The sequence below is a fragment of the Pseudomonas sp. MF09156 genome (assembly GCF_059862305.1).
Genome location: NZ_JCBCUR010000015.1, coordinates 57,672 through 115,342, shown reverse-complemented (window position 1 = coordinate 115,342; position 57,671 = coordinate 57,672). Strand labels below are relative to the sequence as shown.

Sequence of the window (57,671 nt, the reverse complement as noted above, 5' to 3'; positions counted from 1 at the left end):
GGCCAAGGGCGTGGACGCGGTGTACTTCCCGTTCCACAAGGCCAACCAGTTCCTCGGCATGAGCGGCCTGCCGACTTTCCTCTGTGTGGACGTGATGAAACGCCCCTCCATCGAGGCTGATGTGCTGCGCTACGAACAGCATCTGGCCCAGGTGTTTAACCTGGCGCCGTAATACGGCTAGTATCCACGCAGCCGTATTCACGAGGATGCACGTTGAAAGCCCGATCCGATGAGCTACAGATCTTCGTCTGCGTGATTGAATGCGGTTCGATTTCCGCCGCCGCCGAACAAGTCGGGCAGACGCCCTCGGCGGTCAGCCGCACCCTGTCGCGGCTCGAAGCCAAGCTCGACACCACCCTGATCAACCGCACCACGCGGCGCATGGACCTGACCGAAGAGGGCAAGTACTTCTTCGAGCAGGCCAAGCTGATCCTGGAACAGATGCAAGCGTTGGAAGAGCGCCTGTCGTCGCGCCAGAAAACCCCGTCCGGGCGCTTGCGGATCAATGCCGCGTCACCGTTCATGCTGCACGCCATCGTGCCGTACGTCGCCGAGTTCCGCCGCCTGTACCCGGATATCCAGCTGGAGCTCAACAGCAACGACCTGATCATCGACCTGCTGGAGCAGAGCACCGATATCGCCATCCGCATCGGCGCCCTGGCGGATTCGACCCTGCACGCCCGCTCCCTGGGCTGCAGCCCGCTGCATATCCTTGCCAGCCCGGCCTATCTGGCACAACACGGCACGCCAGCGACCGTGGCCGACCTGGCCAACCATACGTTGCTGGGCTTTACCCAGACCGAAACCCTCAACCACTGGCCGCTGCGCCATGTGCAGGGCGACCGCTGGCAGATCGAGCCGGGCATTGCCGCGTCCAGCGGTGAAACCCTGCGCCAACTGGCGTTGGAGGGGCAGGGGATCGCCTGCCTGTCGCACTTCATGACCATCGAAGACATCAACGCCGGCCGATTGCAGACGGTCCTGGCTCCGTTCAACAGCGGTTACCGCCAGCCGATCCACGCGGTGTACTACCGCAACTCGCAACTGGCCCTGCGTATCCAATGCTTCCTCGACTTTATCCAGGAAAAACTGGCGCGCTACGCCTGTTGACCTACCCGTTGTAGGAGCCGGCTTGCCGGCGATAGCGGCCTGAAGGTTGCGGGGTGATGCAACTGGCCTCATCGCCGGCAAGCCGGTTCCTACTGGTTCGGTTTCGTGGTTTTGCGTACCATCGCCGCCTCATCCCCCGCAACTCCCCCGGTAAACCCATGAAGCTCTCTCGTCTGCGCGCCGACGCCCTGGCCGGACTCACCACGTCTTTTGCCTTGTTGCCCGAATGCATCGCCTTTGCCCTGGTAGCCCACCTCAACCCGCTGATGGGCCTGTATGGCGCCTTTATCATCTGCACCTTGACCGCGTTGTTCGGCGGCCGGCCGGGGATGGTCTCGGGGGCGGCAGGGTCGATGGCGGTGGTGATCGTCGCGCTGGTGGTGCAACACGGGGTGGAGTACCTGCTGGCGACGGTGGTGCTCGGCGGCCTGATCATGATTGCCTTCGGCCTGCTGCGCCTGGGCAAGTTGGTGCGCATGGTGCCGCACCCGGTGATGCTCGGTTTCGTCAACGGCCTGGCGATCATCATCGCCCTGGCGCAACTGGAGCATTTCAAAAGCGCTGAGGCCTGGCTCAGCGGTACACCGTTGTACGTGATGACGGGGTTGGTGGCGGCGACCATGGCCATCGTCTACCTGCTGCCCCGCCTGACCCGCGCGGTGCCGCCGGCGCTGGTGGCGATTCTTGGTGTGGGGCTTGCGGTGTACCTGCTGGGCTTGCCCACTCGCACGCTGGGCGAAATGGCCCACATCGCCGGCGGCCTGCCGACGTTTGCCCTGCCGCAGATCCCCTGGACCCTGCAAACCCTGGGCATCATCGCGCCTTATGCGTGTTTGATGGCCATGGTCGGGCTACTGGAAACCTTGCTGACCCTCAACCTCACCGACGAAATCACCGAGACCCGTGGCTACCCCGACCGCGAAAGCGTGGCCCTGGGCGCGGCGAACATGGTCAGCGGGGTGTTTGGCGGCATGGGCGGCTGCGCGATGATCGGGCAGACGGTGATCAACCTCAGCTCGGGCGGGCGCGGGCGGTTTTCCGGGGTGTTTGCCGGGGTGATGATCCTGCTGTTTGTTTTGTTCCTGTCGCCGCTGATCGAGCGCATTCCCCTGGCGGCGCTGGTGGGGGTGATGTTCGTGGTGTCCCAGCAGACCTTTGCCTGGGCGTCGCTACGGGTGATCAACAAGGTGCCGCTCAATGATGTGCTGGTGATCATCGCGGTGACGGTGATCACGGTGTTCACCGACCTGGCCACGGCGGTGCTGTGCGGGATTGTGATTGCCGCGCTCAACTTTGCCTGGCAACAGGCGCGGGAGCTGTATGCCGATGAACATCTGGAGGCCGATGGCAGCAAGCTCTATCGCCTGCACGGCACCCTGTTCTTTGCCTCGACCACACCGTTCTTGAACCAGTTCGACCCGGCCAACGATCCGGCTCAGGTAACGCTGGACTGCCGGCACCTGAGCTTTGTCGACTACTCCGCCATCGCCGCGTTGATGACCTTGCGCGAGCGCTACGCCAAGGCCGGCAAGCACCTGCGGGTGCTGCACTTGTCGGAGCGCTGCAAGAAACTGCTCAAGCGTGCGCGGGTGCAGCACGACTGATCCTGGCGGGATAGGCGAGGGGGTTAGGGGCCGACGAGGTTTTCCAGCTCCTCGGCGCGGGTCTGGGTCATGTCCAGCACACAGCCGGAGCCGTTGACCTGATCGATGCTGCCGCCGGTCGCGGAGCCGACGAAGGCGCAATTGGCATCGCGGTATTTGATCCACAGGCGTTGCACATCCTGCAGTTGTTGCTTGCGCTGGCCCTGGGCATCCAGCGCGGCTTTATAGGCGTTGTTCAGGCGCTGGTCCTGAATCCTGGTTTGTTCGACGTTGCAACTGACCATCGCCGCCGTGGTGTTGGCGGCGTCCAGGCATTTTTGCAGGGCCGGGCTGCTGTCGGCGGCCACTGCGGCGCCGCACAAGGCCAGCCACAGCGTGCTGGCGGTGAAAGTTCTCAGGTTCATCTTGGGCTTCCTGGCGGTTATTGGGTTGCAGTTTAGGCCAGCAGTCGAGTTTCCCGTATCTGCTCTGTGCTGCATGTAAGAACTATCCCCCGATTTTCATCCTGGCTCTGCGGGCATGTCCCAAAGCGACAGCGCTTACCTGTGGGCGAAAATTACTTTCATAAAATTTGAAAACCTTCCTCGGTAATGATTTATGAGTTTCACAACCAATTCGACGTGACCCTTTCCGAGGAGTACCGCATGGCCGCATCACCGGGCGTCTGGCTGTTGGCATACGCTGCCATCGCCATCATTGCATTGATCGTGCTGATTGCACGTTACCGGCTCAACCCGTTTATCGTCATCACCCTGGTATCCATCGGCCTGGCGCTGCTGGCCGGGATGCCGGCGGATACGATCATGGGCTCCTATGAGGCGGGCGTCGGCAAGACCCTGGGGCATATCGCGCTGGTGGTGGCCCTGGGCACGATGCTCGGCAAGATGATGGCCGAATCCGGCGGCGCCGAGCAGGTGGCGCGCACCCTGATCAACCGTTTCGGCGAGCGCAATGCCCACTGGGCCATGGTGTGCATTGCCTTCCTGGTGGGGCTGCCGCTGTTTTTCGAGGTCGGTTTTGTACTGCTGGTGCCGATTGCCTTTACCGTGGCCCGGCGTGTGGGCGTGTCGATCCTGATGGTCGGCCTGCCGATGGTCGCCGGCCTGTCGGTGGTGCATGCCCTGGTGCCGCCGCACCCGGCGGCGATGATGGCGGTGCTGGCGTATAACGCCTCGGTCGGGCAAACCGTGCTGTATGCGATTTTGATCGGCATCCCCACCGCGATCATCGCCGGCCCGGTGTACGCCAAGTTCATCGTGCCGCGCATCCATTTGCCCGCCGAAAACCCGCTGGAGCGCCAGTTCATCGAGCGCGAGCCGCGCACCCGCCTGCCCAGTTTCGGCCTGACCATGGGCACCATCCTGTTGCCGGTGGTGCTGATGATGATCGGCGGTTGGGCCAACCTGATCTCCACGCCTGGCAGCGGCTTCAACCAGTTCCTGTTGTTTATCGGCAACTCGGTGATCGCCTTGCTGGTGGCGACCCTGGTCAGTTTTTGGACCCTGGGCCTGGCCCAGGGCTTCAACCGCGAGTCGATCCTCAAGTTCACCAATGAATGCCTGGCGCCGACCGCCAGCATCACCCTGCTGGTGGGCGCGGGCGGCGGCTTGAACCGGATCCTGGTAGATGCCGGCGTGACCCATGAAATCCTCGGCATGGCCAATGCCTTCAACCTGTCGCCGCTGGTGATGGGCTGGTTGTTCGCTGCATTGATGCGCATTGCCACCGGCTCGGCGACCGTGGCCATGACCACCGCGTCGGGCGTTGTCGCCCCCGTGGCCCTGGGCCTGGGTTACCCACACCCGGAATTGCTGGTGCTGGCGACCGGTGCCGGTTCGGTGATCTTTTCCCACGTCAACGACGGCGGCTTCTGGCTGATCAAGGAATACTTCAATATGACGGTGATCCAGACCTTCAAGACCTGGACCGTACTGGAGACTTTGATTTCAGTGGTCGCCTTCGGCCTGACCTACGGCCTGTCTCTTGTTTTATGAGCCTCATCCTGTAACCCGGAGACCCCATGGACATCCTCTACCAGATCCGCGCCCGCCAGGATTCCTTCAGCGCTGGCGAAGGGCGTATCGCCCGGCTGATGCTCGATGATGTGGGTTTTGCCGCATCCGCCAGCCTGGAAGAGCTGTCCCAGCGGGCCGAGGTCAGCACCGCCACCTTGTCGCGCTTTGCCCGCAGCGTCGGTTGCCGCGACTTGCGCGACCTGCGCCTGCAACTGGCCCAGGCCAGTGGCGTGGGCAGCCGTTTTCTGGACCCGGCGGGGTTGCCCGAGCAGTCGGCGTTTCATCGCCAGATCCTCGGTGATATCGAAGCGACGTTGCGCCAGCACCTGTCGGGCTTCAACCAGGCCGGGTTTGTCGATGCGGTGAACCTGCTGGGCAAGGCGCGGATGATCCACGCGTTTGGCATGGGCGGCCCGTCGAGCCTGTGCAGTGAAGAGTTGCAGGTGCGCCTGGTACGCCTGGGCTACCCGATTGCCGCTTGCCGCGACCCGGTGATGATGCGGGTCACGGCCGCCACGTTGAGCGCCGAACACGCCCTGATTGTCTGCTCCCTCACCGGCCTGACGCCCGAGCTGCTGGGCGTGGTGGAACTGGCCCGCAACTATGGCGCGCGGGTCGTCGCCATCACCCTGGCCGACTCGCCATTGGCGCAGTTGGCTGACGTACTGCTGCCGCTGCAACCGGCGGAAACCAGTTTTATCTACAAACCCACGGCGGCGCGCTACGGCATGTTGCTGGCCATCGATTTACTCGCCACCGAACTGGCCCTGGCCATGCCGGACGACAACCAGGAACGCCTGCGCCGGATCAAGCTGGCCCTGGACGACTATCGCGGCGGCCCTGACAGCCTGCCGCTTGGAGATTGAAATGAAGTACCACACGCTGATTCGCCAGGCGCTGATCATTGATGGCAGCAACACGCCGGGGTATCTCGCCGACGTGGGGCTGCGCGAGGGGCGGATCGAGAAAATCGGCGACTTGTCGGCCGCCCGGGGCGAGCATGAGATCGAGGCCAATGGCCGCGTACTGGCACCGGGTTTTATCGACGTGCACACCCACGACGACACCGTGGTGATCCGCCAGCCGCAGATGCTGCCCAAGCTCAGCCAGGGCGTGACCACGGTGATTGTCGGCAACTGCGGCATCAGCGCCGCGCCGGTCAGCCTGCGTGGTGCCCCACCGGACCCGATGAACCTGCTGGGCAAGGCCGAGGCGTTCGCCTATCCGCGTTTCCTCGATTACCGCGCGGCGGTGGAAAACGCTCACCCGGCTCTCAACGTCGCGGCATTGATTGGCCATACCGCTTTGCGCAGCAACCATATGGACGACCTGCACCGCACCGCCACCGCCACCGAAATCGCGGCGATGCGCGAGCAACTGCAGGAAAGCCTGGCGGCGGGCGCCCTCGGTTTATCCACAGGGCTGGCCTACGCCAGCGCGTTCAGCGCCGACACCGACGAAGTGCTGCAACTGAGTGAAGAGCTGACGGCGTTTGGCGCGGTGTACACCACCCATCTGCGCAGTGAGTTCGAGCCGGTGCTGGAGGCCATGGACGAGGCGTTTCTGATCGGCCGCCACGCCAAGGCACCGGTGATCATTTCCCACCTCAAATGTGCCGGCGCCGGCAACTGGGGGCGTAGTCCACAGCTGCTGGCGTCCCTGGAGCAGGCGGCGAAGAGCCACCCGGTGGGTTGCGATTGTTATCCCTATGCCGCCAGTTCCTCGACCCTGGACCTCAAGCAAGTCACCGATGCATTTCCCATCACCATCACCTGGTCGACGCCGCACCTGCAAGTGGGCGGGCGCGATCTGCAGGACATCGCCGCCGAGTGGGGCGTATCCCTGATGGACGCCGCCCGCCGCCTGCAACCGGCGGGGGCGGTCTATTACGGCATGGATGAGGCCGATGTGCAGCGTATCCTCGCCCATCCACTGTCGATGGTCGGCTCCGATGGATTGCCGGAAGACCCGTTCCCCCATCCGCGCTTGTGGGGCGCATTTCCACGGGTGCTCGGACATTTCAGCCGCGACCTGGGACTGTTCCCGCTGCACACAGCCGTACACAAAATGACCGGCCTGTCGGCCGCGCGCTTTGGCCTGGCCGAGCGTGGCGAAATCCGCGAGGGGCATTGGGCTGACCTGGTGCTGTTCGACCCGTTGCGGGTAAGGGATGTGGCGGACTTCAAGGACCCGCAACGTGCCGCCGAGGGGATTGATGGGGTGTGGGTCAATGGTGTGTTGAGCTACTGCGAGGGGCAGGCGAATGGTCACAGGGCCGGGCGCTTCCTGGCGCGTTGCGGGGATTTACGGCGGGGTTTTGCCCAGGCGTGATCGGCCGTGAGGTGTGTCGGATTGTGGTCAATGAGGGCTTACAAAAGGTAGGTTGTGACGGTGGAAGCGCTATCTAAGATGGGCAGGATTTCTTACGGAGAGCCTGTATGCCAAATCAATATGATAGCGTCAGTCGTTTCGGTAACCCGCCCAACGTTGCGGCCGCGTTGTACGCCAGTGGCCCTGCTGCCAGCATTCATGCGGCGACCGCCAATGCGCTGGCAGCCTTTCCTTTCCCCCGCGATACGATCAAAGGCTGGATCCAGGAAAAAGTCTGGAACCTGACCAACCAATGGATCGACCCTGACAAGGTCTACCTGCATAAATTTTCGTCGGCGCATAGCACGCACAATCCCAGTGCGGTGACGGGGTGGGAGCACAACGGGGCTCCCGAATCCTCCATGACCCTCACCGAGGCCGTCGCCAGCGATTTTTTCTCGGCGCAGCGCTATGGCGCTGCCGGGAAGGCCCAGGCGGTAGCCCATTTCCTGTCTTCGAACACAAGCCCGTTCTCCCTGTTTGAAAGTGAAAGCGTCACGGACTTTTTCAGCCGGCTGGGCCGGTTCGTTCTTGATCGAACCGGGCCTGGCTTCATTTACTCGAAAATTCATGATGATGTACCCAATGCCCGGGAGGCCTGGCGGGACCTGGATTCAGTCTACGGCCTCTATCTGGATGGCCCGCAAAAGGGCAGCTACAACGCGGACAATCAACTGCGCATGAAGCCCAGCGAGTTGTTGGATTTGGTGCGCGAGGGCGACTTGCAGAAGAAGGTGATTGCCAAGCTGGACGACTTCTGGACCCAGCACGGCAGCGAGTGGCGCACGCTGGCGAAAAAGCAGTTTGTGATGCAAGCCCGAGCCGCCCGGGGCCTGAACCAGAAAGATCCCAGCCAGGGCTTGAGCCCGCAGGCGTATGCCAGCGTCATGCAGGCGGCCGCGCCCGACGTGCCGCTCGAAGGCCCGGTGTCAAAAGAACAGTTACAGGCCGAGGCGGCGCCAGGGCCGGACACCCGGGTGTTGTGCTTCGACATCAATGGCTACCGCTCCAACAACATCCTGCGGTTTGTCGCGAAGGATGGCAGCGAAACCTTGTATATCCCCGGGGGCCAACCCTCCTTGCTGGCGTTCAAGGACCGTGCCGAAGTGGACCAGTGGGTACTTGCGCAGAGCAAGGACCCGGCGAAGGCCACGGCGCTGGAGGCGCATTTTTCCTTGCGCGATCGCCAGCAGGGGGTATTCGGCGCCCTGAGTGCCAGCGGTGTGGACAGTACCCTGAAAAAACTAGGTTCCCGTGACCTGGCGGCCAACGACAGCCATATCGACACCCTGAATTACCCTGTCGGTGGTGATGTGTTTTCCTTCATGGCCAGCCAGACACGTGAGCGCATCAACAACGATGCGGATACCGAAATGAAGTCCAATGCCGAGGTGTACAAGGGCGATGCCCTGGGCCTGTTGCAAGCGGGCAATGCGGTCTTTGCCATCCCGATGGCATTGCTCGGGCCGATTGGCCTGGCGCTTGGCACCGCATTGTTTGGAACACAGGTGGGGCTGGAAATCGACACGGCTGTGCAAGGCGATACCCAGGCCGAGCGCGCGAGTGGCTTGCATGCTGCGGTGATGGACGTGGCGACGATGGGGTTTTTTCATGCGCTGGGCAAGTTTGTTCCCCTCACTGCCGATCCCGCCGTCGAGGCAGCCTCACCAGCGGGCCAGGGCGAGGCTGCAAACGGCGCGGGAGCCAGACCTTTTTTCAATTATCGACGAGTGAACGGCAAAATTGGCGTGTTGATGAGCCCCGACGGCCCGCCACGTTTACCTGCGCCGCTGGGGGGCAAGCTGAATCCTGCGTGGGATCCCTCCATGGAAATCTACCTGCAGTCGGGATCCCGGCGGCCGCAGGTTCAGCCCAGGTATGAGACCCCACAGCCCAGCCCCAAAAGACCCAGGCTTGACGACTCGGAGGGGGAACTGTCGGAGGATGAGCAGTCGCCACCTTCCGTGGCTTCGGATGCCACTTCATCCGGGGATTACGATCCCTATGAGGATAATGTCATCAAGACCAACCCCTTCAAGGCCGGCGTCACCCTGCCTGCCGGTGGGTATTTCAACAGTCGGGGCATGATCGAGCGCACCGACCGGCCCAAGTTGTATCGCGTCGAAAAGGCCGAGCGCGTGGAGCGCCGGGGGGACCCGTTGGATGTTGGTTTTCGGGACTCAAACTTCTTTTCCGGGCCCGAAAAAATGATGGATGGCAAGGTGCTGGTGGCCTCTGGCTCCAAGGCCGCGGCCATGCATTTTGGCGAGACAGAGTTCAGCGGCGATTACCATTTGTACGAAATCGACAGCCGCGGCATTCCTTCTGTGTCCTTCAATGAAAACATCGACGCCAACCCTCAGTTCGTCGAGGCCCGCCAGTGCGTTGCACCCGGTACCCTTGAGCGTCTGCGCAACGAGGGGCGCCTGGATGAGTTTGCGGCCAATGCCTATAGGTTCGATGAGGTGCATGTGTCCAATGAGGATCTGTCGAACGCGCGGATCACCAAAATCCCCCATGGTTGAACGCAGCGTCGTCAGGCATTCACAGTGGACGGGCTATGGGGTAGGGTGATGGCGCCTCAACAGGGAGTATTCTGGATTTGGAGAGTCTTATGCGGTTAGGAAACGTCACCCCCATCCTGCGGATTTTCGACGAGGCCAAGGCGCTGGAGTTCTACGTCGATTTCCTGGGATTCAAGGTCGATTGGCAGCACCGGTTCGAAGCGAATTTTCCGTTGTACCTGCAAGTGTCGTTGGGCGAGTGCGTGCTGCATCTATCCGAGCACCATGGCGATGCCTCACCGGGCGCAGCGGTGCGGATCCAGGCACCAGGGGTGGATGGGTTCCAGCAGCAATTGCAGGCCAAGAATTATCGCTTTGCCAAGCCCGGAGTGGAGGAAACTCCCTGGGGCTCGCGGGAGATGAGCATCAAGGACCCGTTTGGCAATCGGCTGGTGTTTGTCGAGGAAGGGCAAGCCTGATCGACAGGTTTCAGGCAATAAAAAACCGCCTTGGTAGGGCGGTTTTTTATTGCAATCCCAGTTAGTGGCTGGGGTTGCTGTCTCAAAAGACGCAATCGACCTGCCCGCGAATATTAACGTTGACCATATCGGTTCGCAAGGTTCAACGATGATCGGCACCGATCGCTTCTGAAGCTTTGCTCGCGTCAAAGCTGACTGCAAAAAGCTGCAATAAATCTACCGTCAAATACTGGATATTTGACCACTATTGGTCACACCTTTGGCCTAAATGTTGGTTAGGATCTCCCCCGTTCTGCGTCTGTCGCTTTTAGGTGAGTCGGGTATGCGGGCGAATTCCGGACCGGCCGCCACGGGCTAGTAATCCGTGCCGGATTCATGCGGAAGGACCATTAGACCGGCCACCTCAAGAGACGTAATCGACCTGCGTCCAAAGGCTCACGTGTTCCGGTAAGTGCGCTGGAGGTAAGGCCCAACTCTTAGGAGGGCCGAGTATGTCCAAGTTTGCACGACGTACGTGGGACCTCGTAGTGAATTGCCTGCGTGTTTATCACGTCTGGAAATTCCTGCGAGACAGCTTCGATGACCGCTAAGGCCTGAGAAGTGGAGCCGCCCCGGTTTCGGCCGGGGCGGCTTTTTGCTTAGACCCGGAAATGGCTGACCATCTGCTGCAACTGGCTGCCCAGCCGTGCCAGTTCGACGCTCGACTTGGCAGTCTCGTCGCTGGCCGTTGCGGTCTGTTCCGATACGTCACGTACATTGACGATGCTGCGGCTGATCTCTTCGGCCACGGCGCTTTGTTGTTCGGCGGCGGCGGCGATCTGTTGGTTCATCGACTGGATGTTCGACACCGTGCGGGTGATGTTCTCCAGGGAGACGCCGGCCTTGCGGGTCAGTTCGACGCTGCTGTCGGTCAGGCTGCGGCTGTTGTTCATCACATTGGCCACTTGCTGGGTGCCGTTCTGCAAGCCGGCGACCAGGCCTTCGATTTCTTCGGTGGATTTTTGCGTGCGCTGGGCCAGGCCACGTACCTCGTCGGCGACCACGGCAAACCCACGCCCGGCTTCACCGGCGCGCGCCGCTTCAATCGCGGCGTTGAGCGCCAGCAGGTTGGTCTGCTCGGCCACGGCCTTGATCACGTCCATCACGCTGCCGATCTTGTTGCTCTCTTGTTGCAGGTGGGCCATGGCGTCAGTGGAGCGTGCCACTTCGTCGGCCAGGCGTTCGATCTGGGCGATGGCTTCGGCCACCACCTTGTCGCCTTCGCGGGCCTGGCCATCGGCGGCGGATGCGGCCTGGGAGGCTTGTTCGGCGTTGCGCGCCACTTCCTGCACGGTGGCGGTCATTTCATGCATGGCGGTGGCCACTTGATCGGTTTCGATTTTCTGGCTGTTGACCCCGGCGCTGGTCTGCTCGGTCACGGCCGACAGCTCTTCGGCTGCGCTGGCGATCTGCGTGACGCCGTCGCGGATCCCGGAAATCAGCTCGCGCAAGGTGGTACCCATGCGCTGGATGCCTTGTTGCAGCACGCCCAGTTCGTCGCGGCGGGTCACTTGGATGTTGTGGCTCAGGTCGCCGGAAGCGATGCGCTCGACCACGGCCAGGGTTTCCTGCAGCGGGCGGGTGATCTGCCGGGTGATGACCAGCGCGGCGATAATCCCCACCAGCAGCGCCAGCACGGTGCTGATCAGTTGCAGGCTGCGGGCCTGGACGCTTTCGGCGTCGCGGCGTTGCAGCTGGATGTCATACAGCGCTTCGCTGCGCGACACGATATCGGCACCCTGCACGGTCATTTCCTGGCGAGCGAGGACGATATTGGCGTTGGCCGCTTTATACGCCTGTAGCGCATTGCGATAGGCGCCCAGGGCATTTTCCAGGGCGATCAGCTCGGCTTGCTGGGACTCGCCAAACACGTTCTTCAAGCCTTTGAGGCCATTGATCGCCGATTCAATCTGCGCCGCTGCACGGGCTTCGGTGTCCGGGTTGACGTTGCCGGTGTAGCCGCGCACTTCATAGCGGGCCACCTGGAACTCTTCCTTGGCGTGGTTGACGGCTTCGTACTGGGCGAAGCGTTCACTGCTTTCAGGCAATTGCCGCACGCTCTGGTCCAGTGCCGCAATCACCAGGCCGGCGGCGTCGGCGCGTTCGCCCATGGTCTGGCGAGCCGCGTTGCCGTTACGGTAGGCCTCGCGCATTTTGTTCAGCGACTGCCGGTAGGCGGTGATGATGTCTTTCTGCTCGTTGAGCAGCTTGAGGTTTTCCGGGCTCTTGAAGCTGTTGACCAACTGTTGCTGCTGCGCGGCAAAACTGTCGAGGGTGGTCTGGACGTTCTGCGCCACGGTTTCATCGCCGTTGGCGAGCATGTATTGCAGGCGCACGATCCGCAGTTTGGTCAGCGAGGCGTTGAGCTGGGTGATGTCGCTCATCCAGTTGCTGCGGTCGATCAGGCTGCCCAGGCTGGTCCAGCCGGTGAGCGCGAGGATCGAGGTGAGCACCAGTACCAGGCCGAAGCCCAGGCCCAGTTTCAAGTTGACGCTGATGTTGCCAAACCATGTATTCATCGAATTCCTCCAGGAACAGATTGCGTGTACATCAGTTGCTGGAAGATCGCCCAGCCGATGGATAGTCAGGAGATATCGGCAGGCAGGGCGAGAGCTGAAACGGTTTTTTAGCCAATGTGGGATTGGCGGATGAGCGGTCATTACTCCCGATGTAGGCGCTCTTCACCCGTTGGGCAGAATGCTCAGGACCAGACACGATGCGGCATCCCGGCTGAGGTGGATGCGATTGTGGGCAATGCGCGGGTCGTGGGCCTGGCCCTCGGCTTCGCCGCTGTTGGGGTTGACGTCGAAGCGCGGGAAATTGCTACTGGAAATGTCCAGGCGCAGGCGATGGCCCTGCTTGAACAGGTTGCAGGTGGCAAATGGCTCGATGTTCACTTTCACCCGCTCGCCGGGTGTCAGCGGTTTGGGCTGCTCCCACGCGTCGCGATAACGGCAGCGGCGGATGCCGTCGGTGATGTTCATCGCAAAGCCTTGCGGGTAAGCGGCGCTCGGCGGGTAGACATCCACCAGCTTGGCGGTGAAGTCGGTGTCCGGCGCGTCGCTGTCGATCCATAGCTCGATCTGCACCGTGCCGGCGACGATCAGGTCTTCGGTCAGGGGCGCGGTCTCAAAGCTCAGCACATCGTTGCGCTCGCACAGGGGGCGATTGTCACCATGGGTGCCAAAAAAGTCCGCGCGCTCACGCTGGTCGAAGGCGCCACCGACGAAGATCGGCGCACCGGATGTCAGTGCGCCGCCCACGGTTGGCACCGGGTTGGCCGGGTCGGCGTAGTAACCCAGGACGGCCTCGTCAGCGCTGGGCGCAACCTCGGTCAATTGCCGTTGTTCATCCAGGTACAAGGTCAGCGCCTGGGTGCCGGGCAGCGGCCATTGCTCGGCCTGCAACCAGCGGCCGCCGTGTTGCAGGCGCCCCTTTTCATCCGGCAAGCCGCTGCCGCCGCCCATCAGGAACACCTGCACCTGGGCTTGCGGTGGCTGCGTCCCTGGCTTGAGGGATTGCTCGAACCATTGCAGGCGGCAACTCAACCAATCTTGCGCCACCTGGCCGTCAAACGCGGCCTGGGCGCCGAACTCCACATCGCCGCTATGGCTGATATTGCGGTCACCGTGCAACCACGGCCCCATGATCAACTGTTGCGGTGCACGGTTGGCGCGGGTGAATGCGGCGTAGTTGGCCAGGGTCGAGCTGACATAAGCGTCATACCAACTGGACATGAACAATACGGGAATATCCGGCAAGTCCGCGTAATGACCTTCGGCATAAATTCCCGACTTCTGCCAGTAGGGGCCGAAAGTGCCCTGGGCCCACTGCTCCAGCAGATAGGCTTCGTACTCGGGCACATGGCGCAACGGTGATTGACCCGCCTGCCAGGGCATGCGGCGGAACCACTCATGGATGTCTTCGTCTTCCAGCGCCTGGCGTACTTGCGGGTCGGCCAGGGCTAGCGGGCTTTCCTTGGCCTGGCGAAAGGCCCAGGTAGCCTGCTTGAGTTCAAACGCACCGCCCTGGCGAATCCCGCATTGGTAGGCGTTGGCGAAGCCGCCGCTGTCGAGCACCATGCTGCTCAGGCCCGGCGGGTGCAGGCAGGCCATCGCCAGCTGGGTGTGGGCCGCGTAGGACAGGCCCATGCTGCCGATCTTGCCGTTGCACCATGGCTGGCGAACGATCCAGGCCAGGGTGTCGAAGCCGTCTTCGCCCTCGGCGGTGTATTTGGTGAACACCCCTTCGGAGGCGTAGCGCCCGCGGCAATCCTGGAATATCGCGACAAACCCCTGGGCGGTAAAACGCGCCGCCATCTGCTCGCGGGAGATGTGCTGGCCGTCGAGCTGTTTTTCCGAGCGCGACGGTTTGCGCTTGTCATAGGGCGTACGTTCGATCACCACCGGATACGGCCCTTCGCCGCCCGCCGGCAGGTAGATATCGGTGGCCAGGTGGATGCCATCGCGCATGGCGATCATCTGGTTGTGCAGGGTTTGCATAGGTAAAACACTCATCGGCTCAATATCCGGTTTGCACGGCAATGGCCAACAGCACCATCGCCAGCACCGCGTAGATCAGGAACAGCGGCAGGATGTAGCGCGCCCATTGGCCCCAGCCGACGTTGGCGGTGGCCAGCAGCACCAGCAGGCCGCTGGAGGTCGGGGTGATCATGTTGGTCAGGCCGTTGCCCATCAAAAAGGCAAACACCGTGGTTTGCGGGCTGACCCCGGACAACTGGCCCAGCGGCCCGAAGATCGGCATCGTCACCGCCGCCTGGCCTGAGGTAGACGGGATCAGCACGTCCAGCCCCAGTTGCGCGAAGAACATGCCGTAGGCCGAGACCACCGGCCCGTGGTCGCCCACCAGGTTGGCCAGGCTGTTGACGATGGTGTCCAGCACCTGGCCGGTGCTGAGGATGATTTCCACGGCGGTCGCCAGGCCGATCAATACGCCGGCGATCAGCACCTTTTTCATGCCATCGACAAACGCGCTGGCGGCAGTGCTGGCAGCCAGGCCGGCGATCACCGTAAAGGCCACGGTCAGCAGCAGGTAGAACGCCGACAGTTCATGGTATTTCCAGCCCCAGCGGTTCGAGGCATACACCAGGAAGCCGATCCCGCCGCCCAGCACCAGCAGGTTCAGCAGGTGGCGAATCGGCAGGGGTTTGCTTTCAAAGGTGATCTGCGCGCTGGCATCAAAGCCGTGCTTGCGAATGCTCCACAGCACAAACGCGATACCCACCAGCAGGAAGGTGCAATAAGCGGCGACGCGCATGCTCAAGCCGCTGAAGATCGGCAGACCGACCATCGGCTGGGCCACGGACAACGCCACCGGGTTGGAGATGGACGCCAGGTAGCCGATCTTCACCGAGATGGTGACGATGGCCAGGCCAATCAGGTTCGACAGCCCCAGGCGGTTAGCCATGGCCACCATCAACGGCACGATCAGGATGAATTCCTTGGCCAGCCCCATGAAGGTGCTGCCGGCGGAAAACACCAGCATCAGGCTCGGCACCAGCACGTAGATATTGCCCCGCGTCAGGCCCAGCAGGCGCTCCAGCCCGGCGTCGATTACCCCGGCCTTGTTCAGCACGCCGAACATGCCGCCGATGAACAGCACCATGAAAATCAGCGCCGCACGCTTTTCGATGCCTTGGGGGATGGCCATGAAGCCTTCCACCAACGACACCGGGCGCGCGGTTGTGTCGCCGGCCTTGCGTGGTTCCAGGGAGAACAGTTGGCTGAAGGAGTCCTGCTTTTCCAGCACCTGGTACGAGCCCGGCACCACCAGGCCATTGTGACGCTGGAACTTGCCGGCATTCACCGCATAGGTGAAGGCGACGGCGAGCAGGACGATACTCAGCAGAATGATCGCTGGGTTGATTTGCTTGCGTTGCACGGGTTTGTCTGCGGCCGCCTCGGTGGGCGGCGGGGTACGGAGGATCTGCGGTTCGGTCATGCTGGCGGCCCCGGCGCGACCCCGTCTGGGCGGGGTGAGTGCGCTGTTATTGTTGTGGTGGGCGGACACTAGGGCAAAGCTCGCAGGCCCACAACGTTATGCGTGGGGCGGGTTGGGGTATGCGTTTTACACACAGATTGCGCGCAACGACGAGCGGTTCGGCTCGGAGGCTGTGGTGTTGGCGCGGCTGTCATCGCCGGCAAACCGGCTCCTACAGTGGGGTGGCGAGGCAGCTTTTGAGGTGGTCGGCGAAGGCCGTTACCAACTGTGAGCGTGGCTCGTCGGCACGAAATGCCAGGCCAAATTCATAGGGCAACGCCGGGCGAAACGGCCGGCTGACAATCGGCAGATGCATGAAGTGGCTGGCCAGCAAACCGTTGACGATCGACACCCCCAGGCCTTCGGCGACAAAGCTGCAGGCGGCGCCCACCGAGTGCACTTCGACCCGCACCTGGGGCGTCAGGTTGGCGGCGCGGAACATCTGGTTCAACTCGGTACGCACCGCCCGTTGCCGGCCCAGCATCACCAGCGGCACGTTGCGCAGATGCTGCACCTCGATGAACTCTTGGCGACTCAACGGGTGATCGGCTGGCATCACGCACACGCCTTCGGTGTGCAGCACCGGCTCGATATCGAAGTCGGGAATCTCGGTGGGCAGGCGCACAAAACCCAGGTCGGCGGAGCGGTCCAGCACGGCGCGTTCGATCATGTCGTAGGAGCCGGTCAGCAGTTCGACCACGGTGTCGTCATGGTCCTTGAGAAAGTCCGCGACAATCCGCGGCAACAATTGCTGGGTCATGCTGGTGGGGACGCCGACCTTGAGCAGGCTTTTGCGCGAGCGGCCCACGCGCATTTCGTCGGCCAGACGCTGGATACGCTGCATGCCGTCCACCAGGCCGGCGACCTCGGTGAGCAACTCCTCGGCCTCTGGCGTGGCCATCAGGCGGCCCTTTTTGCGCAGGAACAGGGCAAACCCCAGGGCGTCCTCCAACTGGCTCAACAGGCGGCTGACTGCAGACTGCGACAAGCCCATGCGCGTGGCCGCGCCGATGGTCGAGCCGGTGGACATGATCGCCTTGAAGGCTTCGAGTTGCTTGAGGTTCACCGTGGATTTCCTGTCGAAGGGCGGCTTTGCGCATAGCGTCATGCGCTTCTCGCATAACGTTGTGGGGCGTTCGGCAAGCCGTTAGTGTCCGCCCCAATGTGACCTGGCGTCCAGCCTGGCACACGGAGCAACTGCCCATAAAAATCGACAATACGGCATTGAGGAAACACTGATGCGTGAGCTTTTCACGAGAGGCGGCGTAGTTACCGCCGGCTTGCTGGCGAGTCTGTCGCCGGCGCTGATGGCCCAGGGGTTCTGGGAGGATTCCCAGGGCAAGCTGAGCCTGCGCAATTACTATTTCAACGACGGTTATCGCGACGGTGGCGAGGACCGCAAGGAGTGGGCGCAAGGCTTTCTGCTCAACCTGCAGTCCGGCTACACCGAAGGCACCGTGGGGTTTGGCCTGGATGCCCAGGGGCTGTCAGGGATCAAGCTCGACTCCAGCCGCACCCACGCGGGCACCGGTTTGTTGCCGGTCCATGATGATGGGCGCGCCGCCAATGAATTCTCCAGCCTCGGCGTGACCGCAAAAATGCGCATCGGCGCGGCCGTGGTGAAAACTGGCACCCTGTTGCCCAAGATCCCGGTGCTGGTGCACAACGACGGGCGCCTGCTGCCCCAGACGTTTCGTGGCACCCAGATCGAATACAGCGGCATCCGCAACCTGTACCTGCACAGCGGGCACCTGGATCAATTCAAGCTGCGTAACTCCACCGACAGCGTGGATATTTATCCACAGGGCTACAGCGGCAAGAAGGGCAGCGACTTCGATTTCGCCGGCGCCACCTATGCCTTCACGCCTACGCTCAGTGGCACCTGGTACTACGGGGAAATGCGCGAATTCTATCGCCAGCAATTCCTCGGCCTGGTGCATAAGCAGCCGTTGGGCCCGGGCAGCCTGACCAGTGACTTGCGCTACTTCATCAGCAATGAAGCCGGCGAGGCGCGCAACGGCAAGGTCGACAGCGACATGTTCAGCGGCCTGTTCACCTATCGCCTGGGGCCGCAGGCACTGGGCGTGGGCTACCAGAAAGTCAGCGGCGACACCGCGCTGCCCTATGCCAGCGTGTCGACGGTGTACTCGTTCAGCAACGCTGGGGTCGGCAAGTTCATCCAGGCCGGTGAGCAAACCTGGATGCTGCGCTATGACTACGACTTTGCCGCCGTGCTGCCGGGCCTGAGCTTCATGACCCGTTACTACAAGGGCCAGAACGGCGACTTCAAGGGCCGCGAAGCGCGCGAGTGGGAGTCCGACACCCACCTGCGCTACGTGATCCAGGACAGCACCCTCAAAGGCCTGGGCGTGGAATTACGCAAGGCCACCTACCGTTCCACCTATGCCAGTGACCGCGATAACTACCGGGTCTACCTGACGTACGATCTGGCGCTCTGGTAGGCCTTACTGTTCGACAAACGAGTAGGGGCGACTGCCCACGGTGATCTGCTTGAGAGCGGTGACCGGAGTCGTCAGTTGCTCGATACGGTCCAGCAACGCCACATTGCCCGGCCTGGCATCGAGATAGGTGCGCAGTTGTGCCTCCGTCTGCAGGATCGGCAAGTTGCTCTGGGTGTAAAACACGCTGGCGCCGGCCACACGCTCGTTGGGCTGGTACAGCACCACCGTGTGGCCCTGGGCTTGTAATTCCTGGATTTGGCGGGTCAGCGGCACGAAGGATTCTCGCCGGTCGGCCTTGGGCGCATACCAGATAGCAGCGCCCAGGTAGCCGGCAATCACCACGGCAAACACGCCGCTGATCAGGCCACGGCGATAGGCGGGCACGCGGCTGAGCAGAACCGCGCCATATTCGGCCGCGAGGACCGCCGCCGCCGGGGTCAGGGCCATCAGATACACGATGCGTTTGCTGGAGGCGAAGGTCAGCAGGGTAAATTGCGCCACCAGCCACAGGCTGAAAAACAGCCGGTAACGATTGCTCGCCAGGCTTTTGCGAAAGTGCCACAGGCCCAGGTACACCAGGATATTCCACGGCAAAAAGGCTTCGGGCAATTTGGCGAGGTAATAGTAGATCGGCTCGTAATGCCCGGCTTCGACGAAGGAGCCGCTGAAACGCCCGACACTGTTGGTCCACAACACCTCACCGACTGCCTGCATCCCACCCCGTTGATACAGAAACCCCAGCCAGATCAACAACGGCACCAGCGCCAGTAGGGTGAACATGCCGGGCCGCAGCCATTGGCCGGGCCGCACGCGCTTGTCCAACAGGCTGGTGCAGGCCAGGTAGGCAAAAATCACAATGCCCGGCATCGCCAGGCCCAGCACGCCTTTGCTCAAGGTGGCGATGGCCATCCCCAAGGTAAACAGCAGCCATGTGCCGATATTGGCACCGGGCTGGGATTCCGCGCGGGTGGCCTGGTAGAACGCCAGCAGGGCCAGGGTCACGCCGAGGCTGAGCAGCGCATCCTCACCTACGCCGCGCACGTTGCTCCAGTAACTGGCCATGGTCGCCAGCACCAGCGCGGCGCCAAACGCCAGGGGCTTGGGCCGTCCGAAGCGGCGCAGCATGCCGTACAGCAGCATCACACTGAACAACCCGGCAAACGCCGAGGCCAGTCGTACCGCGCCGGTGCTGGCGCCAAACAGGCGAATCGCCCCGGCATCCAGCCATAGGCTCAGGGGTGGTTTTTCCAGGAACGGCTCACCGAACAGGCGCGGCACCACCCAGTCATTATCCAGGTGCATGGCCATGGCAATCCCGGCCACCCGGGCTTCGGTGGAGCCTTGCAACTCATGATTACCCAGGGCCACGAAGAACAGCAGACCGGCAAGCAGCAGCAACAGCGGGGCAGGGCGTGTCATGGGGTGGGTTACCGGATGCTAGAGGGGGGTAGCGTTGGAGTATACGAAGGCAATCCTTAACGAATTGTGAACGTAGCGCCCGTTGTAGATTGGCCTGCCAGGTGGTCTGGAAGTGGTCGGTTCGCCGCCGCCTTGGAAACCTACCATTGCCGGGTCCCGATCCATCCCGGACCGGGCTTCCCGATAGGAGAACGCGATGAGTAACGATCCACAGGCAATCGTGGTGAGAGCTGTGCAACCCGAAGACTATGAGCAATGGCTGCAACTGTGGCTGGCCTACCAGGACTTTTATCAAGTCACCCTGGATGAGACCACCACCCGCACCGCCTTCAGTCGCTTGCTCGATGCCGATGAAGCCATGGCCTGCGCCGTGGCGGTACAGGGCGATGAGTTGGTCGGGCTGGTGCATGCGCTGTTGCATCGTTCGACCTGGGCGGTCGCTGATTTCTGCTACCTCGAAGACCTGTACGTGGCCCCCACCGTGCGCGGCGGCGGCACCGGCAAGCTGTTGATCGAATGGGTCCAGCGCTATGCGCAACACCACGGCTGCGCCCGGTTGTACTGGCATACCCAGCAGACCAATAAACGTGCGCAGAAACTCTACAACTGGATCGCCGAAGACTCGGGCTGCATCGAGTATCGGATGGCCCTGTAGCGCCCGCCCGCAACGCTCGCCGATATTGCTCGTGGACATATCGGCGGCTTCGCACAAAGATGCATGGTTTTTTAGCCCTTGGCCAAGTCAATGACCCACAACCTGGAACTGGACACGCTGAAGATCCGCCTGACGGACCCCAAGCTGGCCTCGCTGGATTTGCGGGTGCGGGTGCAACGGGCGCTGCGCCAGTTGATCCTCGAGGGCATCCTCGCGCCCGGCAGCCGCTTGCCCGCCACGCGCACGCTGTGCAAGTCACTGGGCATCTCCCGGGATACCGTGGAAATGGCCTACGTCCAACTGCAATTGGACGGTTACCTGTGTCGGCGCGAAGGCTCGGGCAGTTTTGTCTCCGAGAAAATCGGGCCGAGCCTGCTGGGGACGCGCAAGCGCCAGCCAGTGATGGCGAACCAGGCGGCGCTGAGTGCCAGGGGCGCGCAGATCCTCGCCAGCGGCGGCGTTACCGACCAGCAAGTGGTCAAGGCGTTTGCCACGGGGCTGCCGGAAACGCGCACCTTTCCCGTGGGCATCTGGGAGCGCCTGCACCGCCAGGCATTGAAGGATTATCGCCCGAACCTGCTGTTGCACGGCGACCCGCAAGGCGCCGAACCCCTGCGCCAGGCCATCGCCGACTACCTGAACCTGGAGCGCGGCGCGCGGGTTACACCGGATCAGGTGCTGGTGCTGTCGAGTACGCGCCAGGCCCTGTATTTGTGCGCGCAGGTGCTGGTGGATGAAGGCCGGCCGATCCTGATGGAAGACCCCGGTTACTTCGGCGCCCGCAAGGCGTTTGAAATGGCCCAGCTCAAGGTGGTACCGGTGGCGGTGGACGCCAAAGGCCTGTGTATCGACGCCTTGCGCGCCGACCGCAGTGGCGCCAATGCCGTGTATGTCACGCCGTCCCATCAATACCCCACTGGCGCCACCCTCGCGCTGGAACGGCGCCTGGACCTGATCGCCTGGGCCGAGCAGCGCCAAGGCTGGATCATCGAGGACGACTACGACAGCCAGTTTCACTACGAAGGCCTGCCGACCGCCTGTGTACAAGGCCTGGATAGTTACCAGCGCACGCTGTACCTCGGCACCTTCAGCAAATCCCTGTACCCCGGCTTGCGCATGGGCTTTATGGTGCTGCCCCGGGAGTTGGTCAAGCCCATGACTTACGCCCGCAGCATCCTCGACGGCCACACCCCGCAAATCGCCCAGTTGACCCTGGCGCGCTTTATGAGCGACGGGCATTTCGGCAGCCATATCCGCGCGATGCGCAAAGTCTACGGCGAGCGACGTGATGCCATGGCCGAGGCGGTCGGGCGCCACTTGAGCCATGTGGTCACCGCCAGCTTGCCGCCCGGGGGCTTGCAATTGCCTTGCGTGCTGCATGAGGGATGGTCGGAGCTGGAGACGATTCGCCAGGCGGCGCGGGTGGGTATCCAACTGCCTGGCCTCACGCGGCTCTACGCCCAGCCGCCGGCAAGGGGCGGATGGCTGCTGGGGTTCTCGGCGCTGACGCCCGGTGAAATCGACAGCGCCAGCCGGCAATTGGCCAAGGTACTCAAGGGTGGTCTGGTGCAAGGTCGGGAAGTGGACTGAACGGGCGGTCCGGTGCTTGTTAGCCTTTGCGGCCTCAACCAAAGGAATGCGCCATGAACCGACCCGCCCCACGCCTGCGTCTTGCCGACTACCTGTCACCGAGCATCAGTGCGCTGATTTCCGTCATCGTCAATTACGCCGGGACCTTTGTCCTGGTGTTCCAGGCCGCGCACCTGGCGCAACTGAGCGCGGCGCAAACCGCGTCCTGGGTCTGGTCGGTGAGTATTGGCGTGGGCGTGACCGGTGCGTGGTTGAGCTACCGCTACCGCGAGCCGATCATCACGGCGTGGTCGACGCCGGGGGTGGCCTTTCTGGCGACGGTCATGGCGTTTACGCCGTATGCCGAAGTGATCGGTGCCTATGTGATGTGCGCCATCGGTTTTATCGTGCTGGGCCTGAGCGGTGCGTTCGAGCGTTTGGTGCGGCTGATCCCCGGTGGCATTGCGGCGGGTTTGCTGGCGGGGATCCTCCTGCAATTTGGTGTGGCGGCGTTTGGCGGGGCCAACGCGGACCCGCTGCTGGTGATTGTCCTGGTGGTGTCCTACGCGGTGCTGCGCCGTTTCACTTCACGTTATGCGATGGTCGGAGTTCTGTTGATTGGCCTGGGGTTGCTGCTCGCCCAACAGCGGCTTGACCTGCACAGCCTGGAGCTGCAACTGGCCGCCCCGGTGTTTGAAATGCCGCACTTTTCCATCGCGGCGTTTTTTGGCGTGGCCTTGCCGCTGTTCGTGATTACCCTGACCGGGCAATACATCCCCGGCATGCTGGTGCTGCGCAACGACGGGTTCAAGACCAGCGCCAACCCGATCATCACTATCACCGGCCTGGGTTCTTTGCTGATGGCGCCGTTCGGCGCCCATGCATTCAACGTCGCAGCGATCACGGCGGCGATCTGCACCGGGCGCGATACCCATCAGGATCCGTCCAAACGCTACATCGCCGGGTTGGTGTGTGGGGCGCTGTACATCCTGGTCGGGGTGTTTGGCGTGACGCTGGCGACCTTGTTCATGGTCCTGCCACGCGCGTTTATCACCACTTTGGCGGGCCTGGCGCTGCTCGGGGCCATCGGTTCAAGCCTGGCCAATGCCATGGCCGATACACGCACCCGGGAAACCGCGTTGATCACCTTTTTGGCGACGGCGGCCAATGTCACGCTGCTGGGGATTGGCGGCGCGTTCTGGGGGCTGGTGGCGGGGTTGTTGGTGCATGGGGTGATTCACGGTGGGCGCGGGGTTCAGACGCGCGCGGCGGGCTAAAGGAGTTCGGCGCGTTTCACCGCGATACCCAACGGGCCGCTGAGCTTTTCGACCCTGACCTTGCCACCCGCCCGAAGCGCATCCGGGTGGCAGATTCTTATACGTTTTTCGAGTTCTCGATCGTAGACCTTTAACCCGCTACAGCCCTTGCCGCTGGAGGTGTATTCGTAGCTGGCGATGTAGGCGCCCGGCCTTGTGCTTGAAAAAAACACAAGCAATGACAACACGAAAAATTCGGCCACGGCGATAACGGCGAGCAGCGAGATCGCCTCTTGCAACGAGTCCATTATTGTAAATCTGAGGCGCGGATTCCTGCGCCGAACCCCCAGCACAAATGCCACCGCAGCCAATAGGGGCGATGTCACCAGGCAGATCATCACGCTCAACGTATTGAAGTACACGATGCGGTCGAGCCAGAACACCCATAACCCGATGGTTGCCACGAAAAGTACTACGCCCAGGCCGACGAGCAGGCGTGTAGAGGTCAGCGGTCTTCTCAATTCAAATGGCTTCCATGCAGTGAAGCAAAGGGTAAACGCGACAGGCACTGTGTCTGGGTCGGATAAAACAGCAGGGAGTATAAACTTCTACTTGTCTTTAATGAGAAGTATTATCATACGCGCCTCCCGTCAGCTGCCAGTCCGGAAATCACCTCGATGGCCTCATCCTCTTCCTCCCACCGTGCTGTGGGTGAACTCTACGCCCAGCATCACGGCTGGGTGGTGCAGTTGCTGCGGCGCAAGCTGGGTGGGCAGGAGCAGGCACTGGACCTGGCTCAGGACACCTTCGTGCGCATCCTCAGCAGTGGGCCCTTGCCGCTGTTGCGTGAGCCGCGGGCTTATCTCACCACGGTCGCCAGCCGCCTGTGCGGCCAGTATTTTCGCCGCCAGGCCCTGGAGCGTGCGTACGAACAATCCCTGTTGATCCTCGAGCCGGAGCACGCGCCGTCGCCGGAGACCCGCTTGTTGGTACTTGAAGCACTGGATGCGGTCGGGCAGGTGCTGGACGGGCTGGGGAGCAAGGTGCGGGAGATTTTCCTGCTGTCGCAGTTGGACGGCCTGACTTATCCACAGATCGCCGAGCAACTGGGCCTGACCGTGAATGTTGTGCAAAAGGCCATGCTCAAGGCCTATCGGCATTGTTACCTGGCGGTGTACCAGGCATGACGATGTTCCAGCCAACCGACGATCAATTGTTGGATGAATACGTGCTGGACCAGGCGCTGATGTGGATGGTCACCCTGCAATCGGGCGTCAGCGGCGCCGCCGAGCAATGCGCGTGTGCAGCCTGGCGCAATGCAAATCCCCAGCATGAACTGGCCTGGCAGCGCTTGACCGGCTTGAGCCGCGACCTGCGCAGCAGCACCGTTGCCCTGCCGGCGCCCGCCGCCCGCCAGTTGTTGCGGGCGCGTAGCCTGACCTCGCGGCGCACGCTGCTCAAGGGTTTCGCCGGCCTGGGGATGGCGGCGGCCATGGGCCTGGGTGTGCGCGAGCGCGTGGTATTGCCGCAGTTGTTCAGTGACTACCGCACCACCACCGGCGAGCGGCGGCCCTTGCAGTTGGCCGGCGCTGGCGCGGTGCAACTGGACACCCAGACGGCGGTGGATGTGCGCGGCCCGCAATTGGCCCTGAACCAGGGGCGCTTGCTATTGGCGACGGCGGCGGACACCTTCGTCGGCGTCAAGACCGCCCATGGCTGGGTGCGGCCGGTGGCGCTGTCGCGGCTGATCATCAGCCAGGATCTGCCAGGCCAGCGCGGGACCCTGGTGCAAGTGCTCGCAGGCCATGTCTGGATCGAACCGCAGCAAGGTGGCCGGGTGTCGATCGGCGCCGGCCAGCAGTTGGCCTTCGACAACCGCCAAAGCGGCCCGGCACAACCCCTTGCGCCCGCCGCCGATGCCTGGAGCCGTGGCTTGCTGATTGCCGAGCGCATGCCGCTGGCCCAGGTGGTCGATCAGCTCAACCGTTACCGGCGCGGGGTGTTGCGCTGTGACCCGGCGGTTGCCGGTCTGCAAGTCTCGGGTTCGTTCTCCCTCGACCGCCCGGATGCCAGCCTCGACCTGCTGGCCAAGGTGCTGCCGGTGCGCGTGCAGCGGGTCTTCGGCTACCTGGCGACGGTGGTGGAGGCCTAGGTAAAAAAATTTCCATGGGGCCGGCAGTATTTGCCATCTCGTGCATCAAGACAGGGAAGACGCTGAATAAGAGCGCCCCCAACCTTTCACCACAGGACAGTCTTTATGCACAGCCGCGTCACTCCGCTTGCCAGCGCCCTGCGCGCCATAATCGTTGGTTTAACCGTGGCCACGGCCAGCCACGGCGCCATGGCCGCCACTGCGCAACCGGCTACCGAACAGGCCCCGCGCCAGTCCTACGACATCGCTGCCGGCAGCCTGGACCGCGTGCTGGGTGCTTTCGGCAATCAGGCGGGCGTGATGATCGCTATCGATTCGGCGCTGGCCAAGGGTGTGCACAGCCAGGGCTTGCACGGCAGTTTTGCCCTGGCCGAGGGGCTTGAGCGCCTGCTGGCACCGCTGGGCCTGCAGGCCGAGTATGAGCAGGGCAGCTATCGTGTGGTGGCGCGGGCCGTCGCAGACGGGCAAGTGCAATTGCAGGCCACGCAGATCAGCGTCAACCAGTTGGGCTCGATCACCGAAGGCACTGGCTCCTACACCCCGGGCACGATTGCCACCGCCACGCGGATGGTGCTCACCCCACGGGAAACGCCGCAATCGATCTCGGTGGTCACGCGCCAGGTGATGGATGACTTCGGCCTCAATGCCATCGACGACGTGATGCGCCACACGCCCGGCATCACCGTGTCGACCTACGACACCGAGCGCACCAACTACTATTCCCGTGGTTTTTCCATCGTCAACTTCCAGTACGACGGCATCCCCACCCTGCGCGACGCGCAGTACTCGGCGGGGCAGACCCTGACCGACATGGCCCTGTATGACCGGGTCGAAGTGCTCAAGGGCGCCACCGGCCTGCTCACCGGCGCGGGCGGCCCGGGCGGTACCATCAACCTGATTCGCAAGAAGCCGACCTCGGAGTTCAAGAGCAGCATCGAACTGGGCGCCGGCTCCTGGGACAACTACCGCTCGCAGATCGACGTCAGCGGCCCGTTGACCGAAACCGGCAACGTGCGCGGCCGGGCGGTGGCGGCGTACCAGGATAAAAAATCGTTTCTCGACCACTATTCGCGCAAGACCGGCGTTTACTACGGCATCCTTGAATTCGACCTTGATCCCGACACCCTGCTGACCCTGGGCGCCGACTATCAGGACAGCGACCCGAAAGGCTCCAGCTGGACCGGTACGCGGACCATCTTCGACCCGGCCGGCAACAAACTGGACCTGCCGCGCTCGTTCAACAACGGGCCGAAGTGGAGCAGTTGGGAGCAGTACACCCGCACCCTGTTCGCCACCTTGGAACACACCTTCGACAATGGCTGGGTGACCAAGGGCCAGTACAACCATCAGATCAACGGCTACAACGCGCCCCTGGGCTACATCTCCCAGGACTCGCTGACCGCCAGCTCGATCTTTGCGCGTAAATACACCGGCGAGACCACCAGTGACAGCGTCGATGTGTACGCGTCCGGGCCGTTTGAGTTGTTTGGTCGTGAGCATCAACTGGTGGTGGGCCAGTCGTTGTCCATCTCCAAATGGAAGGGCAAGGACTACGGCAGCGCGACCTATTTCGACAACTCCTACGACTTCTACAAGTGGCACGGCGAAGCCATCGAGCCGCTGTGGAACCAACCGACCAGGATCAGCGACGAAACCACGCGCCAGACCGGCAGCTACATCACCGGGCGCTTCAGCCTGATGGAGGACCTGCACTTGCTGCTGGGCACGCGCATCGCCAACTATCAGGTCACGGGCACCAGCGACACCCGGGAAAGCGGCAAGGTCGTGCCCTATGCCGGCCTGACCTACGACCTCAACGACAACTTCACGGCCTACGCCAGCTACACCGAAATCTTCCAGCCACAAACCCAGTATCGCGACCGTACGCGCACCATGCTTGATCCCAACGAAGGCAAGAACTACGAACTGGGCCTCAAGAGTGAGTTCTTCGACGGGCGCCTGAACGCCAGCCTGGCTTACTTCGAGGTCCACGAAAAAAATCGCCCGGTTGCTGATACGGCCTACAACTCCCAGCCGGGCGTGGACTACTCCTACATCGGCACTAAAACCGAGACCAAGGGCTACGAAGCGGAAATCTCCGGTGAACTGAGCCCCGGCTGGCAGCTACAGGCCGGCTACACCCACAAGATCGCCCGCGATGCCGACAAGAAAAAGGTCGCCACCTGGGAGCCGGAAGATCAACTGAGTTTCTACACCAGCTACAAACTCCAGGGCCGCCTGGACAAACTCACCCTGGGTGGTGGAGCGCGTTGGCAGGCTGCCGGTTGGCAAAACGTCAACAACCCCGGCACGCGCCAGAGCGAAAAATTCACCCAGGACCCGTACTGGCTGGTGGACCTGATGGCCCGTTATCAACTGACGGAAAACCTGTCGGCCACGCTCAACGTCAACAACCTGTTCGACAAGGCGTACTACACCAACATCGGCTTCTACGACTCGGCGTATTACGGCGACCCGCGCAATGTGATGGTGACTACGCGCTGGGATTTCTAGGCCGCAAACGTCCCTGAAAACACCCATTCAACCGGCCCGGTAAGCAGCACCGGGCCGGTGCCACGCCATTGCACCGTGACGCTGCCCCCATCACATTCAACCTCAACGCAATCGTCCAGCAGCCCCCGACGTATCCCATTGATCGCCGCACCACACGAGCACGAGCCAGACCCCAACGGCACGCCACCACCGCGCTCCCAAATGCGCAGCCGGATATGCCGGCGGTTGATGACTTTGACGAAATGCACATTCGTGCGCGCGGGAAACAGCGGGTTGGTTTCAATCAACGAGCCGACGGCCGCGATGTCAATGTTCGCCAGATCATCGACAAAATAGGTGCAGTGCGGATTACCCATGCTGCATGCGGTGGGCTCTCCGGCCAGTGGCAGCCGTAGGCTATCCATGGCCGTGGCCAAGGGGATCTGCGACCAGTCGAGCAGCGGTTCGCCCATGCTCACGGTAATCGCGCCGCTGCTGGTTTGTTCGCAGGTAAGCAGGCCACGGTTGGTTCGCAGTATCACCGAGGTGCTGTTGGATTCGCGCATCAAGCGCTCGGCAACCCCTCGCGTGGCGCTGCCACAGGTATCCAGCGCAGAACCATCGGCATTCCAGAACTCCACCCGCGCCTGTGCATCGTCGCAATCGAGCATCACCGCCAGTTGGTTGAAGCCAACCCCACGGTGGCGATCCCCCATGCGCTTGGCCAGGGCGCTGGTGATAGGGTTGGTGGCGTTGCGTGCGTCGACAACGACAAAATCATCGCCATTGGCGTGCATCTTGTGAAAGTTCAGCGGCATGGCGAAGTCCTGAGGTCAGCGTGATTTGCGCGCGGGTAGAGGCGTCAATTGTCCGCTTGCTCGACCAGCCAGTCGATCAGCGCCTTGAGCCGTCTGGGCAGGGTTTCGTGGGCGGGGTGGACCAGGTAGTAACCGTAATTGACCGCCTCGCTGAACCCGCCGAACGGCAGTACCAACTCGCCATCCTGCACGCGCTTGCGCACCAGTTGCTCGCGGCCGATGGCGACGCCCGCGTGGTTGATTGCCGCGAGGGTGCTCAAGTCGGAGCGGTCAAAGGTCATGAAGCGGCTTGGCAATGGGCTGCTGTCGCCCACCGCATCCAGCCATAAACGCCATTCTGCATCGAATGAAATGTTGTCCCATGCCGCCACATCGTGCAGCACCGTGCACTGTGCCAAGCGTTCCGGGTGCCCCATCAGGCCATGGGCCTGGGCATATTGCGGGCTGCACACCGGGGCAATCCGCTCGGGCATCAGGCGCAGGCTTGCCAGGCCCGGATGCTCGCCGTTGGAGTAGCACAGCACCAGGTCAATGCGCCGGGTGCGATAGTCGATCGGTTCGTTGCCGACCCGCACATCCAGTTGAATCCCGGGGTAGCGGGCGGTGAAATCGGCCAGCCTTGGCACCAGCCAGCATTGCGCGACGGAAGGCCTGGCGTAGAAGCACAGCTGGCCTTCGATCTGCGTATCGGAACGCTCCTGCACAGCCTCGGACAGGGTGTCCATGGTGTGCTGCATGACCTTGAAAATGCGCTCGCCGTCATCGGTCAGGTCGACCTTGCGCGGCAAGCGATGGAACAGCTTGAGCGACAGTTCTTCTTCCAGGCGCGCTATGCGGTGACTGACCGCACTGGCGGTCAGGCACAGTTCGTCGGCGGCGCGGGCGAAGCTGAGGTGGCGGGCGGCGACCAGGAACGTATGCAGGTTGGACAGGTGGGCGCCGTTGAGCTTGGGCGCTTTGCTCAGGCCAAGTACTGCCATGTGGGTATCCCTCTTCGCGTCAGCCGCCGGCGATCAGCGGTGGATTGTCGTTTGCAGAGCACGCCCCTTATCCAGATAAGTCGCGTACTCCTGCGCAGGTACCATGCTGCCGCCGGTACCCCAGATCAAGTGCGTGGCGTTGGCCAGTTGTGCGGCACCGACGCCAATGCGCTGCAAATACTGCGCGTCCTTGAGTACCCGCACAATGCCTGGCGCGCCGGCCAGGGCCGAAGGTTCGAGTTTTACCCCTTCAAGGTCGTGGGCGAGGAACATCAGGCGGTAGAGCTCTTCGTCGGTGACGGTGTAGTAGCCATCGATCAGGCGCTGCATCGCCTTGCCGACGAAGCCGGAGGGGCGGCCCACTGCCAGGCCGTCAGCCGCGGTGACGTTGTCGATGCCGAAGTCCTGCACGCTCACCTGGTCGTGCAGCCCGCTGTACACACCGAGCAGCATGCATGGGGAGTGGGTCGGCTCGGCAAACACACAATGCACCGCATCGCCAAACGCCAGCTTCAAGCCAAATGCCACGCCACCAGGGCCGCCGCCAACACCGCAGGGCAGATACACGAACAGCGGGTGCTCGGCGTCTACCCGCACCCCGGCCACTTCAAATTGCCGGGCCAGGCGCTCGGCGGCCACGGCATAGCCGAGGAACAGGTGGGGCGAGTTTTCATCATCGATGAAATAGCAGGCCGGATCGTTTTGCGCCTGCAGGCGGCCGTTTTCCACGGCAACGCTGTAGTCAGAGGCGTATTCCACCACCGTCACGCCGCTGGCGCGCAGTTTGTCCTTCTTCCATTGGCGGGCATCGGAGGACATGTGCACCGTCGCCTGGAAACCCAGCTTGGCGCTGATGATGCCGATGGACAGGCCCAGGTTGCCGGTGGAGCCCACGGCGATTTTGTACTGGCTGAAAAACGCCAGTGCGCGCTCGCCGGCCAAGGCTGCGTAGTTGTCGTCGAGGGTGATCAGGCCTGCCTGCAGGGCCAGGTCTTCGGCGTGCTTGAGCACTTCATGGATACCGCCACGGGCCTTGATCGAGCCGGAGATCGGCAGGTCGCTGTCTTTTTTCAGCCACAGCGCGCCGCTGTCGGGGAGGGCGGCCTCGCTCAACAGCGCGTGCTGCATGGCCTTCAGCGGCTGGATCGCGGACTCGATGATGCCGCCCGCCGCCGCCGTCTCCGGGAACACCTTGGCGAGATAGGGCGCGAAGCGAAGCAGGCGCGCGCTGGCGTCTTGTACATCGTCCAGGGTCAGGCCGACATCCCCCAGCCCTACAGCGGCCGGGGCGATCGCGGGGTTGAACCAACTGACCGGCTCAAGCGCGACCAGTTGCTGGATAACGGGATGACTTGCATACCAGGCGTCTAGGGTTTTGCCTTGAATCATGGGAACTGCCTTTGGGGTGGGGTTCATCACACAAACCGGGAAAGAATCAGGGTAAAGACCAGGGCCGCTACCGAGGCGAGCACGGTGGCGCCGGTGAATTTCTTGAGGGCCTCGGAGAGGGAAATCCCCAGGTACTCTTTTACGACCCAGAACGCCGAGTCGGTCACGTGGGTCCAGCCGATGGCGCCGGCACCGATGGCGATCACCAGGATCTCGGGGCTGTATTGCGGGTTCTGTCCGAGGATCGGCAGCACCATGCCGGCGGTGCTGATCATGGCGACGGTGGCCGAGCCCACGGCGAAGTGCATCAGCCCGGCGATCAACCACGCCAGGAGGATCGGGTTGATGTTGGACTGGCCCAGCACGTCCGCCAGGACTTTGCCGATGCCGCTGCCGACCAGCATGTCGTTGAACGCCCCACCTGCACCGATCACCAGCAAAATGCCGGCCAGTGGCGGGAAGCAGCGGTGGGTCAGGTCAAGCAGGTCGCCCATGCCCAGCCCACGGCGCAGGCCCAGGGACCAGTAGGCAAAGCAAATCGACAGTACGAGCGCAATCAGCGGGTTGCCTATAAAAGATACCCACTCAAACGCCATCGAGCCTTTGGCCAGCAAGGGGGTGGCCAGGGTTTTGCCCACCATCAGCGCCAAGGGCAACAGCACGGTGATCATCGCAATCGCGAAGCTGGGGGATTGGCTGTCGTCGATGTTCCCTTCGCCGCGCTCGGCCAGGAACTGCGCCTGGCCGGCCGGGGCCTGCCGCGCGCAGGTCAGCTTGACCCAGATCGGCCCGGCGATCACGGCAGTGGGCAACCCGACGATCAGCCCGTACAGAATCACCTTGCCGATATCGGCATTGAGCATGCCGGTAATGGCCGTGGCGGCAGGGTGCGGCGGCAGGATGCAGTGCACCACCATCAGCGAGGTCGCCAGCGGCACGCCCAGGTACAGCAGGTTGATCCGGGTCTGACGGGCAACCACATAAATCAGCGGGATCAGCAGCACAAATCCCACCTCGAAGAACACCGGAATCCCGGCAATAAAGCCCACCAGCATCATCGCCCACGCGGCGTTCTGCTCACCCAGCAGCCGTAGCAGCGTGGTCGCAATGCGCTTGGCGCCGCCAGACTCTTCCAGCAACTTGCCGAGAATACTGCCCAACCCAATGATGCCGGCGAGAAAGCCGAGCGTGCTGCCCATGCCCTTCTCAAATGCCGAGACAATCGCGGTGGGAGTCATGCCCGTGCCGACCCCCACCAGCAGGCTGGCGGCGATCAGGGCGAGGAATGGATGCACACGGCATTTACCGATCAGCACGACAATCAACAGGATTGACGCGCCAAGGATCAATAGAGAAAAGGTAGGGGACATGGGTGGGTCTGCTCCATCGCAGTTATTGTTAGTTGTTTGCGATGGATTAGATTTCAGGCCTATGGCGGGGACAAACGATGATTCGTCAGGCGCTAGTTGAAGCCTGTTCACTTATGGCCAGGGGCTGCCGATTGCTCGACAATGCGCGGCGCCTGCGCAATCGTCAGGCCCTTACAGGAGTTCGAGCACTTGAAAGCATTACTGTTAAGCGGATGTATTGCCTTGGCCCTGACGGGTTGCACCTTCACCGGCGTCAATGAGATCGCGCCCGGCCAATACATGATCACCAGCCACGGCAGCATCTTTAACTCCCGCGAAGGCTTGTTGGAAAACATCAACCAAAAGGCCGCCAAGGCCTGTGATGGCAAGCCATATCATCTGGAAGGTGATACCGGGGCCAATATGGTGGTTGCCACGCAGACGCATATTGGCAGCACGCCGACCACCGTCTTGGGGTTGAAGGCTGTTTGTGAAGAGGGCGGTCAGTAACCTGGCGGTGTACCGGGGATTACCCCGCGCAGCACCATTCGCGTAATAGTCGCGGCCGCGCACGCATAGTCGGCGTCGTCGGGTGTTGGCTTGCCGGTAATCAACGACATCTGCCAGCCGAGGTTGGTATAGGTCCGCGTTGCCGACCAGATGAACAGCATCAAGTGTTCCGGATCAAAAGGGCCAAGCAGGCCACGGTCGATCCAGTTGCGCAGGCATTCGACATTACGCCGCACCTCGGCCTGGAGCAGGTCCCTGCATTCATCCGGGAGTTGCTTGCCTCCAAGCAGCAGTTCGTGGCTGAAGACCTTCGAGGTCAGCGGGTTTTGCTCAAGGATGCGAATCCTGGCATGGACATAGGCCTGTAGTGCCACCACCGGATCGTCGCTGGCGCGCAGTTCTGCAGACGCCTGGAGCAGGGGCTCTACAAAGCTGAGCAGCACCTGGGCGTACAGGTTTTCTTTACTGTGGAAGTAGTAATAGAGGTTTGCCTTAGGGACCCCGGCGCGTGCTGCGATGGTGCGGGTCTGGGTCGCGTCGAAGCCTGTGGCGGCGAATTCCTCGCAGGCAGCCTGCAGGATCACACGTTGATGATGCTCACGGGTGCGGCAACGCTCGGCACCGTCTTGCGCGCTAGAGGTGGTCATGATGAGGGCTCATGGCTGTATCATTGACGAATATCGCAATATACAAAACTACATAGCGAATGACCTGCGCTTTCTAACAGCGGCAGGTTTTATGAAGACTTACCCAAGGAAACTCCATGACACATGACATCGAGCAAGCGGTTCTGTTGTTTTCCTACGGCACCTTGCAGGACAAGGCCGTGCAGCTGTCCAATTTTGGCCGCGAATTGAAGGGCCGCCCCGATACGCTGCCCGGTTACACGCAACAACTGGTCGAAATCACCGACCCCGCGGTGCTGGCCGCCAGTGGGAAAACCCATCATCCCATCGTGCAGGAGAGCGCCAACCTGCAGGATGAAATCGCCGGCACTGTTTTCGAGATTACCCAGCAGGAACTGATTGCCGCCGATGCCTACGAGGTGGCGGACTACAAACGAGTTAGCGTGGCCCTCAAATCGGGCAGCCGGGCCTGGGTGTATGTACGGGCTTGAGCCTGCTGCGCGAATCGCTGTCGTTGTCTTTACACAGCACTAAGCGTAATGATGGCTGGAGTTCTTAACTGAAAAGTCAAAAAAGGCCTCTCTCATGAAAGTCAGTGCACGCAACGTATTCAACGGCCGTGTCAGCCAGGTCCAGGCAGGGGCCGTCAACGCCGAAGTGGTATTGACCCTACCGGGCGGCGAGCAACTGGTTGCCGTGGTGACCATGGAAAGCATCCGCAACCTCGGGATTGCGGTGGGTAAAGACGCAGTCGCCCTGATCAAGGCACCGTGGGTGATGCTGATGACCGAATCCAGCGACATTCGCCTGTCGGCGCGCAACTGCCTGGAAGGCAAGGTGTTGAGCGTCAACGATGGTGCGGTCAACGCTGAAGTAGTTATCGAGCTGGCAGGAGGGTCGAAGGTCTACTCCATCGTCACCCGCGATGCAGTTGCAGAGTTGGGGCTGATGCCGGGCGTTGGTGCTACTGCGGTGATTAAGGCTTCGCATATTATTTTGGGGGTGCGGGGTTGAGGTTTTTTGGGGGGGATGGGATTAATCGTGGGGTACAGGAAAGACGTTCTTGGACGTCTTTAGGCCGGGGGAAGCTGAAAAGCTTTCTCATCTTATTAATTTATATAAAGAATAATAATCTTAAATTTTTGCTGGAATACCAATTGGAATACCGCTCTACCGGGCGATACTCATCACGATCGGTGGTATGAGTTCACCAGAGCGGAGCTGACGTTAAGCAAGGACGTAAATCTTAAATATCTTGTAAGAAACTTCCTCATTTTTGGTAGGCTTTCGCCATCAGTCTAGAGGAAATGGAATGCCCGCAGTCATCGTTGAAAACGACACATCGCAATGGCAAGACGAAACCGGTGCTGTCTATCACTTCCCCAAGCGGTACCAAGCCTGGCTTGCTGAAGGAACCGAAGTGATCTATTACAAAGGACGCATCAAGGACAAAACTTTTGCTTCTGTCCGCCTCAGCGCCGATCCGCATTATTTTGGTATGGCACGCATCGGCAAGGTCTACGCAGACCGGAGGAGTGATAAGGGGGACCTTTTTGCTTTGATCGAAAACTTCACTCCGTTTGAAGGCGCTATCCCCTCGAAAATTAACGGAGTGTACCTAGAGACGATTCCCGCTACTCGAGTGAACAACTATTGGCGTGACGGGGTTCGGTCCATTTCCCAACTGGATTACGATGCAATCCTAAGTCATGCGAAGCTCCTGTCTTCCCAGGCTGACCAGGTCGCACCAAATTTCGAAGGCGATCCATTGACCTTTGAATCGGCCAATGAAGGGAGCAAATTAAGTTACTTTGGAACCCGCTACGAGCGCCGGAAAGATCTGAGGGTGAAGGCCATTTCTATCCACGGCCTTGACTGCAAGGCATGTGGCTTTGATTTCGAACAGGCGTACGGCGAGCACGCGAAGGGGTTCATTCACGTTCACCATATAGTGCCGATTTCGGACTTTGGTGGTGAGAAAGCCGTGAATCCTGAGACTGACCTCGTTACGTTGTGCGCGAACTGTCACGCGATGGTCCATCGCAAGCGGCATATGACTCTGAGCGTTGATGAGCTGAAAGGAATGTTGCGCGGGCGATGGGTAATCGAGCCTTAGTTTTCTACTGTGTTCAACCTACGTTTTTTTGTGAGGCTGAATCCTGGATAGTGACATCCTACCGGCGGGCCCATCAGCCGTTACTGTGCCTGGCAAGTCGGCTCTCAAAGTATTGCGCGGTCTCCTGATCAGTACAGTATAGGTAGCAGCCTTTCATCCCACGAGTCATCAATGTTCGATACGTGTTTTTGATGATCAGGTCTGTATCTTGCTGCGCCAGAGCAGGTTGCTCCTTCATCAACTTCTTCCAGCCACGAATCGATTTGTCGTTCTTATCTCGCTCATGCGGCGACGTTACCACCTGCCCATCACGCACGACCAGATCTGGTCCGATGATCACTCCAATATAATCAACTTCCAGCCCTTGGCAGGTGTGGATACAACCGACCTGTTCAATGGAGTTCTCAGCGATGATCCACAAGCTGCCATCCTGATCCAGATTCCATTGGCGTGCGTAGTCATTGCCGATAACGATGTCAGTGGCCTTGGAGTCTTTCTTGCTGAGCCAAGGCCAGCAATAGCCCGCGACCACACGAGCCTTGTTTCCATGGTTTTTCTCGTCAATGGCGTCATGCAGCGCCTGAGGTGAGTCGAATACCTTGAACTCGTACTCCGAGATGTTGAGCGTCGGATTTGCTGTCGAGCGAATGCCAAGCACGTCATCCAGCCATGCCATGTAACCGTCAGAACCACTGCAGCGAAACTGTGAAGACAGCACATATTCCTCGACCACAGCACCCTTGGCTTTGGCAAAGGCGCGTATTGCCTGCTTGCTGCCTATGTCGCTCAGGGTCACACGCTGATCTTCATCGATGAAGAAAATTGAGCATTTCGCTGATTCAATCAGCTCCTTGATCTGGTTTTCGCCAAGGTTCCCATAAAGCCCGCTTTTCTCATTCAGCCGGTGGGCTTCGTCCACGATAAGCGCATCGAATGTGTTGGGCTGAGTGTCGATGAACGCCCCAGAGCCTGAAAAGAAATTCGAGAAATGGCTGCGTTTGATGGTGCCAACCAGTTTGCTTTCGTAGACCTTGCGTGGGGCGGCATTCTTCGAGACATATTTGCTTAACAGCCTCAAATCTGTGAGCCTCACCAGTAAATTGATAGCCAGAACAGTTTTCCCGGTGCCCGGGCCCCCCTCAATGATCAGCACCTTTGGTGCCTGGTCCGAGGCTTCGCTTGCTGCCGCAAGCGCTGATTCAAAAATTGCTTTTTGATCGTCAATCAATACGAACTCTGGCTTGCCTGTCATCAGCCCTTCGAGGGCCTCGGCTAGCGCTTTGGACGGACGGATTTTCCCATCGGACAGTTCGTAGAGAACCTCTTTGTTGTCGCCGTGAGCAATATGCTTTTTCAGGAAGCTTCTGAGTTTGGTGAGCTCCTCCGGCCCTTTCAGGAACAGTGGGGCTTTGCTGATGTGGGGCTCGTAGTGAGCTGAGTCGATGATGCCGTCGCTGACGTAGTTATGAAGGTAGGCACACGGACGGATCTCGATGCTTTTGTCATACACCGCCTCGTTGAAGCCCTCCAGCAGCGCGGCGTATGACCATACTTGATAGGACGGGTGAATGGTCTCAACGAGGCCACCACCCAATGCTGTTTTGACGATGGCATCCTTGGTAGTGGCGCTGGCCTTGCTCCATTGCTTTAATTCGATCAAGACGGCTTTTTTTGCCTGATTTTCGTCGCGACCGGTGAGCAGAAAATCGATGCGCTTCGACGACTGCGGAATGTGCAGCTCAATGGCCAGGCCCGCGTCGCTCGGCAGGCCTTCATCCCTAAGGACCTTGGCCATATACGTTAGAGATCCTTGCCACGACCTGATTTCCGACCTGCCAACGGTCTTGCCGGTGGCTTCCTTGAAATGCCTGAGGATCACCTCCTCAATGTCATCGTTATCGTTGTCTTTAAGAAATTGCTGTTTGGTCGCAGCGTAGACGATCACGGGCTGTCCTTAGATTCGAGTTGTTCAGAATCGGTCGTACTTTTTGCTGCTGCTTTTGGCTTTATCCACGGGGTACTTCTGGCCGTTCGAGGCAAGTTTCCGTGTCACCGCCTCATTGAGGTCGATGCCGAGCACGCTGCTCAGGCGAACCAGATACATCAGTACGTCCGCCAATTCGTCTTTCACGGCTAGACCGATTTCGGGATCTTTAGCTACGGAGAGCGAATCGGCATCGCTCATCCATTGGAAAATCTCGCACAGCTCTCCTACCTCGCCAGTGAGCGCCAGGATGAGATTTTTTGGGGAATGGAACTGCTGCCAGTCACGATCATCTGCGAAAAGCTGAAGGGATGCGGCAAGTTTCACTACGTCAACCAATGGCGCGGATGAGCTGTCTGAGTCACTCACGGGGCTATCTCATGGGTATCAGTGGGGGCAAAAAATGTGTAGGAAAATCGACCTTGGATTGTAGGAGTTTTTGTTGTTTGCGCGGGTTTTTTTTGTGTTTTTCTCTCATATGCTGTGTGCTGGCCGAATTGCTTGCCAGCGTTCGCTATATCCTTTGAGCGTGGCAAAGTGGGCCGGCTACAAACAGGTCTTCCAGTGCTTGTCGGCGGGCGTAGCTCAGTTGGACGCGGCGACCCTCATGCCCACCGACCAGCTTCCTTTTCTTCACCCTGTTCGTTTGTTTGCAGATAGAGCAGCAGCACTTTTCAGAGGGGGCTGACGCTGTCCCATTGGTGTTCGGTCGGCAGGACGCCGGGGGAGGTGTTGGTGAAAAGCTGCTGAGACGCGCCAATATCGGCATTGGTCCACAGCGATTTTCAGCAATATTCGGTACTCCAGATACAGCGAAGCCCGCACTGGGCGGGCTTCTCTGGTGTTTCAATTGGTGGAGCCGGGGGGATTTGAACCCCCGTCCGCCAGTACTCTGCTGTCGGTACTACATGCGTAGCCGTTTCTATTAAGTTAACCCTCAGCGACCCGAAGGGCAGGGTGCTTTGGGCGAGTTGTGTAAGTTTTAGCCGCTTCGTCCACAACGTACTGCACGGCGATTCTGTTCTATATGACAATCACTTTGGGTTTACAGACATCCCCTGATGATTGCTGGACCCGAAGGTACCAGGAGGGAAGGGCTAAGGCTGCTTACGCAGCGAGAGCGTATTCCCCGTAGGTTTCGTCATTGGCAACTATAGAAAGTTGCAACAGTGGATTTACGAGTTCTGTTACCAACTCGGCATGCACCTAAAGGTTCGCAACCGGCGTCGAATCCTAAACGGCCCCGTGCTTGTTGCTCGATGTGATCGTGAGCGACAAGCCTACGCATTGTACGTCAAACGGTCACAGAAGGCCAACCCGAAAGGTTGGCCTTGAGCGGTTGGCGGGTTATGGGTTGCCGCCTTTATCCAGGTTCTGCAGGTCTTGCAGGGCCTTGGAGGTGATCTCGATACACTTCTTCTCATCACCGGCCGTGTGGGCAGCCTTGGCTTGGGAGACGGCAGTGTCGATCTCGCCGCTTTTGCCTGTGCTGTCAGTGGCGAGCAAGGCTTTGCTGTTGTTGATTTTATCCAGGTTGATCTGGCACAGATCTGCCTCGTTACTTGCGGCAAACCCGGGTGAGGCCAGCATCGCAGCGGTAACGAATACACCAGCCAGTACGGAACGCTTCATGGGTATCTCCTTGTGCAAAGAGGTCTCGATGCTGCGCGGTACGTGCGGGCAGCCGGCGAGGTCATGGGTCGGCCCCGGTTGCCCGGGGCTTAAGCAAGTGACTACGCCAGTGCGCAGGGGTTCGTTTTTATTGCGCGGGCCTGGGTCACCCGGTCGACCAGGTAGACCAGGCCGTGGTAATCGATCCCACCGTGCTGGGTCAGACCGATCTCACAGGTGCGGCTGGTGGAGATGCCTTCGCTGCAGTACTGCACGGCGTCCTTGAGGGAACGCAGGGAGTGGGCGTTGAGTTCCGGCGTAGTGAAGCCTTTATCGCCGGCGAACCCGCAGCAGTGGATGCCTTCGGGGATTACCACGTTGTTGCTGCAACGCCGGGCGAGGTCAATCAGGGCCTGGCTTTCGCCTAGGTGCTGGGTGCTGCAGGTGACATGCACGGCAATCGGCGCGTCCTGGGGTGTGAAGTCCAGGCGGTCCATCAGGTGGGTACGGATAAAACGGACCGGGTCGTAGAGGTCCAGGCGTGTTTGCCCCAGGTCCTGGACCAGGCGCAGGGTGCAGGGGCTGGTGTCGCAGTAGATCGGGTCGAGGCCGCCACGGCTGGCGTGGAGCAGGGCGCCGATCAGTTCCTGGCGCTTGTGCTCGGCCTGTTCGGCGTAGCCTTTGGAGGCAAAGGGCTGGCCGCAGCATAGGCTGTCGGGATTGTCCGGAATGACTACCTGGTAGCCGGCTTTTTCCAGCAGGCCGCGGGTTTTGTCGTACAGCGACATTTGCTCTTTGTCGCCGGCTGCCGGGCCCATTGCCCGCGATACACAGGCTGCGAGGTAGACCACGCGTGGGCGTTCATCGGTGACGGCAGGGCTGAAGCGGATGGCTTTTTCTGGCTGCGGCATAGCGCTGGTCCACTGCGGGATTTGTCCCTTGGACAGCTTGGTCACGGAGGCTGAGAGTTTCGCCAGGCGTGGCGCGCCCAGTAGCATGCGGGCGCCGTTGGCCACATGCAGGGTGAAGCGTGCACCTTGCAGCGCGGTGGAGAAATGGCTGGCCAGCCACTCGGCGGTTTTCGTACTGCCTGCTTCACGGCTGCGCAGTTTTTTCACTAGGTCGCCGGTATTGATGCCTACCGGGCAGCGCTGGGCGCACAAGCCGGTGGCGGCACACGTGTCGATGCCTTGATAGTGATACGCCGCTTCCAGTTCGGTGGTGTCGATGCCCGCGCGTTTGCGTGCCTGGATATCGCGCCAGATCACAATGCGCTGGCGCGGGCTCAGGGTCAGGCCCTTGGAGGGGCATACTGGCTCGCAGAAACCGCACTCGATGCACTTATCCACAATCTCGTCGGCGGCGGGCAGCGGCTTGAGGTTTTTGAGGTGGATTTGCGGGTCTTCGCTGAGCACCACGTCCGGGTTGAGAATGCCGTTGGGGTCGAGCAGGCGCTTGAGCTGCCACATCAATTGGTAGGCATCGCTGCCCCATTCCAGTTCGACGAAGGGCGCCATATTGCGCCCGGTTCCGTGCTCGGCTTTCAGCGAACCGCCGAACTCCACGGCCACCAGTTGCGCCACGTCATCCATGAACGCCTGGTAGCGTGTGACTTCTTCCGCGCTGTTGAAGCCTTGGGTGAACACAAAGTGCAGATTGCCCTCCAGGGCGTGTCCGAAAAGGATGGCTTCATCGTAGTGATGCTTGTCGAACAACTCGATCAAGCGATTCACGCCAATGGCCAGTTGCTCTACCGGGAAGGTCACGTCTTCGATGATCACCGTGGTGCCCGTCTTGCGTACGGCGCCGACGGCAGGGAAGGTGTCCTTGCGGATTGCCCACAGGCGTGCGTTTTCCAGCGGGTCTTCGGTGAAGTCGACTTGCTTCTCGACCGGGAAGTCGGCCAGCGAGGCCATGATCAGCGCCAGTTGCTCATGCAGCAATGTGGACGAGGCTGCACGGGATTCGATCAAGAGCGCGCAGGCACCTTCCGATAGCTGTTGTACGAAAGCGGGCATGCCGGGTTTGTCCTGCACCGAGCGCATGCTGCGTCGGTCCAGCAACTCGACCGCCGACACGGGCTGGGTTTTCAGCACGGTCACGGCGTTGCAGCAGGTTTCTACATCGGGGAACACGATCAGGGCCGATGCCTTGTTGGGGTGATCGATCACCGTGTCGTAGGTCACTGCGCTGATAAAGCCTAGGGTGCCTTCGGAGCCCACCAGCAAATGGCTGAGGATATCCAGCGGCTCGTCGAAATCCACCAGGGCATTGAGTGACAGGCCGGTGGTATTTTTCAGACGGTATTTATGGCGGATTTTCGCCGCCAATTCAGAATTGGCCCGGGTCTCGCGGCCCAGGGTGGCCAGGCGCTCAAGCAACTGGCTGTGTTGCTCGCGGAAGGCCGCGACGCTGGCGGCATCCTCGGTGTCGAGACGGCTGCCGTCGGCCAGCACCAGGCGAATCCCGGCCAGGGTGTGGTAGGTGTTCTGGGCAGTGCCGCAGCACATGCCGCTGGCATTGTTGGCGACAATTCCGCCGATCTTGCAGGCATTGATCGACGCCGGATCCGGGCCGATCTTACGCCCGAACGGCGCAAGCCAGGCGTTGGCCTGGGCCCCGATCACTCCCGGTTGCAGGCGGATTTGCGTACCTTGGCCCCGAATCTCGCGGCCGTTCCAGTTATCGCCGAGTACGATCAGCACCGAATCGCTGATGGCCTGGCCGGAGAGGCTGGTGCCGGCTGCACGAAAGGTCACTGGCACGCGGTCGCGTTGCGCCAGTTGCAGGAGTTCGACCACCTCATCTTCCGATTCGACGCGGATCACCAGCTGTGGGATCAGTCGGTAAAAACTGGCGTCGGTTCCGAAAGCCAGGGTGGAAAGAGGATCGTCGAAGCGCCGATCTTTCGGGATCAGTCGTGCGACAGCATCAAGGAACGCGATGGGCAGACTCATGGGTCCTCCAGGATCAGCAGCACCCAGTCTGGGGAGCCTGGGCGCCACGGTCCAGCAGACTGGGTTGTGAATAGCTGACGCCGCAAGGCGGCTGCGGCGTCGGTTCTTACGGTATTGCCTGTGGTCTTAATGCACCAGCATGCCGGTGAACCAGTACGCCTGGGCGTAAGTAATCAGGCCGACAATCGTGGCGAAAAACAGACTGTGCTTGAGGGTGAAGCGGAACAGGTCGGATTCCTTGCCCACAAGGCCGGTCGCGGCGCAGGCCACGGCGATCGATTGCGGGGAAATCATCTTGCCGGTCACGCCGCCACTGGTATTCGCCGCTACCAGCAGGGTGTCGTTGACGCCGATCTGGTGGGCGGTGGTGGCTTGCAGGGAGCTGAACAGGGCGTTGGACGAGGTATCGGAACCGGTGAGGAACACGCCCAGCCAGCCAAGGAACGGCGAGAAGAACGGGAATGCCGCACCGGTGCCGGCCAGTACCAGGGCCATGGTCGAAGACATGCCGGAGTAGTTGGTCACGAACGCGAATGCCAACACCATGCCGATGGACAGGATCGGCCAGCGCAGCTCGTAGAAGGTCTCTTTCAAAGTGGTCAGACCAGTTTTGAAATTGATCTTCAGCACCAGCATGGAGATCAGTGCGGAGAAGAAAATCGCCGTGCCGGTGGCGGAAATCGGATCCAGCTTGAACACCGCGGGGATGGCGGTCGGGTTGGTGACGATCGGCGCAACCTTGATCACCATCTGGTCCAGGTGCGGAATCGCAAAGTTGAACACCCAGCTGTACATCGAGCCGCCGGCGGCGAACATGGCCTTGAACGGCTTGAGGGTCCAGATGGTGACCAGCACGGTCAGGATCAGGAACGGCGACCAGGCCTTGAAAATTTCCATCAGGCTGTAGGGCGATGCCACGGAAGTGCGCGGCTGGCCGAAACCTCCGACGCTGCCGGTGATCGAAACGCTGGAGGTGGCGCCAGCAATCTGTGCGCCCGCAGTGCGCTTGGGCTGCCAGACTTTCAGGAACAGGGTCAGGGAAATCAGGCTGGCCAGGGCCGAGGTGATGTCCGGCAGTTCCGGGCCGATAAAGTTGGAGGTGAAGTACTGGGTAATGGCAAAGCTCAAGCCGGCCACCAGTGCCGCAGGCCAGGTTTCCTTGACGCCGCGCACACCGTCCATCATGAACACCAGCCAGAACGGTACGAACAGCGACAGCAGTGGCAGTTGGCGGCCGGTCATGGCGCCGATCTTGAAGGCGTCGATGCCGGTGACCTGGCCAGCCACGATGATCGGGATCCCCAGGGCGCCGAACGCCACTGGCGCGGTGTTGGCAATCAGGCACAGGCCGGCGGCGTACAGTGGGTTGAAGCCCAGTCCTACCAGCAGTGCGGCAGTAATCGCCACGGGTGCGCCGAAACCGGCGGCGCCTTCGAGGAATGCACCGAAGCAGAAGCCGATCAGCAGCACTTGTAGGCGCTGGTCATCGGTAATCGACAGCACGGAGCTGCGGATCACTTCGAACTGGCCGCTCTTTACCGTCAGTTTGTAGAGGAACACTGCGGCGACGATGATCCAGGCGATTGGCCACAGGCCGTAGGCAAAGCCGTAGCCGGCAGCGGCGAATGCCATGTCGACCGGCATCTGGAAGGCGAAGATCGCCACCAGGATCGACAGCGCCAAGGTGATGCTCCCGGCAACATGGCCTTTAAGGCGAAACACCGCCAGGGCCAGGAAGAAAAATACGATGGGAATAACGGCGGCCAGTGCGGACAGGCCAAGGCTGCCGAGTGGGCTGTAAAGCTGTTGCCAGGTTTGCATATGGGGTGGCCCCTAATTGTTGTTGGTCATGCATGCTTAGCTGATTTGGATAATTGGTAAGACCAATTTACAATCGCTGATGGCTAGGTTAAGAGCCTTCGGGGTGATGTGTCAATTTGCCGCCTGAGAAACTTTGGTCGCATGTCGGCGGGCGCGGGGTCTGATCGGTGTAATCAAAGGGGCTCTGATAGGTGCCGACAGCGCGGCAATAGGCCAGAATAGAGGGCCCGGCGAGTGGCCGGGATCGTGGAGAGTCAGTTATGGCGTTTGATCAGGTGCGTCAGCGCCGTTTGTCCGACGATATTGTCGAGCAGCTTGAGGGCATGATCCTTGAGGGCACGTTGAAGTCGGGCGAGCGATTGCCAGCCGAGCGCGCACTGGCTGAACAGTTTGGTGTGTCGCGCCCCTCGTTGCGCGAGGCGATCCAGAAGCTGGCGGCCAAGGGGTTGCTGGTCAGTCGCCAGGGCGGCGGCAACTATGTGGTGGAGACGCTGGGTTCAACCTTCAGCGACCCATTGCTGCATCTGCTGGAAAACAACCCCGAAGCCCAGCGTGATCTGCTGGAGTTTCGTCAGACGCTCGAGGCGTCTTGCGCCTATTACGCGGCGTTGCGCGCCACGGAAGTGGACCGTGAGCGGCTGACGGCAGCCTTTGATACCTTGCAGGATTGCTACACGCGTGACGATGAGGTGAGCCGTATTGAAGAGGGCGCGGCTGATGCCAGGTTTCACTTGGCTATCGCCGAAGCGAGCCACAATGCGGTATTGCTGCACACTATTCGCGGTTTGTTTGATCTGCTCAAGCGTAACGTGGTGACCAATATCGGTGGCATGTACCAGCAACGCAGCGAAACCCGCGACATGCTGATCAATCAGCATCGCGACTTGTACCTGGCGATTATCGAAGGGCGGGCGGAACAGGCGCGGGAAGTTTCAACACGTCACCTGCTGTACGTGCAGGAAGTGTTGGAGGAAGTGCGTCAGGAAGTCCAGCGCATGGCGCGGGCGGAGCGGCGCAAGGGGATGTGACCGGCAGTTGCGGCGCAGGGAGCAGGCTCCCTGGCCACACGGGCTCGCATCAAGGGCCGGGGAAGATCAGTCTTCCTTGCCCTTGTTGCGTACGGCGCGCTGCAATTCCCGATTGGAGTCGCGCTCGCGCTCGGTATCACGCTTGTCGTATTCCTTCTTGCCCTTGCCCAGTGCGATCTCGCACTTGACCAGGTGCTTGCTCCAGTACCACGACAGGCAGACGCAGGCGTAGCCCTTCTGTTGTACGGCAGCGGCGAGCTTTTCCAGTTCGCGCGCATTGAGCAGCAGCTTGCGCGTACGCACTGGGTCGGCAATGACGTGGGTGCTGGCGGTCATCAACGGCGTGATATGACTGCCGAGCAGCCAGGCCTCGCCATCCTTGAGCAGCACGTAACTGTCGACCAGCTGCAACTTGCTGGCGCGCAGACTTTTTACTTCCCAGCCGGCCAGGACCAGACCAGCCTCGAACCGATGTTCGATGAAGTAATCGTGTCGCGCCTTTTTGTTCTGCGCGATGGTCCCTGTTGGGTGTTTCTTTTGTTTAGCCATAGGGGCGGCATTATAGGGAGTTGCGAGCGTGTCGGCTACGGTCAACCTGCGTGCTTGAGCGTGTTGGACGAATCCCGGACAATACCGCCAGGTTTCTGGTTTTTTTCTCTCGCGAATCGGGCAGTCTTTTCGCGATGTTTGCCGCTCAGCTTCGGAAATAACGTTCCCATGACGACGCATATTCAACGCTCGGCCCTGCTGCCTTATCCGGCGCAAGCGCTCTATGACCTGGTCAACGACGTGGCGAGCTACCCGGATTTCCTGCCCTGGTGCTCCTCATCCACGGTATTGGAGAGCAGCGATGAGCATATGCGTGCGAGTCTGGAGGTGTCCAAGGGCGGGCTTGGTCAGAAGTTTGTGACGAGCAATGTCCTGGTGCCTGGTCGATCCATCGAGATGAATCTGGAAGAGGGGCCGTTCACTCAACTGCATGGTGTCTGGGTATTCAAGCCATTGGGGGAGAAGGCGTGCAAGATCAGCCTGGACCTGACGTTTGATTACGCAGGCTCCATTGTGCGGGCGACCTTGGGGCCGCTGTTCAATCAGGCGGCGAACACCCTGGTGGATGCGTTTTGCCAGCGGGCCAAGCAATTGCATGGCTGAGTCCATGATTGAGATTGAGGTGGTCTGCGCGGCAGTGGATCGCCAATTGTTGTTGAATCTGGCGGTTGCGCCGGGGACGAGCCTGCGGGCGGCGGTGCTGGCTTCAGGTATTGCGGCGCAGTTTCCTGAACTGGATGTTGCCAGTTGCCCCTTGGGAATTTTCGGCAAGGTTGTGGCGGATGCTGAAACGCGTAGCGTGCAGCTCGGCGATCGCATCGAGATTTATCGCCCTTTGCTGGCGGATCCCAAAGAGGTAAGGCGCTTGCGAGCGGCTAAAGCAGCCGAAGCTCGGCGGCAAAATCCATAACCTGCGAAACAGCAGGCAACAAAAAGCCCGGCATGCCGGGCTTTTTGTTGAGCGATGCAAATTATTGCGGGCCTGTATCCAGAGGCTCTGGCGTTGGCACCGGTACGGTTTCGACGCTGTCGATATCTTTCTGGATGGTATCCAGCAAGGAGCCAGGCTTGGCCGGCACCTCGGACTTGGGCTTTTCAGCATTCTGCGCTGGCGCAGTGACGCTGGTCCCGCTGTCCTTGCCCAGCAGGGCTTCATCGCGGCTTACGCCAGGCATGAAGTCACCGGAAAGGCTGACGAGTTGGTCATTGCCATTAAAGATGACACTGACGCGCTCCTGTTGGCGTTCCCCGCCTCCAGGCTGCAGGCTATAGAGATAATCCCAGCGATCGGCATGGAATGTGTCGGTCAGCAGGGGATTGCCCATGATAAACCGTACTTGCCGTCGGGTCATTCCCGGGCGTAACTGGTCTATCATGTCCTGCGTGACGACATTGCCCTGCTGGATGTCGATTTTGTAAACCCCGGGGAATGAACAACCGGCGAGTGCGAGCAGTCCCACAAGGGTGAAACTGGTTAGCAAGAGCTTGGTGTTTTGCATCGGTGGGCGACTTCCACTATCTTGGCTGGGACAACGTAAACGCCGATCATACCCGTATTAAGAGAAGCTGCGAAGCAGCATCCGCGAGAAAGCTAACCATGGTTGAAAATAGCGAACTACGCAAAGCCGGTCTTAAAGTGACTCTGCCACGAGTCAAGATTCTACAAATGCTCGATTCCGCCGAGCAGCGCCACATGAGTGCCGAGGATGTCTACAAGGCACTGATGGAGTCTAACGAGGACGTCGGCCTGGCCACGGTTTACCGTGTACTGACCCAGTTTGAAGCCGCAGGGCTGGTGGTTCGTCATAATTTCGACGGCGGTCATGCAGTGTTTGAACTGGCTGACGGTGGTCATCACGACCATATGGTTGACCTGGATACCAATGAGGTAATCGAGTTCACCAGTCCTGCAATCGAGAAGCTCCAGCATGAGATCGCTGAGCAGCACGGATTCGATTTGGTGGACCATAATCTGGTCCTGTACATACGTAAGAAAAAGTAAGAAAGCTACGCAGATTCGCTCTGCGAAACGATCGAAGGCGACCTTAGGGTCGCCTTCGTGCTTTCTAGCGAGGGGAAACTCGCGATCAGGCCTTCGCCGTCACCACCATTTTCTTCGCATGGGCCAGGGACTCCTTGGTCAGATCGATGCCGCCGAGCATGCGCGCGACTTCTTCCACGCGTTCGGTCTTGTTCAACTTGGACACCGCGGTGTGTGTGGCATCACTGCCCCGCACCTTATGCACAAACAGATGCTGATGCCCCTGGGCTGCCACCTGGGGCAAGTGGGTAACGGTCAATACCTGCCCGCGCTCACCGAGGCGACGCAGCAGTTGGCCGACAATTTCCGCGGTTGGCCCGCCGATCCCCACGTCCACTTCGTCGAAGACCAAGGTCGGTACGCGAGAGGTCTGGGCAGTGATGACTTGGATCGCCAGGCTGATCCGTGACAACTCGCCACCAGACGCCACCTTGGCCAGTGCCTTGAGGGGTTGGCCCGGGTTGGCGCTGACCAGCAGTTCGACTTGCTCAAGGCCGTTGGGCTGCAGTTCATTGCCGCTATTGGCGTGTAGCTCGATGGTGAAGCGCCCGCCGGGCATGCCCAAACGCTGGATTTCCTGTTCCACCGCGCAGGCCAGTGCAGTTGCGGCCTGGTGTCGCAGGTCGCTCAGCTCCCGCGCTTTTTCCTGGTAGTGGCGGGCGAAAGAGGCCAGTTCATCACCCAGGCGCTCAATGGATTCATCGTTGGCGTTCAGGGTTTCGATCTCATCCAGCAGTTTTTGCTGCATGGCTGCGACTTCTGTTGGTTGGATCCGGTGTTTGCGCGCCAAGGTATAAATAGTGTCGAGGCGTTCTTCGATCTCTTGCAGGCGAGCCGGGTCGGCATCGAAGTGGTCAAGGAAGCGGTTCAACTCGCCAACCGCCTCTTCTACCTGGATCTGCGCACTGGTCAGCAGTGTGGTGGCTTCATTTAGTGAGCCGGAGCCGCTGTTTACGCTCGACAGGCGGTTAAGGCTTGCCGTCAGTGCGTTCAGCACATTGCCGGAGTCACTTTCGCTGCATTGCTCGACAACCTGGCGGCAGATGCCCAGCAGGGTTTCGGCATTGGTCAGGTTCTTGTGTTCCTGCTCCAACTGTTCCAGTTCGGTTTCGCCCAGGCCCAGGCTTTCCAGCTCTTCCAGTTGATAGCTGAGGAGTTGGTGGCGGGCGCGTTGTTCGTCGCCGGAATTGGACAGGCGCTCCAGTTCCAGGCGGGTCTGGCGCCAGCGCTGCGCGGCCAACTGCACTTGGCGAGCCAGGTCGGTGGCGCCGGCGTACTCATCCAGCAGGCGGCGGTGGGTGTCGGTTTTCAGCAGGGATTGATGCTCGTGCTGGCTGTGGATGTCGATCAACAACTCGCCGAGGGCCTTCAGGTCGCCGAGGGGGCAGGGCGTGCCATTGATGTAGCCTCGGGAGCGGCCTTCGGCGGTGATCACGCGGCGCAGGATGCATGGGCCGTCGTTGTCCAGTTCACGTTCGGCGAGCCAGGCGCTGGCTTCCGGGATATCTGCCAGGTCAAAGGTCGCCAGGATATCGGCCTTGTCTGCACCCGGGCGAACCACGCCACTGTCGGCGCGATCGCCCAGGGTCAGGCCCAGGGCGTCGAGCATGATCGACTTGCCGGCGCCGGTTTCGCCTGTGATTACGCTCATCCCGCGATCCAGTTCAAGATCCAGATGCTCAACGATGGCGTAGTTATGTACGGACAGGTGAACCAGCATAATGGCTGCTCCCAGGCTTTAGGTCTGGTTATTTATACAGTGTTTTGCTTGGCGCTGACAATCCTGCGGCTTAGCTCAATTTGCTTGGATGGCGATGTTTTTTAGCGCGATGTGGAATGTGCGGGAAAGTGTCGGTCAGGACATGTCGGCCCTTGAACCTGGAAATTGTGGCCCCATATACCGGAACAGAAGCGCGAGTTGAGTTCGCGCAGGATTTTGAAAGGAGAAAACTATGGCTGACGAACAGACGCTGGATACGCAAAACCCAGACGCCAACCAGGCCTCGCAGGCAGCGGGTGAAGACCTGGTGGCTCGTGTGCAGGTGCTCGAAGAGCAGCTGGCAGGCGCTCAGGATCAGGCTTTGCGTGTTGCTGCCGATCTGCAGAACGTCCGCCGCCGCGCCGAGCAGGATGTAGAGAAAGCCCACAAGTTCGCGTTGGAAAAGTTTGCCGGTGATCTGTTGCCGATCATCGACAGCCTGGAGCGCGGCCTGGAGCTGTCCAGCCCGGACGACGAAAACATCCGAGCCATGCGCGAAGGGATCGAACTGACCCTGAAAATGTTCCAGGACACCCTGAAGCGTTATCAGTTGGAAGCCATCGATCCACAAGGCGGCGAGCCGTTCAACGCGGAGCATCACCAGGCCATGGCCATGCAGGAAAATGCTGACCTTGAGCCCAATAGCGTGTTGAAGGTGTTCCAGAAGGGCTACCAGCTCAACGGTCGCCTGTTGCGCCCGGCGATGGTGGTGGTGAGCAAGGCTCCCGCACCGGTTTCGCCATCGATTGACGAGCAGGCTTGAAATCGTTCGTAACGACCCCATTTATAAGTCAAGCGTTTAAGTGCTACCGCAGTTAGCCACCACTGCTGCGGCAACCAAATCCAAAGTTTCGGGAGAGTGAATCATGGGCAAAATTATCGGTATCGACCTGGGGACTACCAACTCCTGCGTCTCCGTGCTGGAAAACGGCGTATCCAAGGTTATTGAGAACGCAGAAGGCGCGCGTACCACTCCGTCCATCGTGGCTTATGCCAACGACGGCGAGATCCTGGTAGGCCAGTCCGCCAAGCGTCAGGCTGTGACCAATCCGCATAACACCCTGTACGCGGTGAAGCGTTTGATCGGTCGTAAGTTCGACGAAGAAGTCGTACAGAAAGACATCAAGATGGTGCCGTACAAAATCGCCAAGGCCGACAACGGTGACGCCTGGGTTGAAGTGAACGGCCAGAAAATGTCGCCACCGCAAATCTCGGCTGAAATCTTGAAAAAGATGAAGAAGACTGCCGAAGACTACCTGGGTGAAGCAGTGACTGAGGCGGTGATCACCGTTCCGGCCTATTTCAACGACAGCCAGCGCCAGGCGACCAAAGACGCCGGCCGCATCGCGGGCCTGGACGTAAAACGTATCATCAACGAACCTACCGCGGCCGCTCTGGCCTACGGCATGGACAAGGCCAAGGGCGACCACACTGTGATCGTTTATGACCTGGGTGGCGGTACTTTCGACGTTTCCGTGATCGAAATCGCTGAAGTTGATGGCGAGCACCAGTTCGAAGTGTTGGCGACCAACGGTGACACGTTCCTGGGCGGTGAAGACTTTGACATTCGTCTGATCGACTACCTCGTTGACGAATTCAAGAAAGAAAGCGGCATGAACCTCAAGGGTGACCCGCTGGCGATGCAGCGTCTGAAAGAAGCCGCTGAAAAAGCCAAGATCGAACTGTCTTCGAGCAATTCGACCGACGTGAACCTGCCGTACATTACTGCAGACGCCACCGGTCCTAAGCACCTGAACGTGAAGATTTCGCGCGCCAAGCTCGAATCGCTGGTTGAAGACCTGGTTCAACGCACCATCGAGCCTTGCCGCATCGCCCTGAAAGATTCGGGTATCGATGTAGGCTCGATCAACGACGTGATCCTGGTCGGTGGTCAGACCCGTATGCCGCTGGTGCAGCAGAAGGTCACCGAGTTCTTCGGTAAAGAAGCGCGTAAAGACGTCAACCCGGACGAAGCAGTTGCCATGGGTGCTGCCATCCAAGGTGCGGTGCTGGCCGGTGACGTGAAGGACGTGCTGCTGCTGGACGTCAGCCCGCTGACCCTGGGTATCGAAACCATGGGTGGCGTGATGACCGCGCTGATCGAGAAAAACACCACGATTCCTACCAAGAAATCGCAAGTGTTCTCGACTGCCGATGACAACCAGGGCGCCGTGACCATTCACGTGCTGCAAGGTGAGCGTAAGCAGGCCGCGCAGAACAAGTCCCTGGGCAAGTTCGACCTGGCAGAGATTCCACCAGCTCCACGTGGCGTGCCACAGATTGAAGTGACCTTCGACATCGACGCCAACGGCATTCTGCACGTAGGCGCCAAGGACAAGGCTACTGGCAAGACTCAGTCGATCGTGATCAAGGCCAACTCCGGCCTGTCCGAGGAAGAAATTCAGCAGATGATCAACGATGCTGAAAAGAACGCCGAGGAAGATCGCAAGTTCGAAGAGCTGGCCGCTGCCCGTAACCAGGGTGATGCGCTGGTTCACTCGACTCGCAAAATGATCGCTGATGCTGGCGAAAAAGTGACTGCTGAAGAGAAGACCGCAATCGAAGCCGCCGTGGTTGCCCTGGAAGCCGCTGTTAAAGGCGACGACAAGGCCACCATCGAAGCCAAGGTTGAGGAGCTGTCGAAAGTCTCCGCGCCGGTCGCTCAGAAAATGTACGCCGAGCAGGACCCGCAAGGTGACGCTGCGGCGCAACAGGCAGAGCCTGAAGCCAAGCACGACGACATTGTCGATGCTGACTTCGAAGAAGTTGACGACCAGAAGAAGTAACTTGGTCGCCCGGTTGACCGCTATCAAGCGGTGACTGGTAGGATGTCGCCGCGCGGGAGCTTGCTCCCGCGTTGGCGTGTCTGGGGTACGGGAATTTTTACAGCATGCGACAAGGTTCGGATGCTGGCGGTGTGATCGGGAATGCTCCTGCTTTGCGATCAACAGTCACCGCGTTTTTAGCTGGGTCTCGGCTGAGAGCAGTAAAGACCAGGATCGTTGAATTTGACGTGAGTTGGGTCCGGGCCTGTATTGGGGCTCAACGAGTTTGGCAGGCTCAGGAGGGTTTTGCCGAACGTCCTTAAGAGTGCAAAGACTTATGGCAAAGCGTGACTATTACGAAGTGTTGGGTGTGGAGCGCGGCTCCAGCGAGGCGGACCTGAAGAAGGCCTATCGTCGCCTGGCGATGAAGCATCACCCGGACCGTAATCCGGATAGCAAAGAATCCGAAGAAATGTTCAAAGAGGCCAATGAGGCCTACGAATGCCTGTGTGATCCGAACAAGCGTGCCGCCTACGACCAGTACGGCCATGCCGGTGTCGATCCAAGCATGGGTGGCGGCGGTGCCGGTTTTGGCGGGCAGAACTTCTCCGACATCTTCGGAGATGTTTTCAGCGACTTCTTTGGTGGCGGTCGCGGCGGTCAGCGCGGCGGTGCCCAGCGCGGCAGCGACTTGCGCTACACCCTGGAGCTGAACCTGGAAGAAGCCGTGCGCGGCACCAGCGTCAACATCCGTGTACCGACGCTGGTCAACTGCAAGCCGTGCGATGGTTCGGGCGCCAAGAAGGGCTCTTCGCCGATCACTTGCCCAACCTGTGGTGGTATTGGTCAGGTGCGCATGCAGCAGGGCTTCTTCTCTGTGCAGCAAACCTGCCCGCGCTGCCATGGTCAGGGCAAAATCATTTCCGATCCGTGCGATTCCTGCCACGGCGAAGGGCGTGTCGAAGAGTACAAGACCCTGTCGGTGAAAGTGCCTGCGGGTGTTGATACCGGTGACCGCATCCGCTTGTCCGGTGAAGGCGAGGCGGGTACACAGGGTGGTCCGACGGGCGACCTGTATGTGGTGATCAATGTGCGCGAGCACGCGATCTTCCAGCGTGACGGCAAGCACCTGTTCTGCGAAGTGCCGATCAGCTTTGTCGATGCGGCCCTGGGTGGCGAGCTGGAGATTCCGACCCTCGAAGGGCGGGTCAAGCTGAAGATCCCCGAGGGGACACAGACCGGCAAGCAGTTCCGGATCCGTGGCAAGGGTGTGGCGCCGGTGCGCGGCGGTGGTGCGGGCGACTTGATGTGCCGTGTGGCCGTCGAAACCCCGGTCAACCTGGATCGTCGCCAGCGTGAGTTGCTCGAAGAGCTGCGCGGCTCGCTGGCCGGTGATGGCTCCCATTCGCCCAAGACTGCTGGCTGGTTCGAAGGCGTGAAGCGCTTCTTCGGCGACCTGTAAGGACGTGGATATGCGACGTATAGCAGTGATGGGCGCCGCCGGGCGCATGGGCAAGAACCTGGTGGAGGCGGTGCAGCAGCGCTCGCCTCTGTCGGGGCTGACTGCGGCAATCGTACGCCCCGGCAGTACGCTGATTGGCGCCGATGCTGGCGAGTTGGCTGCGCTGGGGCGGATCGGTGTGGCGCTGTCCGGCAGCCTGGAGCAAGTGGCTGATGAATTCGATGTGTTGATCGATTTCACCCTGCCCGAAGTGATGCTGAAAAACCTGGCGTTCTGCCGCAAGGCGGGCAAGGCCATGGTCATTGGCACCACCGGCCTGAATGCCGAGCAGAAGCAGTTGCTCGTCGCGGCGGGCAAGGATATTCCTATCGTGTTTGCCGCCAACTTCAGTGTAGGCGTCAACTTGTCGCTGAAGTTGCTCGACATGGCTGCACGGGTGCTGGGTGATGATGCGGATATCGAGATCATCGAGGCCCATCACCGGCACAAGGTCGATGCGCCATCGGGGACCGCCATGCGCATGGGTGAAGTGATTGCTGATGCGTTGGGGCGCGATCTGTCGAAAGTCGCGGTGTATGGTCGCGAGGGGCATACCGGTGTTCGCGAGCGCGAGACCATTGGCTTTGCCACTGTGCGCGGCGGTGACGTGGTCGGTGATCACACGGTGCTGTTTGCTGCCGAAGGTGAGCGCCTGGAAATCACCCACAAGGCCTCCAGCCGCATGACTTTCGCCAAGGGCGCAGTGCGTGCGGCATTGTGGCTGGAGGGGCGCGAAGCGGGCCTCTATGACATGCAAGATGTGCTGGATCTGCGTTAATCAGTAGCAAAAACGGGCCCCGGGTATTACTCTAGGGCCCCGTTTTTACCCGCTAAGCGACGTCCTGTCGCATTCTCCTGCCTTTTCGGCTCATTAGCGGTGGACCAAAAAAGCCTTTTTCTGTAAGCTACAGCTTTAGTGTGTCCACTAAAAGCGCGCAGAATAATTCGGTGAAGAAGCGGGGTGACGTGTCCATACGTCACTCCGCTTTTTTACAACCTGCGATCGCCCTTTCAGGCTTTATTTACGGGAGGTCTTCTTGACTAAGCCAGCCATACTCGCCCTTGCTGATGGCAGCATTTTTCGCGGCGAAGCCATTGGAGCCGACGGTCAGACCGTTGGAGAGGTGGTGTTCAACACCGCCATGACCGGCTATCAGGAAATCCTTACCGATCCTTCCTACGCCCAACAGATCGTTACCCTGACCTATCCGCACATCGGCAACACCGGTACCACACCGGAAGACGTCGAGTCTGATCGTGTCTGGTCGGCCGGTCTGGTGATTCGTGATCTGCCACTGGTTGCGAGCAACTGGCGTAACACGATGTCTCTGTCCGATTACCTGAAAGCCAACAACGTGGTGGCAATCGCTGGTATCGACACGCGCCGCCTCACGCGCATCCTGCGTGAAAAAGGCTCGCAAAACGGCTGCATCATGGCCGGTGACAATATTTCCGAAGAAGCTGCGATTGCTGCAGCGCAGGGCTTCCCTGGCCTGAAAGGCATGGACCTGGCGAAAGTTGTCAGCACCAAAGAGAAGTACGAGTGGCGCTCCACTGTCTGGGACTTGAAGACCGACAGCCACGCGACTATCGAAGCCAGCGAGCTGCCGTACCACGTCGTGGCCTACGACTACGGCATCAAGTACAACATCCTGCGCATGCTGGTCGAGCGCGGTTGCCGCGTAACCGTGGTGCCGGCGCAAACCCCGGCCGCCGACGTACTGGCCCTGCAACCGGATGGCGTGTTCCTGTCCAACGGCCCGGGTGACCCGGAGCCATGCGACTACGCCATCAAGGCCATCAAGCAAGTGCTGGACACCGAGATCCCGGTATTCGGTATCTGCCTCGGTCACCAACTGCTGGCCCTGGCCTCCGGCGCCAAGACCCTGAAAATGGGCCATGGCCATCACGGTGCCAACCACCCGGTACAAGACCTGGATACGGGCGTGGTGATGATCACCAGCCAGAACCACGGTTTTGCGGTGGATGAAGCTACCTTGCCGGCCAATGTGCGTGCCATTCACAAGTCGCTGTTCGACGGTTCCCTGCAGGGTATCGAGCGCACCGACAAGAGCGCGTTCAGCTTCCAGGGCCACCCTGAAGCGAGCCCGGGCCCGAACGACGTAGCGCCGCTGTTCGACCGTTTCATCAATGAGATGGCCAAGCGACGCTGACTGAGTGGCTTGCGGGCGGCCCCGAATTTCGGTGGCCCCCGCAGGCTCTTCAAAGATTGTTCAAGACGGCTTGCCGACTGACCTGCGGATTTGAGTGACAAACCCATGCCAAAACGTACAGACATAAAAAGCATCCTGATTCTCGGCGCTGGCCCGATCGTTATCGGCCAGGCCTGTGAATTCGACTACTCCGGCGCCCAGGCCTGCAAGGCCCTGCGCGAAGAGGGTTACCGCGTCATCCTGGTGAACTCCAACCCGGCCACCATCATGACCGACCCGGACATGGCCGACGCCACCTACATCGAACCGATCAAATGGCAGACCGTTGCCAAGATCATCGAGAAAGAGCGTCCGGACGCACTGCTGCCGACCATGGGTGGCCAGACTGCACTGAACTGTGCCCTGGACCTGGAGCGCGAAGGCGTCCTGGAAAAGTTCGGCGTAGAAATGATCGGCGCCAATGCCGACACCATCGACAAGGCTGAAGACCGTTCGCGTTTCGACAAGGCCATGAAGTCTATCGGTCTTGATTGCCCGCGCTCGGGTATCGCCCACAGTATGGAAGAGGCCAACGCGGTTCTCGAAAAGCTCGGCTTCCCGTGCATTATCCGTCCGTCCTTCACCATGGGCGGCACCGGCGGCGGTATCGCTTACAACCGTGAAGAGTTCGAAGAAATCTGCGCCCGCGGCCTGGATCTGTCGCCGACCAAAGAGCTGTTGATCGACGAATCCCTGATCGGCTGGAAAGAGTACGAGATGGAAGTTGTCCGCGATAAAAAGGACAACTGCATCATCGTCTGCTCGATCGAAAACTTCGACCCGATGGGCGTGCACACCGGTGACTCGATCACCGTTGCACCTGCGCAAACCCTGACGGACAAGGAATACCAGATCATGCGTAACGCCTCGTTGGCGGTACTGCGTGAGATCGGCGTTGAAACCGGCGGTTCCAACGTTCAGTTCGGTATCTGCCCGGACACGGGCCGCATGGTCGTGATCGAGATGAACCCGCGTGTATCGCGTTCTTCGGCGCTGGCATCAAAAGCTACCGGCTTCCCGATTGCGCGCATCGCTGCCAAGCTGGCGATCGGTTACACCTTGGACGAGCTGCAAAACGAAATCACTGGCGGTGCTACGCCGGCGTCCTTCGAGCCGTCGATCGACTACGTCGTCACTAAGCTGCCGCGCTTCGCTTTCGAGAAGTTCCCGAAAGCCGACGCCCGCCTGACCACTCAGATGAAGTCGGTCGGTGAAGTCATGGCCATTGGCCGGACATTCCAGGAGTCCCTGCAGAAAGCCCTGCGTGGCCTGGAAGTGGGCGTTTGCGGTCTGGACGAGAAACTCGACCTGAGCAACCCGGAAAGCATGAGCATCCTCAAGCGCGAGCTGACCGTCCCGGGCGCCGAGCGTATCTGGTACGTGGCTGACGCCTTCCGCGCGGGCATGACCGTCGAAGACATCTTCGGCATGAACATGATTGACCCGTGGTTCCTGGTGCAGATCGAAGATCTGATCAAGGAAGAAGAGAAGGTCAAGACCCTGGGTCTTTCCTCTATCGACCGCGAC

General features: G+C 60.6%; 48 protein-coding genes, 1 other RNA gene and 2 pseudogenes (2 of these 51 cut by a window edge). 29 read left to right on the top strand and 22 right to left on the bottom strand.

Annotated features, from left to right (window positions below; genetic code table 11):
* The 3 genes from mdaB to AC19YY_RS24635 all read left to right on the top strand — a co-directional run.
* A protein-coding gene (gene mdaB / locus AC19YY_RS24645) for an NADPH:quinone oxidoreductase MdaB (RefSeq protein ID WP_169955126.1) crosses the window boundary here: on the top strand, nt 1-172 show its 3' end. It extends 419 nt beyond the left edge of the window; only the last 172 of its 591 coding nucleotides appear in the window; its start codon lies beyond the left edge, outside the window; it ends in the stop codon at nt 170-172.
* A 41-nt stretch (nt 173-213) separates the two neighbouring features.
* A complete protein-coding gene (locus AC19YY_RS24640; protein ID WP_169955125.1) occupies nt 214-1,110 on the top strand; it encodes a LysR family transcriptional regulator in 897 nt (298 codons plus the stop codon).
* Between the two features lie 158 nt (nt 1,111-1,268).
* Nucleotides 1,269-2,714, top strand: coding sequence for a SulP family inorganic anion transporter (locus AC19YY_RS24635; RefSeq protein ID WP_169955124.1), 1,446 nt, complete (start codon nt 1,269-1,271; stop codon nt 2,712-2,714).
* Between the two features lie 23 nt (nt 2,715-2,737).
* Here AC19YY_RS24635 and AC19YY_RS24630 read toward each other — a convergent pair whose 3' ends face one another.
* Nucleotides 2,738-3,118, bottom strand: coding sequence for a lysozyme inhibitor LprI family protein (locus AC19YY_RS24630; RefSeq protein WP_170058537.1), 381 nt, complete (start codon nt 3,116-3,118; stop codon nt 2,738-2,740).
* A gap of 186 nt (nt 3,119-3,304) precedes the next feature.
* On the opposite strand from AC19YY_RS24630, the gene AC19YY_RS24625 reads away from it, so the two are divergent.
* The 5 genes from AC19YY_RS24625 (at nt 3,305) to AC19YY_RS24605 (ending at nt 10,082) form a co-directional block, all read left to right on the top strand.
* Nucleotides 3,305-4,708: a GntT/GntP/DsdX family permease gene (locus tag AC19YY_RS24625; protein ID WP_169955122.1), complete on the top strand. Its 1,404-nt coding sequence runs from the start codon at nt 3,305-3,307 to the stop codon at nt 4,706-4,708.
* A gap of 26 nt (nt 4,709-4,734) precedes the next feature.
* Nucleotides 4,735-5,595, top strand: a complete 861-nt coding sequence (locus AC19YY_RS24620) for a MurR/RpiR family transcriptional regulator (RefSeq protein WP_169955121.1) — start codon at nt 4,735-4,737, stop codon at nt 5,593-5,595.
* A 1-nt stretch (nt 5,596) separates the two neighbouring features.
* On the top strand, nt 5,597-7,060 hold the full coding sequence (locus AC19YY_RS24615) for an N-acyl-D-amino-acid deacylase family protein (protein ID WP_500605022.1): 1,464 nt from the start codon (nt 5,597-5,599) through the stop codon (nt 7,058-7,060).
* Nucleotides 7,061-7,167: 107 nt separating this feature from the next.
* Nucleotides 7,168-9,624, top strand: a complete 2,457-nt coding sequence (locus tag AC19YY_RS24610) for a dermonecrotic toxin domain-containing protein (protein ID WP_500605021.1) — start codon at nt 7,168-7,170, stop codon at nt 9,622-9,624.
* Between the two features lie 89 nt (nt 9,625-9,713).
* On the top strand, nt 9,714-10,082 hold the full coding sequence (locus AC19YY_RS24605; protein ID WP_169955118.1) for a glyoxalase superfamily protein: 369 nt from the start codon (nt 9,714-9,716) through the stop codon (nt 10,080-10,082).
* Nucleotides 10,083-10,720: 638 nt separating this feature from the next.
* Here AC19YY_RS24605 and AC19YY_RS24600 read toward each other — a convergent pair.
* From AC19YY_RS24600 to AC19YY_RS24580, 5 genes and pseudogenes are all read right to left on the bottom strand, one after another.
* Nucleotides 10,721-11,317: pseudogene (locus AC19YY_RS24600) on the bottom strand (methyl-accepting chemotaxis protein); the annotation flags it as partial.
* Between the two features lie 258 nt (nt 11,318-11,575).
* A pseudogene (locus tag AC19YY_RS24595) lies at nt 11,576-12,640 on the bottom strand (methyl-accepting chemotaxis protein); the annotation flags it as partial.
* Nucleotides 12,641-12,802: 162 nt separating this feature from the next.
* Nucleotides 12,803-14,623, bottom strand: a complete 1,821-nt coding sequence (locus tag AC19YY_RS24590; protein WP_492634693.1) for a CocE/NonD family hydrolase — start codon at nt 14,621-14,623, stop codon at nt 12,803-12,805.
* Between the two features lie 19 nt (nt 14,624-14,642).
* The gene (locus AC19YY_RS24585) at nt 14,643-16,082 is read right to left on the bottom strand and encodes a YfcC family protein (protein WP_169955116.1); all 1,440 of its coding nucleotides are present in this window, start codon (nt 16,080-16,082) and stop codon (nt 14,643-14,645) included.
* Nucleotides 16,083-16,293: 211 nt separating this feature from the next.
* Nucleotides 16,294-17,187: a LysR substrate-binding domain-containing protein gene (locus AC19YY_RS24580; RefSeq protein WP_169955115.1), complete on the bottom strand. Its 894-nt coding sequence runs from the start codon at nt 17,185-17,187 to the stop codon at nt 16,294-16,296.
* Between the two features lie 172 nt (nt 17,188-17,359).
* Here AC19YY_RS24580 and AC19YY_RS24575 point away from each other — a divergent pair, with 172 nt between their 5' ends.
* Nucleotides 17,360-18,583 (top strand): OprD family porin, encoded by a 1,224-nt coding sequence (locus tag AC19YY_RS24575; protein WP_500605020.1) that lies wholly within the window; start codon nt 17,360-17,362, stop codon nt 18,581-18,583.
* Nucleotides 18,584-18,586: 3 nt separating this feature from the next.
* Here AC19YY_RS24575 and AC19YY_RS24570 read toward each other — a convergent pair whose 3' ends face one another.
* Nucleotides 18,587-20,002, bottom strand: coding sequence for an ArnT family glycosyltransferase (locus AC19YY_RS24570; protein WP_500605019.1), 1,416 nt, complete (start codon nt 20,000-20,002; stop codon nt 18,587-18,589).
* 196 nt (nt 20,003-20,198) lie between these two features.
* On the opposite strand from AC19YY_RS24570, the gene AC19YY_RS24565 reads away from it, so the two are divergent.
* From AC19YY_RS24565 to AC19YY_RS24555, 3 genes are all read left to right on the top strand, one after another.
* Nucleotides 20,199-20,657 (top strand): GNAT family N-acetyltransferase, encoded by a 459-nt coding sequence (locus tag AC19YY_RS24565; RefSeq protein ID WP_170043655.1) that lies wholly within the window; start codon nt 20,199-20,201, stop codon nt 20,655-20,657.
* 90 nt (nt 20,658-20,747) lie between these two features.
* Nucleotides 20,748-22,247, top strand: coding sequence for a MocR-like pyridoxine biosynthesis transcription factor PdxR (gene pdxR / locus AC19YY_RS24560; RefSeq protein WP_500605018.1), 1,500 nt, complete (start codon nt 20,748-20,750; stop codon nt 22,245-22,247).
* Nucleotides 22,248-22,300: 53 nt separating this feature from the next.
* Nucleotides 22,301-23,503 (top strand): benzoate/H(+) symporter BenE family transporter, encoded by a 1,203-nt coding sequence (locus tag AC19YY_RS24555; RefSeq protein WP_170058529.1) that lies wholly within the window; start codon nt 22,301-22,303, stop codon nt 23,501-23,503.
* Here the strand turns inward: AC19YY_RS24555 and AC19YY_RS24550 are convergent.
* On the bottom strand, nt 23,500-24,003 hold the full coding sequence (locus tag AC19YY_RS24550) for a hypothetical protein (protein WP_500605017.1): 504 nt from the start codon (nt 24,001-24,003) through the stop codon (nt 23,500-23,502). The two genes, AC19YY_RS24555 and AC19YY_RS24550, sit on opposite strands and share 4 nt — an antisense overlap.
* Before the next feature lie 156 nt (nt 24,004-24,159).
* Here AC19YY_RS24550 and AC19YY_RS24545 point away from each other — a divergent pair, with 156 nt between their 5' ends.
* The 3 genes from AC19YY_RS24545 (at nt 24,160) to AC19YY_RS24535 (ending at nt 28,148) form a co-directional block, all read left to right on the top strand.
* Entirely contained in the window at nt 24,160-24,669 is a 510-nt protein-coding gene (locus AC19YY_RS24545) for a sigma-70 family RNA polymerase sigma factor (protein WP_057440199.1), read from the top strand.
* A 2-nt stretch (nt 24,670-24,671) separates the two neighbouring features.
* Complete coding sequence (locus AC19YY_RS24540) at nt 24,672-25,634, top strand: DUF4880 domain-containing protein (protein WP_500605016.1); 963 nt, start codon at nt 24,672-24,674, stop codon at nt 25,632-25,634.
* Between the two features lie 105 nt (nt 25,635-25,739).
* The gene (locus AC19YY_RS24535) at nt 25,740-28,148 is read left to right on the top strand and encodes a TonB-dependent siderophore receptor (RefSeq protein ID WP_500605015.1); all 2,409 of its coding nucleotides are present in this window, start codon (nt 25,740-25,742) and stop codon (nt 28,146-28,148) included.
* On the opposite strand, the gene dapF is transcribed toward AC19YY_RS24535, so the two are convergent.
* The 4 genes from dapF to AC19YY_RS24515 are packed head-to-tail and all read right to left on the bottom strand — an operon-like array spanning nt 28,145 to nt 32,684.
* Nucleotides 28,145-28,945: a diaminopimelate epimerase gene (gene dapF / locus AC19YY_RS24530; protein WP_500605014.1), complete on the bottom strand. Its 801-nt coding sequence runs from the start codon at nt 28,943-28,945 to the stop codon at nt 28,145-28,147. The two genes, AC19YY_RS24535 and dapF, sit on opposite strands and share 4 nt — an antisense overlap.
* A 44-nt stretch (nt 28,946-28,989) precedes the next feature.
* On the bottom strand, nt 28,990-29,925 hold the full coding sequence (gene dsdC / locus AC19YY_RS24525) for a DNA-binding transcriptional regulator DsdC (RefSeq protein ID WP_169955105.1): 936 nt from the start codon (nt 29,923-29,925) through the stop codon (nt 28,990-28,992).
* A gap of 33 nt (nt 29,926-29,958) precedes the next feature.
* Nucleotides 29,959-31,314: a D-serine ammonia-lyase gene (gene dsdA, locus AC19YY_RS24520; RefSeq protein WP_500605013.1), complete on the bottom strand. Its 1,356-nt coding sequence runs from the start codon at nt 31,312-31,314 to the stop codon at nt 29,959-29,961.
* Nucleotides 31,315-31,340: 26 nt separating this feature from the next.
* A complete protein-coding gene (locus AC19YY_RS24515; RefSeq protein WP_500605012.1) occupies nt 31,341-32,684 on the bottom strand; it encodes a GntT/GntP/DsdX family permease in 1,344 nt (447 codons plus the stop codon).
* A gap of 189 nt (nt 32,685-32,873) precedes the next feature.
* On the opposite strand from AC19YY_RS24515, the gene AC19YY_RS24510 reads away from it, so the two are divergent.
* Nucleotides 32,874-33,173, top strand: coding sequence for a hypothetical protein (locus tag AC19YY_RS24510; RefSeq protein WP_500605011.1), 300 nt, complete (start codon nt 32,874-32,876; stop codon nt 33,171-33,173).
* Here AC19YY_RS24510 and AC19YY_RS24505 read toward each other — a convergent pair.
* Complete coding sequence (locus AC19YY_RS24505; RefSeq protein ID WP_169955101.1) at nt 33,167-33,820, bottom strand: TetR/AcrR family transcriptional regulator; 654 nt, start codon at nt 33,818-33,820, stop codon at nt 33,167-33,169. The two genes, AC19YY_RS24510 and AC19YY_RS24505, sit on opposite strands and share 7 nt — an antisense overlap.
* Before the next feature lie 116 nt (nt 33,821-33,936).
* Here AC19YY_RS24505 and AC19YY_RS24500 point away from each other — a divergent pair, with 116 nt between their 5' ends.
* The 3 genes from AC19YY_RS24500 (at nt 33,937) to AC19YY_RS24490 (ending at nt 35,915) form a co-directional block, all read left to right on the top strand.
* Nucleotides 33,937-34,290, top strand: coding sequence for a gamma-glutamylcyclotransferase family protein (locus tag AC19YY_RS24500; RefSeq protein ID WP_169955100.1), 354 nt, complete (start codon nt 33,937-33,939; stop codon nt 34,288-34,290).
* A 94-nt stretch (nt 34,291-34,384) separates the two neighbouring features.
* On the top strand, nt 34,385-34,813 hold the full coding sequence (locus tag AC19YY_RS24495) for a TOBE domain-containing protein (RefSeq protein WP_170058521.1): 429 nt from the start codon (nt 34,385-34,387) through the stop codon (nt 34,811-34,813).
* Nucleotides 34,814-35,111: 298 nt separating this feature from the next.
* Nucleotides 35,112-35,915, top strand: coding sequence for an HNH endonuclease (locus AC19YY_RS24490; RefSeq protein WP_500605010.1), 804 nt, complete (start codon nt 35,112-35,114; stop codon nt 35,913-35,915).
* Between the two features lie 73 nt (nt 35,916-35,988).
* Here AC19YY_RS24490 and AC19YY_RS24485 read toward each other — a convergent pair whose 3' ends face one another.
* From AC19YY_RS24485 to AC19YY_RS24460, 6 genes are all read right to left on the bottom strand, one after another.
* Nucleotides 35,989-37,860 carry a DNA/RNA helicase domain-containing protein gene (locus tag AC19YY_RS24485; protein ID WP_500605009.1) on the bottom strand — a complete coding sequence of 624 codons (1,872 nt, stop codon included), beginning with the start codon at nt 37,858-37,860 and terminating at the stop codon, nt 35,989-35,991.
* Between the two features lie 24 nt (nt 37,861-37,884).
* Nucleotides 37,885-38,268, bottom strand: coding sequence for a nucleotide pyrophosphohydrolase (locus AC19YY_RS24480; RefSeq protein WP_500605008.1), 384 nt, complete (start codon nt 38,266-38,268; stop codon nt 37,885-37,887).
* A 482-nt stretch (nt 38,269-38,750) separates the two neighbouring features.
* Nucleotides 38,751-39,144, bottom strand: a transfer-messenger RNA (tmRNA) gene (gene ssrA / locus AC19YY_RS24475).
* Between the two features lie 102 nt (nt 39,145-39,246).
* Entirely contained in the window at nt 39,247-39,531 is a 285-nt protein-coding gene (locus tag AC19YY_RS24470; protein ID WP_500605007.1) for a PA2433 domain-containing protein, read from the bottom strand.
* A gap of 101 nt (nt 39,532-39,632) precedes the next feature.
* Complete coding sequence (locus tag AC19YY_RS24465) at nt 39,633-42,467, bottom strand: FAD-binding and (Fe-S)-binding domain-containing protein (RefSeq protein ID WP_500605006.1); 2,835 nt, start codon at nt 42,465-42,467, stop codon at nt 39,633-39,635.
* Between the two features lie 126 nt (nt 42,468-42,593).
* Nucleotides 42,594-44,288 (bottom strand): lactate permease LctP family transporter, encoded by a 1,695-nt coding sequence (locus AC19YY_RS24460; protein WP_169955093.1) that lies wholly within the window; start codon nt 44,286-44,288, stop codon nt 42,594-42,596.
* Nucleotides 44,289-44,548: 260 nt separating this feature from the next.
* Here AC19YY_RS24460 and AC19YY_RS24455 point away from each other — a divergent pair, with 260 nt between their 5' ends.
* The gene (locus AC19YY_RS24455; RefSeq protein ID WP_500605005.1) at nt 44,549-45,316 is read left to right on the top strand and encodes an FCD domain-containing protein; all 768 of its coding nucleotides are present in this window, start codon (nt 44,549-44,551) and stop codon (nt 45,314-45,316) included.
* Nucleotides 45,317-45,382: 66 nt separating this feature from the next.
* Here AC19YY_RS24455 and smpB read toward each other — a convergent pair whose 3' ends face one another.
* Nucleotides 45,383-45,865 carry an SsrA-binding protein SmpB gene (smpB, locus tag AC19YY_RS24450; protein ID WP_029299012.1) on the bottom strand — a complete coding sequence of 161 codons (483 nt, stop codon included), beginning with the start codon at nt 45,863-45,865 and terminating at the stop codon, nt 45,383-45,385.
* A gap of 168 nt (nt 45,866-46,033) precedes the next feature.
* Between smpB and AC19YY_RS24445 the strand changes: the two genes are divergently transcribed.
* A complete protein-coding gene (locus AC19YY_RS24445; protein ID WP_032862891.1) occupies nt 46,034-46,468 on the top strand; it encodes a type II toxin-antitoxin system RatA family toxin in 435 nt (144 codons plus the stop codon).
* A complete protein-coding gene (locus tag AC19YY_RS24440; RefSeq protein ID WP_172314658.1) occupies nt 46,461-46,775 on the top strand; it encodes an RnfH family protein in 315 nt (104 codons plus the stop codon). Before AC19YY_RS24445 ends, AC19YY_RS24440 begins: the two co-directional genes overlap by 8 nt.
* A 61-nt stretch (nt 46,776-46,836) precedes the next feature.
* Here AC19YY_RS24440 and AC19YY_RS24435 read toward each other — a convergent pair whose 3' ends face one another.
* Nucleotides 46,837-47,364 (bottom strand): outer membrane protein assembly factor BamE, encoded by a 528-nt coding sequence (locus tag AC19YY_RS24435; protein ID WP_169955091.1) that lies wholly within the window; start codon nt 47,362-47,364, stop codon nt 46,837-46,839.
* A 98-nt stretch (nt 47,365-47,462) separates the two neighbouring features.
* Here AC19YY_RS24435 and fur point away from each other — a divergent pair, with 98 nt between their 5' ends.
* Nucleotides 47,463-47,867: a ferric iron uptake transcriptional regulator gene (gene fur / locus AC19YY_RS24430; RefSeq protein WP_038448157.1), complete on the top strand. Its 405-nt coding sequence runs from the start codon at nt 47,463-47,465 to the stop codon at nt 47,865-47,867.
* Between the two features lie 85 nt (nt 47,868-47,952).
* Here fur and recN read toward each other — a convergent pair whose 3' ends face one another.
* Complete coding sequence (gene recN, locus AC19YY_RS24425; protein WP_500605004.1) at nt 47,953-49,626, bottom strand: DNA repair protein RecN; 1,674 nt, start codon at nt 49,624-49,626, stop codon at nt 47,953-47,955.
* A 232-nt stretch (nt 49,627-49,858) separates the two neighbouring features.
* On the opposite strand from recN, the gene grpE reads away from it, so the two are divergent.
* The 6 genes from grpE to carB all read left to right on the top strand — a co-directional run.
* Nucleotides 49,859-50,428 carry a nucleotide exchange factor GrpE gene (gene grpE / locus AC19YY_RS24420; protein ID WP_169955089.1) on the top strand — a complete coding sequence of 190 codons (570 nt, stop codon included), beginning with the start codon at nt 49,859-49,861 and terminating at the stop codon, nt 50,426-50,428.
* Between the two features lie 103 nt (nt 50,429-50,531).
* Nucleotides 50,532-52,451, top strand: a complete 1,920-nt coding sequence (gene dnaK / locus AC19YY_RS24415; protein ID WP_500605003.1) for a molecular chaperone DnaK — start codon at nt 50,532-50,534, stop codon at nt 52,449-52,451.
* 316 nt (nt 52,452-52,767) lie between these two features.
* Nucleotides 52,768-53,892: a molecular chaperone DnaJ gene (gene dnaJ, locus AC19YY_RS24410; RefSeq protein ID WP_169955087.1), complete on the top strand. Its 1,125-nt coding sequence runs from the start codon at nt 52,768-52,770 to the stop codon at nt 53,890-53,892.
* Nucleotides 53,893-53,902: 10 nt separating this feature from the next.
* On the top strand, nt 53,903-54,709 hold the full coding sequence (gene dapB, locus AC19YY_RS24405; protein WP_169955086.1) for a 4-hydroxy-tetrahydrodipicolinate reductase: 807 nt from the start codon (nt 53,903-53,905) through the stop codon (nt 54,707-54,709).
* Between the two features lie 259 nt (nt 54,710-54,968).
* On the top strand, nt 54,969-56,105 hold the full coding sequence (carA, locus tag AC19YY_RS24400; protein ID WP_169955085.1) for a glutamine-hydrolyzing carbamoyl-phosphate synthase small subunit: 1,137 nt from the start codon (nt 54,969-54,971) through the stop codon (nt 56,103-56,105).
* Nucleotides 56,106-56,210: 105 nt separating this feature from the next.
* Nucleotides 56,211-57,671, top strand: the start of a protein-coding gene (gene carB, locus AC19YY_RS24395; RefSeq protein WP_169955084.1) for a carbamoyl-phosphate synthase large subunit. It continues 1,761 nt past the right edge of the window; only the first 1,461 of its 3,222 coding nucleotides appear in the window; its start codon is at nt 56,211-56,213; its stop codon lies beyond the right edge, outside the window.

Coding starts and splice junctions, on each gene's coding strand:
- AC19YY_RS24635 (WP_169955124.1), top strand. CDS start 1,269: ATGAAGCTCTCTCGTCTGCGCGCCGACGCCCTGGCCGGACTCACCACG.
- AC19YY_RS24630 (WP_170058537.1), bottom strand. CDS start 3,118: ATGAACCTGAGAACTTTCACCGCCAGCACGCTGTGGCTGGCCTTGTGC.
- AC19YY_RS24625 (WP_169955122.1), top strand. CDS start 3,305: ATGATTTATGAGTTTCACAACCAATTCGACGTGACCCTTTCCGAGGAG.
- AC19YY_RS24620 (WP_169955121.1), top strand. CDS start 4,735: ATGGACATCCTCTACCAGATCCGCGCCCGCCAGGATTCCTTCAGCGCT.
- AC19YY_RS24615 (WP_500605022.1), top strand. CDS start 5,597: ATGAAGTACCACACGCTGATTCGCCAGGCGCTGATCATTGATGGCAGC.
- AC19YY_RS24610 (WP_500605021.1), top strand. CDS start 7,168: ATGCCAAATCAATATGATAGCGTCAGTCGTTTCGGTAACCCGCCCAAC.
- AC19YY_RS24605 (WP_169955118.1), top strand. CDS start 9,714: ATGCGGTTAGGAAACGTCACCCCCATCCTGCGGATTTTCGACGAGGCC.
- AC19YY_RS24590 (WP_492634693.1), bottom strand. CDS start 14,623: ATGCAAACCCTGCACAACCAGATGATCGCCATGCGCGATGGCATCCAC.
- AC19YY_RS24585 (WP_169955116.1), bottom strand. CDS start 16,082: ATGACCGAACCGCAGATCCTCCGTACCCCGCCGCCCACCGAGGCGGCC.
- AC19YY_RS24575 (WP_500605020.1), top strand. CDS start 17,360: ATGCGTGAGCTTTTCACGAGAGGCGGCGTAGTTACCGCCGGCTTGCTG.
- AC19YY_RS24570 (WP_500605019.1), bottom strand. CDS start 20,002: ATGACACGCCCTGCCCCGCTGTTGCTGCTGCTTGCCGGTCTGCTGTTC.
- AC19YY_RS24565 (WP_170043655.1), top strand. CDS start 20,199: ATGAGTAACGATCCACAGGCAATCGTGGTGAGAGCTGTGCAACCCGAA.
- pdxR (WP_500605018.1), top strand. CDS start 20,748: ATGACCCACAACCTGGAACTGGACACGCTGAAGATCCGCCTGACGGAC.
- AC19YY_RS24555 (WP_170058529.1), top strand. CDS start 22,301: ATGAACCGACCCGCCCCACGCCTGCGTCTTGCCGACTACCTGTCACCG.
- AC19YY_RS24545 (WP_057440199.1), top strand. CDS start 24,160: ATGGCCTCATCCTCTTCCTCCCACCGTGCTGTGGGTGAACTCTACGCC.
- AC19YY_RS24540 (WP_500605016.1), top strand. CDS start 24,672: ATGTTCCAGCCAACCGACGATCAATTGTTGGATGAATACGTGCTGGAC.
- AC19YY_RS24535 (WP_500605015.1), top strand. CDS start 25,740: ATGCACAGCCGCGTCACTCCGCTTGCCAGCGCCCTGCGCGCCATAATC.
- dapF (WP_500605014.1), bottom strand. CDS start 28,945: ATGCCGCTGAACTTTCACAAGATGCACGCCAATGGCGATGATTTTGTC.
- dsdC (WP_169955105.1), bottom strand. CDS start 29,925: ATGGCAGTACTTGGCCTGAGCAAAGCGCCCAAGCTCAACGGCGCCCAC.
- dsdA (WP_500605013.1), bottom strand. CDS start 31,314: ATGATTCAAGGCAAAACCCTAGACGCCTGGTATGCAAGTCATCCCGTT.
- AC19YY_RS24515 (WP_500605012.1), bottom strand. CDS start 32,684: ATGTCCCCTACCTTTTCTCTATTGATCCTTGGCGCGTCAATCCTGTTG.
- AC19YY_RS24505 (WP_169955101.1), bottom strand. CDS start 33,820: ATGACCACCTCTAGCGCGCAAGACGGTGCCGAGCGTTGCCGCACCCGT.
- AC19YY_RS24500 (WP_169955100.1), top strand. CDS start 33,937: ATGACACATGACATCGAGCAAGCGGTTCTGTTGTTTTCCTACGGCACC.
- AC19YY_RS24495 (WP_170058521.1), top strand. CDS start 34,385: ATGAAAGTCAGTGCACGCAACGTATTCAACGGCCGTGTCAGCCAGGTC.
- AC19YY_RS24490 (WP_500605010.1), top strand. CDS start 35,112: ATGCCCGCAGTCATCGTTGAAAACGACACATCGCAATGGCAAGACGAA.
- AC19YY_RS24470 (WP_500605007.1), bottom strand. CDS start 39,531: ATGAAGCGTTCCGTACTGGCTGGTGTATTCGTTACCGCTGCGATGCTG.
- AC19YY_RS24465 (WP_500605006.1), bottom strand. CDS start 42,467: ATGAGTCTGCCCATCGCGTTCCTTGATGCTGTCGCACGACTGATCCCG.
- AC19YY_RS24460 (WP_169955093.1), bottom strand. CDS start 44,288: ATGCAAACCTGGCAACAGCTTTACAGCCCACTCGGCAGCCTTGGCCTG.
- AC19YY_RS24455 (WP_500605005.1), top strand. CDS start 44,549: ATGGCGTTTGATCAGGTGCGTCAGCGCCGTTTGTCCGACGATATTGTC.
- smpB (WP_029299012.1), bottom strand. CDS start 45,865: ATGGCTAAACAAAAGAAACACCCAACAGGGACCATCGCGCAGAACAAA.
- AC19YY_RS24445 (WP_032862891.1), top strand. CDS start 46,034: ATGACGACGCATATTCAACGCTCGGCCCTGCTGCCTTATCCGGCGCAA.
- AC19YY_RS24440 (WP_172314658.1), top strand. CDS start 46,461: ATGGCTGAGTCCATGATTGAGATTGAGGTGGTCTGCGCGGCAGTGGAT.
- AC19YY_RS24435 (WP_169955091.1), bottom strand. CDS start 47,364: ATGCAAAACACCAAGCTCTTGCTAACCAGTTTCACCCTTGTGGGACTG.
- fur (WP_038448157.1), top strand. CDS start 47,463: ATGGTTGAAAATAGCGAACTACGCAAAGCCGGTCTTAAAGTGACTCTG.
- recN (WP_500605004.1), bottom strand. CDS start 49,626: ATGCTGGTTCACCTGTCCGTACATAACTACGCCATCGTTGAGCATCTG.
- grpE (WP_169955089.1), top strand. CDS start 49,859: ATGGCTGACGAACAGACGCTGGATACGCAAAACCCAGACGCCAACCAG.
- dnaK (WP_500605003.1), top strand. CDS start 50,532: ATGGGCAAAATTATCGGTATCGACCTGGGGACTACCAACTCCTGCGTC.
- dnaJ (WP_169955087.1), top strand. CDS start 52,768: ATGGCAAAGCGTGACTATTACGAAGTGTTGGGTGTGGAGCGCGGCTCC.
- dapB (WP_169955086.1), top strand. CDS start 53,903: ATGCGACGTATAGCAGTGATGGGCGCCGCCGGGCGCATGGGCAAGAAC.